The organism is Sphingobium sp. WR1, from assembly GCF_059693745.1.
Genome location: NZ_JCATID010000004.1, coordinates 1 through 56246 on the forward strand (window position 1 = coordinate 1; position 56246 = coordinate 56246).

57 protein-coding genes and 2 pseudogenes (1 of these 59 running past the window's edge) are annotated in these 56246 nt (G+C 63.2%); 30 read left to right on the forward strand and 29 right to left on the reverse strand.

Going from position 1 to position 56246, the window contains the following annotated elements; translation table 11 throughout:
• Positions 1-636 precede the first annotated feature (636 nt).
• The 4 genes from AC58EF_RS06590 to AC58EF_RS06605 all read left to right on the forward strand — a co-directional run bounded on the left by AC58EF_RS06590 (position 637) and on the right by AC58EF_RS06605 (position 4423).
• Entirely contained in the window at positions 637-1938 is a 1302-nt protein-coding gene (locus AC58EF_RS06590) for an epoxide hydrolase family protein (RefSeq protein ID WP_497275449.1), read from the forward strand.
• A gap of 82 nt (positions 1939-2020) precedes the next feature.
• Positions 2021-2809, forward strand: a complete 789-nt coding sequence (locus AC58EF_RS06595; RefSeq protein ID WP_497275450.1) for an alpha/beta fold hydrolase — start codon at positions 2021-2023, stop codon at positions 2807-2809.
• A 41-nt stretch (positions 2810-2850) separates the two neighbouring features.
• Complete coding sequence (locus tag AC58EF_RS06600) at positions 2851-3819, forward strand: alpha/beta fold hydrolase (RefSeq protein ID WP_497275452.1); 969 nt, start codon at positions 2851-2853, stop codon at positions 3817-3819.
• Between the two features lie 4 nt (positions 3820-3823).
• Positions 3824-4423 carry a TolC family protein gene (locus AC58EF_RS06605; protein ID WP_497275454.1) on the forward strand — a complete coding sequence of 200 codons (600 nt, stop codon included), beginning with the start codon at positions 3824-3826 and terminating at the stop codon, positions 4421-4423.
• On the opposite strand, the gene AC58EF_RS06610 is transcribed toward AC58EF_RS06605, so the two are convergent.
• From AC58EF_RS06610 to AC58EF_RS06670, 13 genes are all read right to left on the reverse strand, one after another.
• Positions 4420-5352 carry a LysR family transcriptional regulator gene (locus AC58EF_RS06610; RefSeq protein WP_497275456.1) on the reverse strand — a complete coding sequence of 311 codons (933 nt, stop codon included), beginning with the start codon at positions 5350-5352 and terminating at the stop codon, positions 4420-4422. The genes AC58EF_RS06605 and AC58EF_RS06610 overlap by 4 nt on opposite strands.
• Positions 5353-5424: 72 nt before the next feature.
• Positions 5425-6045, reverse strand: a complete 621-nt coding sequence (locus AC58EF_RS06615) for a DJ-1/PfpI family protein (RefSeq protein WP_497275457.1) — start codon at positions 6043-6045, stop codon at positions 5425-5427.
• 10 nt (positions 6046-6055) lie between these two features.
• Entirely contained in the window at positions 6056-6772 is a 717-nt protein-coding gene (locus AC58EF_RS06620) for a hypothetical protein (protein ID WP_497275459.1), read from the reverse strand.
• Between the two features lie 13 nt (positions 6773-6785).
• The gene (locus AC58EF_RS06625) at positions 6786-7757 is read right to left on the reverse strand and encodes a 3-hydroxyacyl-CoA dehydrogenase NAD-binding domain-containing protein (RefSeq protein WP_497275461.1); all 972 of its coding nucleotides are present in this window, start codon (positions 7755-7757) and stop codon (positions 6786-6788) included.
• Between the two features lie 15 nt (positions 7758-7772).
• Positions 7773-8690 carry a hypothetical protein gene (locus AC58EF_RS06630; RefSeq protein WP_497275462.1) on the reverse strand — a complete coding sequence of 306 codons (918 nt, stop codon included), beginning with the start codon at positions 8688-8690 and terminating at the stop codon, positions 7773-7775.
• 15 nt (positions 8691-8705) lie between these two features.
• Complete coding sequence (locus tag AC58EF_RS06635) at positions 8706-9932, reverse strand: CaiB/BaiF CoA transferase family protein (protein ID WP_497275464.1); 1227 nt, start codon at positions 9930-9932, stop codon at positions 8706-8708.
• A gap of 24 nt (positions 9933-9956) precedes the next feature.
• A complete protein-coding gene (locus AC58EF_RS06640; RefSeq protein WP_497275465.1) occupies positions 9957-10778 on the reverse strand; it encodes an enoyl-CoA hydratase-related protein in 822 nt (273 codons plus the stop codon).
• A 25-nt stretch (positions 10779-10803) separates the two neighbouring features.
• Complete coding sequence (locus AC58EF_RS06645) at positions 10804-12000, reverse strand: acyl-CoA dehydrogenase family protein (protein ID WP_497275467.1); 1197 nt, start codon at positions 11998-12000, stop codon at positions 10804-10806.
• A gap of 33 nt (positions 12001-12033) precedes the next feature.
• Positions 12034-12270, reverse strand: a complete 237-nt coding sequence (locus AC58EF_RS06650) for an OsmC family protein (protein ID WP_497275469.1) — start codon at positions 12268-12270, stop codon at positions 12034-12036.
• Positions 12264-12422 carry a hypothetical protein gene (locus AC58EF_RS06655; RefSeq protein WP_497275470.1) on the reverse strand — a complete coding sequence of 53 codons (159 nt, stop codon included), beginning with the start codon at positions 12420-12422 and terminating at the stop codon, positions 12264-12266. The genes AC58EF_RS06650 and AC58EF_RS06655 overlap by 7 nt, the downstream gene beginning before the upstream one ends.
• Positions 12423-12465: 43 nt before the next feature.
• On the reverse strand, positions 12466-12894 hold the full coding sequence (locus AC58EF_RS06660) for an organic hydroperoxide resistance protein (protein WP_497275472.1): 429 nt from the start codon (positions 12892-12894) through the stop codon (positions 12466-12468).
• 208 nt (positions 12895-13102) lie between these two features.
• Entirely contained in the window at positions 13103-13507 is a 405-nt protein-coding gene (locus AC58EF_RS06665; RefSeq protein ID WP_497275474.1) for a hypothetical protein, read from the reverse strand.
• Between the two features lie 112 nt (positions 13508-13619).
• Positions 13620-14882 carry a thiolase family protein gene (locus tag AC58EF_RS06670; RefSeq protein ID WP_497275476.1) on the reverse strand — a complete coding sequence of 421 codons (1263 nt, stop codon included), beginning with the start codon at positions 14880-14882 and terminating at the stop codon, positions 13620-13622.
• Positions 14883-15064: 182 nt separating this feature from the next.
• Here AC58EF_RS06670 and AC58EF_RS06675 point away from each other — a divergent pair, with 182 nt between their 5' ends.
• A complete protein-coding gene (locus tag AC58EF_RS06675) occupies positions 15065-15862 on the forward strand; it encodes an SDR family NAD(P)-dependent oxidoreductase (protein ID WP_497275478.1) in 798 nt (265 codons plus the stop codon).
• 430 nt (positions 15863-16292) lie between these two features.
• Here the strand turns inward: AC58EF_RS06675 and AC58EF_RS06680 are convergent.
• Positions 16293-16817: pseudogene (locus AC58EF_RS06680) on the reverse strand (tyrosine-type recombinase/integrase); the annotation flags it as partial.
• A 100-nt stretch (positions 16818-16917) separates the two neighbouring features.
• Positions 16918-17948 (reverse strand): annotated as a pseudogene (locus tag AC58EF_RS06685) (IS110 family RNA-guided transposase).
• A 326-nt stretch (positions 17949-18274) separates the two neighbouring features.
• On the opposite strand from AC58EF_RS06685, the gene AC58EF_RS06690 reads away from it, so the two are divergent.
• From AC58EF_RS06690 to AC58EF_RS06700, 3 genes are read left to right on the forward strand one after another with little or no spacing between them, the layout of a single operon-like run.
• Positions 18275-20575 carry a DNA/RNA non-specific endonuclease gene (locus AC58EF_RS06690; protein ID WP_497275480.1) on the forward strand — a complete coding sequence of 767 codons (2301 nt, stop codon included), beginning with the start codon at positions 18275-18277 and terminating at the stop codon, positions 20573-20575.
• 39 nt (positions 20576-20614) lie between these two features.
• A complete protein-coding gene (locus AC58EF_RS06695; RefSeq protein ID WP_497275482.1) occupies positions 20615-21085 on the forward strand; it encodes a hypothetical protein in 471 nt (156 codons plus the stop codon).
• Positions 21075-22898: a hypothetical protein gene (locus AC58EF_RS06700; RefSeq protein ID WP_497275484.1), complete on the forward strand. Its 1824-nt coding sequence runs from the start codon at positions 21075-21077 to the stop codon at positions 22896-22898. Before AC58EF_RS06695 ends, AC58EF_RS06700 begins: the two co-directional genes overlap by 11 nt.
• A gap of 49 nt (positions 22899-22947) precedes the next feature.
• Here AC58EF_RS06700 and AC58EF_RS06705 read toward each other — a convergent pair whose 3' ends face one another.
• Both AC58EF_RS06705 and AC58EF_RS06710 read right to left on the reverse strand, forming a co-directional pair.
• Positions 22948-24261, reverse strand: a complete 1314-nt coding sequence (locus tag AC58EF_RS06705; protein WP_497275486.1) for a hypothetical protein — start codon at positions 24259-24261, stop codon at positions 22948-22950.
• Complete coding sequence (locus AC58EF_RS06710) at positions 24248-25198, reverse strand: nucleoid-associated protein (RefSeq protein ID WP_497275837.1); 951 nt, start codon at positions 25196-25198, stop codon at positions 24248-24250. Before AC58EF_RS06710 ends, AC58EF_RS06705 begins: the two co-directional genes overlap by 14 nt.
• On the opposite strand from AC58EF_RS06710, the gene AC58EF_RS06715 reads away from it, so the two are divergent.
• The gene (locus AC58EF_RS06715; RefSeq protein WP_497275852.1) at positions 25097-25330 is read left to right on the forward strand and encodes a hypothetical protein; all 234 of its coding nucleotides are present in this window, start codon (positions 25097-25099) and stop codon (positions 25328-25330) included. The genes AC58EF_RS06710 and AC58EF_RS06715 overlap by 102 nt on opposite strands.
• A gap of 281 nt (positions 25331-25611) precedes the next feature.
• Here the strand turns inward: AC58EF_RS06715 and AC58EF_RS06720 are convergent, their stop codons facing one another.
• Positions 25612-26535, reverse strand: a complete 924-nt coding sequence (locus AC58EF_RS06720) for a LysR family transcriptional regulator (protein WP_497275488.1) — start codon at positions 26533-26535, stop codon at positions 25612-25614.
• Positions 26536-26642: 107 nt separating this feature from the next.
• On the opposite strand from AC58EF_RS06720, the gene AC58EF_RS06725 reads away from it, so the two are divergent.
• Both AC58EF_RS06725 and AC58EF_RS06730 read left to right on the forward strand, forming a co-directional pair.
• Positions 26643-27842 carry an MFS transporter gene (locus tag AC58EF_RS06725; RefSeq protein ID WP_497275490.1) on the forward strand — a complete coding sequence of 400 codons (1200 nt, stop codon included), beginning with the start codon at positions 26643-26645 and terminating at the stop codon, positions 27840-27842.
• 16 nt (positions 27843-27858) lie between these two features.
• The gene (locus tag AC58EF_RS06730; protein ID WP_497275492.1) at positions 27859-28932 is read left to right on the forward strand and encodes an alpha/beta hydrolase; all 1074 of its coding nucleotides are present in this window, start codon (positions 27859-27861) and stop codon (positions 28930-28932) included.
• Between the two features lie 388 nt (positions 28933-29320).
• On the opposite strand, the gene AC58EF_RS06735 is transcribed toward AC58EF_RS06730, so the two are convergent.
• The 3 genes from AC58EF_RS06735 to AC58EF_RS06745 all read right to left on the reverse strand — a co-directional run bounded on the left by AC58EF_RS06735 (position 29321) and on the right by AC58EF_RS06745 (position 32235).
• The gene (locus AC58EF_RS06735; protein WP_497275838.1) at positions 29321-30370 is read right to left on the reverse strand and encodes a rod shape-determining protein; all 1050 of its coding nucleotides are present in this window, start codon (positions 30368-30370) and stop codon (positions 29321-29323) included.
• 776 nt (positions 30371-31146) lie between these two features.
• Positions 31147-31923: a hypothetical protein gene (locus AC58EF_RS06740; protein WP_497275494.1), complete on the reverse strand. Its 777-nt coding sequence runs from the start codon at positions 31921-31923 to the stop codon at positions 31147-31149.
• A 159-nt stretch (positions 31924-32082) separates the two neighbouring features.
• Positions 32083-32235, reverse strand: a complete 153-nt coding sequence (locus tag AC58EF_RS06745; RefSeq protein WP_497275496.1) for a hypothetical protein — start codon at positions 32233-32235, stop codon at positions 32083-32085.
• Positions 32236-33011: 776 nt separating this feature from the next.
• Between AC58EF_RS06745 and AC58EF_RS06750 the strand changes: the two genes are divergently transcribed.
• The 6 genes from AC58EF_RS06750 (at position 33012) to parT (ending at position 40338) form a co-directional block, all read left to right on the forward strand.
• The gene (locus AC58EF_RS06750; RefSeq protein ID WP_497275498.1) at positions 33012-33578 is read left to right on the forward strand and encodes an RNA polymerase sigma factor; all 567 of its coding nucleotides are present in this window, start codon (positions 33012-33014) and stop codon (positions 33576-33578) included.
• Positions 33571-34572, forward strand: a complete 1002-nt coding sequence (locus AC58EF_RS06755) for a FecR family protein (protein WP_497275500.1) — start codon at positions 33571-33573, stop codon at positions 34570-34572. The genes AC58EF_RS06750 and AC58EF_RS06755 overlap by 8 nt, the downstream gene beginning before the upstream one ends.
• Before the next feature lie 90 nt (positions 34573-34662).
• The gene (locus tag AC58EF_RS06760; protein WP_497275502.1) at positions 34663-37227 is read left to right on the forward strand and encodes a TonB-dependent receptor domain-containing protein; all 2565 of its coding nucleotides are present in this window, start codon (positions 34663-34665) and stop codon (positions 37225-37227) included.
• Positions 37227-39290, forward strand: a complete 2064-nt coding sequence (locus tag AC58EF_RS06765) for an Atxe2 family lasso peptide isopeptidase (protein WP_497275504.1) — start codon at positions 37227-37229, stop codon at positions 39288-39290. Before AC58EF_RS06760 ends, AC58EF_RS06765 begins: the two co-directional genes overlap by 1 nt.
• 86 nt (positions 39291-39376) lie before the next feature.
• Positions 39377-39856 carry a type II toxin-antitoxin system Prs ADP-ribosylating antitoxin ParS gene (parS, locus tag AC58EF_RS06770; RefSeq protein ID WP_497275506.1) on the forward strand — a complete coding sequence of 160 codons (480 nt, stop codon included), beginning with the start codon at positions 39377-39379 and terminating at the stop codon, positions 39854-39856.
• Complete coding sequence (parT, locus tag AC58EF_RS06775; RefSeq protein ID WP_497275507.1) at positions 39853-40338, forward strand: type II toxin-antitoxin system Prs ADP-ribosylating toxin ParT; 486 nt, start codon at positions 39853-39855, stop codon at positions 40336-40338. The genes parS and parT overlap by 4 nt, the downstream gene beginning before the upstream one ends.
• Before the next feature lie 80 nt (positions 40339-40418).
• On the opposite strand, the gene AC58EF_RS06780 is transcribed toward parT, so the two are convergent.
• From AC58EF_RS06780 to AC58EF_RS06805, 6 genes are all read right to left on the reverse strand, one after another.
• Positions 40419-42179 (reverse strand): asparagine synthase-related protein, encoded by a 1761-nt coding sequence (locus AC58EF_RS06780; protein WP_497275509.1) that lies wholly within the window; start codon positions 42177-42179, stop codon positions 40419-40421.
• Complete coding sequence (locus AC58EF_RS06785) at positions 42179-42832, reverse strand: lasso peptide biosynthesis B2 protein (protein WP_497275510.1); 654 nt, start codon at positions 42830-42832, stop codon at positions 42179-42181. Before AC58EF_RS06785 ends, AC58EF_RS06780 begins: the two co-directional genes overlap by 1 nt.
• Before the next feature lie 65 nt (positions 42833-42897).
• Positions 42898-43032, reverse strand: a complete 135-nt coding sequence (locus tag AC58EF_RS06790) for a benenodin family lasso peptide (protein ID WP_497275511.1) — start codon at positions 43030-43032, stop codon at positions 42898-42900.
• 159 nt (positions 43033-43191) lie between these two features.
• Positions 43192-43824, reverse strand: coding sequence for a GntR family transcriptional regulator (locus tag AC58EF_RS06795; RefSeq protein WP_497275513.1), 633 nt, complete (start codon positions 43822-43824; stop codon positions 43192-43194).
• Between the two features lie 10 nt (positions 43825-43834).
• The gene (locus tag AC58EF_RS06800) at positions 43835-44254 is read right to left on the reverse strand and encodes a helix-turn-helix domain-containing protein (protein WP_497275515.1); all 420 of its coding nucleotides are present in this window, start codon (positions 44252-44254) and stop codon (positions 43835-43837) included.
• Between the two features lie 251 nt (positions 44255-44505).
• The gene (locus AC58EF_RS06805; protein WP_497275517.1) at positions 44506-44925 is read right to left on the reverse strand and encodes a hypothetical protein; all 420 of its coding nucleotides are present in this window, start codon (positions 44923-44925) and stop codon (positions 44506-44508) included.
• Between the two features lie 56 nt (positions 44926-44981).
• Here AC58EF_RS06805 and AC58EF_RS06810 point away from each other — a divergent pair, with 56 nt between their 5' ends.
• The 12 genes from AC58EF_RS06810 (at position 44982) to AC58EF_RS06865 (ending at position 54336) form a co-directional block, all read left to right on the forward strand.
• Complete coding sequence (locus AC58EF_RS06810; protein ID WP_497275519.1) at positions 44982-45500, forward strand: hypothetical protein; 519 nt, start codon at positions 44982-44984, stop codon at positions 45498-45500.
• Entirely contained in the window at positions 45497-46279 is a 783-nt protein-coding gene (locus AC58EF_RS06815; RefSeq protein WP_497275520.1) for a DsbC family protein, read from the forward strand. The genes AC58EF_RS06810 and AC58EF_RS06815 overlap by 4 nt, the downstream gene beginning before the upstream one ends.
• Before the next feature lie 180 nt (positions 46280-46459).
• On the forward strand, positions 46460-46804 hold the full coding sequence (locus AC58EF_RS06820) for a hypothetical protein (RefSeq protein ID WP_192669483.1): 345 nt from the start codon (positions 46460-46462) through the stop codon (positions 46802-46804).
• A gap of 138 nt (positions 46805-46942) precedes the next feature.
• Complete coding sequence (locus tag AC58EF_RS06825) at positions 46943-47209, forward strand: type IV conjugative transfer system protein TraL (RefSeq protein WP_497275523.1); 267 nt, start codon at positions 46943-46945, stop codon at positions 47207-47209.
• 8 nt (positions 47210-47217) lie between these two features.
• Positions 47218-47853: a TraE/TraK family type IV conjugative transfer system protein gene (locus tag AC58EF_RS06830; RefSeq protein ID WP_497275525.1), complete on the forward strand. Its 636-nt coding sequence runs from the start codon at positions 47218-47220 to the stop codon at positions 47851-47853.
• A complete protein-coding gene (locus AC58EF_RS06835) occupies positions 47837-48610 on the forward strand; it encodes a type-F conjugative transfer system secretin TraK (protein ID WP_497275526.1) in 774 nt (257 codons plus the stop codon). Before AC58EF_RS06830 ends, AC58EF_RS06835 begins: the two co-directional genes overlap by 17 nt.
• An 80-nt stretch (positions 48611-48690) precedes the next feature.
• On the forward strand, positions 48691-49980 hold the full coding sequence (locus tag AC58EF_RS06840; RefSeq protein WP_497275839.1) for a TraB/VirB10 family protein: 1290 nt from the start codon (positions 48691-48693) through the stop codon (positions 49978-49980).
• A gap of 32 nt (positions 49981-50012) precedes the next feature.
• Positions 50013-50633, forward strand: coding sequence for a TraV family lipoprotein (locus AC58EF_RS06845; protein ID WP_497275527.1), 621 nt, complete (start codon positions 50013-50015; stop codon positions 50631-50633).
• Positions 50630-53149 carry a TraC family protein gene (locus AC58EF_RS06850; protein WP_497275529.1) on the forward strand — a complete coding sequence of 840 codons (2520 nt, stop codon included), beginning with the start codon at positions 50630-50632 and terminating at the stop codon, positions 53147-53149. The genes AC58EF_RS06845 and AC58EF_RS06850 overlap by 4 nt, the downstream gene beginning before the upstream one ends.
• Positions 53149-53478, forward strand: coding sequence for a hypothetical protein (locus AC58EF_RS06855; RefSeq protein WP_497275531.1), 330 nt, complete (start codon positions 53149-53151; stop codon positions 53476-53478). Before AC58EF_RS06850 ends, AC58EF_RS06855 begins: the two co-directional genes overlap by 1 nt.
• A gap of 62 nt (positions 53479-53540) precedes the next feature.
• Positions 53541-53711: a hypothetical protein gene (locus AC58EF_RS06860; RefSeq protein WP_497275533.1), complete on the forward strand. Its 171-nt coding sequence runs from the start codon at positions 53541-53543 to the stop codon at positions 53709-53711.
• Positions 53701-54336: a conjugal transfer protein TraW gene (locus AC58EF_RS06865; protein ID WP_497275535.1), complete on the forward strand. Its 636-nt coding sequence runs from the start codon at positions 53701-53703 to the stop codon at positions 54334-54336. The genes AC58EF_RS06860 and AC58EF_RS06865 overlap by 11 nt, the downstream gene beginning before the upstream one ends.
• Before the next feature lie 47 nt (positions 54337-54383).
• Here the strand turns inward: AC58EF_RS06865 and AC58EF_RS06870 are convergent, their stop codons facing one another.
• Both AC58EF_RS06870 and AC58EF_RS06875 read right to left on the reverse strand, forming a co-directional pair.
• Positions 54384-54920 (reverse strand): GNAT family N-acetyltransferase, encoded by a 537-nt coding sequence (locus AC58EF_RS06870; protein WP_497275536.1) that lies wholly within the window; start codon positions 54918-54920, stop codon positions 54384-54386.
• 12 nt (positions 54921-54932) lie between these two features.
• On the reverse strand, positions 54933-55241 hold the full coding sequence (locus tag AC58EF_RS06875; protein ID WP_497275537.1) for a type II toxin-antitoxin system TacA family antitoxin: 309 nt from the start codon (positions 55239-55241) through the stop codon (positions 54933-54935).
• 33 nt (positions 55242-55274) lie between these two features.
• Between AC58EF_RS06875 and AC58EF_RS06880 the strand changes: the two genes are divergently transcribed.
• On the forward strand, positions 55275-56246 hold the 5' portion of the coding sequence (locus tag AC58EF_RS06880; RefSeq protein WP_497275539.1) for a TraU family protein. Its footprint extends 84 nt past the window's final position; only the first 972 of its 1056 coding nucleotides appear in the window; the start codon lies at positions 55275-55277; its stop codon lies off the right edge, out of view.

Sequence of the window (56246 nt, forward strand, 5' to 3'; positions counted from 1 at the left end):
GGGAAAGACCTGACCAGTGTGCGAATGGCAATGACGCGGATAGCGAAGGGGTAATCATATAGCAGCAGCCGACCAGAGCCGGTCGTTAAAATCAGGCACCGCGAACGTCTGCTCCTGACAGAGGTTGCCGATGGACCGCTGCAATGGAGTCCGTCAAGAAGGCGCCCCAAACTCAGTCGTTCGGATGCGTTCGGCGCAATCTCGAAACCCGTCATTCGTTCATCTCGCTCTGAACGACCCCAGAATGCCCAACATTTGTGATTTTGCTGTCACGCAGCTTCCCGTCTTGCCTGTCCAGGAAGCGGTCAGGGGCAAAGTTAAAAAGGGGATGAGCAATAGGTTACGCCTAGCGTTTGGCGACTAGCTCAGCAGGCTCATGCTTATCTACGCGTGCATTGAATGCCGCAAATAAACTGGCCGTTTCCGAATGCTAGGAGGCTTCAACAGCATTCCTTTCGTATTCCGAGCTCCCAAAAAGTGGACGCAGCAGATACGGATGAAACCGCCCCCACGCACTCCACCTTTCACCGCGTGGAAGGGTTGCTTTCGATTTCAACATCTGCCGTGGCCGCTTCGACGGTCGCATATCCCGGTCGGTTCCGCGGCGCCTGATCGCCGCCCGATCGGAGATCAACGATGCACGCTGATATTAAATTCAACCGACGGGGCTTCATTGCCGCCACGTCGATCGCGGGTGTAGTCGGCCTGGCCGGCGTTGCGCCTCTCAAGGCGATCGCGGAAACGGCGTCCGCCCCCACCGGTCCGGCTGCCATCCGCCCCTTCCACATCCATGTGCCCGAGGCGAAGCTGACCGACATGCGGCGCCGCATCCTGGCGACCAACTGGCCGGACCGCGAGACGGTGGCCGATACCTCGCAGGGCCTGAAGCTGGCCACGATGCAGAAGGTCGCGCGCTACTGGGCGACCGGCTATGACTGGCGCAAGGCCGAGGCCTATCTCAACAACCTCCCCAATTTCGTCACCGAGATCGACGGCGTCGACATCCACTTCATCCATGTGAAGTCGAAGCATGCGAACGCGCTGCCGATCCTTATCACCCATGGCTGGCCAGGCTCGATCTTCGAGCAGCTCAAGATCATCGGCCCGCTGACCGATCCGACTGCGCATGGCGGCACCGAGGCGGACGCGTTTGACGTGATCATCCCGTCGCTGCCCGGGCATGGCTTTTCGGGCAAGCCGACCGAGCTCGGCTGGGATCCCATCCGCATCGCCAAGGCCTGGGCCGTGCTGATGCAGCGCCTGGGCTATTCCCGCTATGTCGCCCAGGGCGGCGACTGGGGCAATGCTGTGACCGAACAGCTCGCGCTGCTCGAACCGCAGGGCCTGATCGGCATCCACACCAACATGCCCGCCTCGATCCCCGACGACATCGCCAAGGCCCTCGCCACGGGCGGCCCGGCACTTGCCGGCCTCTCCGCCGACGAGCAGCGCGCTTATGGCCAGCTCGACGATTTCTACAAGAACGGCCTGGGCTATGCGACCGAGATGGCGAAGCGCCCGCAGACGCTCTACGCGCTGGCGGATTCGCCGATCGGGCTGGCCGCATGGATGTTCGACCATGACGCGCGCAGCATGGGACTGATCACCCGCGTGTTCGACGGTGCCCAAGAAGGCCTGTCGCGCGAGGACCTGATTGACAATGTCGCGCTCTACTGGCTGACCAACACCGCGGTCTCGTCCGCCCGGCTCTATTGGGAGAGCAAGCTCGCCTTCTTCGCGCCCAAGGGCGTCAAGCTGCCGGCGGCGATCAGCGCGTTCCCCGACGAGATCTATCAGGCGCCGCGCAGCTGGGTGGAAAAGGCCTATCCCCGGCTGATCCATTATAATCGCATGCCCAAGGGCGGCCATTTCGCCGCCTGGGAGCAGCCCGCCGCCTTTGCCGGCGAGATGCGCACCGCGTTCCGTTCGCTCCGCTGATCCCCCAGAGCGGAGCCGGGCGGCGCGCAGTCCCCCAAGCGCGCCACCCAACCCTCTGCTCCCCTACAAAGGACCCTTTCCGATGCCTTTCCTCAAATCCGCCGCCATTGCCGCCGGCCTGTTGCTCACCGCCGCCGCGCCTTCGCCCGAGCCCGCCCGGATGCCGACCATCGTGCTCGTCCACGGCGCCTTTGCCGATTCGACCAGCTGGAACGGCGTCGTCGCCGAGCTGACCAGGGACGGCTATCCGGTGATCGCCGCGGCCAATCCGCTGCGCGGCGCGGCGAGCGACGCCGCCTATGTCGCCTCGATCGTCCATTCGGTGAACGGCCCGGTCGTGCTGGTCGGCCATAGCTATGGCGGCACGGTGATCACCCAGGCCGCCGCGAACACGCCCAACGTCAAGGCTCTGGTCTATGTCTCCGCATTCGCGCCCGATGTCGGCGAGAGCAGCTTCGAGCTCGCCGGCAAGTTCCCCGGCTCGGTGCTTGGCGATGTGCTGGCGCAGCCGGTGACGACGCCCGAGGGTCTGCACGACCTCTATATCCGCACCGATCGCTTCGCCGCCGCCTTCGCGGGTGATCTGCCGGCATTGGTGGCGCAGATCGCCGGCTATGCCCAGCGTCCGCTGACCAACGAAGCGGGCAACGAGAAGGTAAGCGTCGCGGCGTGGAAATCGATCCCGTCCTGGACGATCTTCGGTTCGAAGGACCTCGCCATCCCGCCGGCGGCGCTGCAGTTCATGGCCGCGCGTGCCGGCGCCAGGAAGGTCGTCCAGATACCCGGCGCCTCGCATGTCGTGATGATCTCGCATCCGCACGAAGTCGCAACGATGATCGAAGATGCTGCAAACGTGGCCAAGGCGCAGTAGTTAACGCTATGGAAACGATCGCTCCGACTCGCCGCACGCTGTTGAGGGCGGCGATAATCGCCGTCGTGGCACCCGTCGTGCCGGCTCTTGCCGGTGTGGCGGAGCCGCCGGCCTTGCCGCCGCTCAAGACGGTGCGGACCGACCTGCTCGAGATCGCCTATGCCGAATATGGCCCGGCGGGGGGCGCGCCGGTGATCTTGCTTCATGGCTGGCCTTACGACATCCACGCCTTTGCCGAAGTCGCGCCGGTGCTGGCAGCCAAGGGCTTTCGCGTGATCGCGCCTTACTTGCGCGGCTATGGCGCAACGCGCTTCCTGTCGGCCGATACGTTGCGCAACGGCCAGCCCGCGGCGCTGGCGCTCGACACCGTCGCGATGATGGACGCGCTGGGTATCCCCAGCGCGATCCTGGCCGGGTTCGACTGGGGCGCGCGCACCGCCGACATCATCGCCGCGCTTTGGCCGGCACGGGTGAAGGGGCTGGTCGCAGTCAGCGGCTATCTGATCGGTAGCCAGGCAGCGGGGCAGAAGCCGTTGCCGCCCGAAGCCGAGCAACAATGGTGGTACCAATTCTATTTCGCGACCGAGCGCGGTCGGCTGGGCTATGAGAAGAACCGCCATGCCTTCGCCCGACTGATCTGGCAGACGGCCTCGCCGCGCTGGGTATTCGACGACGCGACATTCGAGCGCTCGGCGACGGCGCTCGACAATGTCGATCAGGTCGCGGTCGTGATCCATAATTACCGCTGGCGGCTGGGGTTGGCACAGGGCGAACCGCGCTACGACGCGACCGAGCAACTGCTCGCCGCTGCGCCGGTGATCAGCGTGCCGACGATCACGATGGAAGGCGACGCCAACGGCGCGCCGCATCCGGAGCCCGTCGCCTATGCTGCCAAGTACACCGGCCGCTACCAGCACCGGACGATCACCGGCGGCATCGGCCACAACCTACCCCAGGAAGCACCTGCCGCCTTCGCCCAAGCGGTGATCGACATGGCCGCGATGGGATAGGACGATGACGGCCTATGTCTTCAAGCTCCATGAGCGGCCGACCTTGCCGGGATCGCCCGCCAATCCGGATCATCCGGCCCGGCGGCGAGTGATCTACTTCATCATCGGCTGCCTGATCGGGATCACCGGCGGGCTGGGCAACGCGCTGGTCGCGGTCAATCTGAACTTCGCGCAGGGTACGCTCGGGCTCAACACCGACGAAAGCGCGTGGCTGATCGCTTCCTATTACATGACGAACGTCACCGCCAATCTGCTGCTGATTGCGGGAGCGCAACGCGACCAGGCGGCGTTGGGCTATCGCCGTACCGCGCTCACGGCCTTCCGCGAAGTCGAAGACGCGCTGGCGACGGTGAAATTCGCCGACCGGCAAATCCTGCTCGCCCAGTCGCAGCGCGACACATGGGCCAAGGGGCTACGGCTGGCGACCAACCGCTACCGCGAGGGCTCTTCGCCCTATCTCGAGCAGCTCGACGAACAGCGCAGCCTGCTAAGCGCTGAGCTGTCGCTCGTCCAGTTGCGCGCCGACGCGCTGCTGGCACGCGTGGAGATGTTCCAGGCGATGGGTGGGGGCTGGTCGCCGGGCGACGGCGAGGCGCGCTTCTAGATTGGGCGCGCCCGTGCGGCGGGTTCGAGCTTCGAGATGTCGGACATCGCCTTGCGCAGCCTCGGGGTGATCCAGTCGATGAACACACGGGTCTTGAGCGGCAACAGGCCCTGCCGGACGTAGATCAGATGTATAGGGAATGCGCGTTCGTCGCAATCGTCGAGCACCGTGACCAAGGCCCCCGATTCGAGTTCCTTCGAGATTTGGTAGCTCGGTAAGCGCGCGATGCCGATGCCCTGGGCCGCGGCGCTGACCGCGCCTGCGGCCGAATTCGAGAAGACGCGGACGTGCGGCGCGCCCATCACCCTCTGCCCGTCGCGCTGATAGATCCATGCGGTGTCGCGGATCGGCGCGAAGACGATGCTCTCGTGCCCGGCGAGGTCCGCGGGCGAGACTGGGTAGCCGGCGCGCTCCAGATAGGCGGGGCTGGCGCAGGTCAGCATGCGGAACTCGCCCAGCTTGGTCGCGTGGAGCGAACTGTCCTCGAGGGCGCCGAGCCGGAACCCGACATCGACCCGCTCCTCGACTAGATGCACGGTGCGATCGACCGACAGCACGTTGAGGTTGATCTCGGGATAGTCGCACAGGAACTGATAGGCGAGCGGCAGGACGTGCAGCCGCCCGAATGCCATGGACACCGTGATGCTCAGCTCGCCGCGCGGCACTTCATATTCGCCCGACGCACGCAGCTCCGCGTCCCTGATCTGGGCGACGATCTGACGCGCCGCATCGACATAGTCGCGCCCGGCATCGGTAAGCTGGACGTTGCGGCTGGTGCGGATCAGCAATTGCGTGCCGAGATGGCGCTCGAGATCGGCGACCTTGCGGCTCACGCTGGGCAATGGCGCGTTGAGCTTGCGGCTGCCGGCCGAGAGGCTGCCGCTATCGACGACGGCCAACAACACCTGCATTGCATCGAGACGGTCCATGCGATCCCCCATCGCCTGCGTCGGGCGACAATAGCGGTACGCGATGCGGGTGCCAAGCTGGGCCGCCCGGGCTCAGGCGGCGGCAGCTCTGTCCGCAGGCAGGAATGGAGCGACCGCCGCGCGGACGTGCTCGATATAGGCCGCTTCCTCGCCGGCCGGGGCGACATAATGCAGCACCTCCTCGGCGGCGCGCATCGAAGCGCCGCGAGCGATGATCCAGGTCGCGATATATTGCGACGAAAGGCAGCCGCCCGCGGTCGCCACATTGCCGTTTGCATTGAAGGGCGCATCGAGCACTTCGACGCCGGCCTCGATCAGCCAGGGCCTGGTCGTCAGGTCGGCACAGGCTGGATGCCCCTGGAGCAATCCAAGTTTCGCCAGCAGCAGTGCGCCCGAACATTGCGAACCGATGAGCTGGCGCGAAGGATCGAGCCTGATCCGGGCGAGCAGATCGGAGTCAGCGGCGATGTCGCGCGTTAGGATGCCGCTGCCGATCAGCACGGCATTGGCCTCAGCGGCGAACGCGAGCGGCTTTTGGCGCTGGACGACGACGCCGTTCATCGAGCGGACCTGCTCGGTGGGCGCAGTGATATAGGCCGCCCAGCCTTGCGCCTTCATCCCGTTGAGGATGGAGAGCGCGACGAAGGAGTCGATCTCGTTGAAGCCATCGAAGGTCAGGATCGCAATCTGCATCAACGCTTCCTCAGCTGAATCGCACGTCGCTTAGATCGATCGACACCATCAGCATATCCTCGACCGGCCGATTGTCGGGCCCGCGGACATAGGCGCGGCGCCGCGTGGGCACGCGGATACCCTGGACCTCGACCGGATTGCTGACCAGTTGCACGGCCGCGAAGCCGCCGGCGACGTCGACGCGATAATCGTGCCGGCGAAGGTCGAGCGCCTTGTCGAAATAAAGGTCCTGCTGCCGGCTGTGCGTGACCATGTCGCCAGGGAAGGAAGCGCGCAGCACCCGCCATTCCTCCTCGCCTTCGCGCCACGGATCGAGCTCGCGAACCTCAACTCCGGGCATCGCAAGCGCGAAGGGCGAGTTGAGGTAGAGCCACATCGCATAGCCGTTGAAATAGGCGCGGTGGAGCGGGCCCCAGGGCGTGCTCAGCCCGTGGCCGGCGAACAGCCCCGGAAGATCGCGGCTCTCAGCGACGACCGCGCCGTCCGTCTTCTCGACCGCCACGCGATCGGCGGTGAAGGCGGTGCGCTGATCCGGCGCGCCGAAGGGCGAGACCGAAGCGCGCAGTTCGTGCAACCACACCGACATGCGCCGCCGAGTCGTATCCGTGGCCAGGCCCTTGAGCGGGAACAGCCCGCCGGTGGTGACGGCGTCCGCCTCCACCCGCTCGAATGCCGCGCGGCGGGCGAGGCCGCCATGCGCTTCGATCACATCGTCCAGCAATGGCATGTCCATCCTCCCCTCAGGCGGCCTTGGCGTCGGGCGCCGAAGCCGCGGCCTCGTGGCGCGCGCGCAAATCGAGCAGGCCGAGCAGCAGCGCGTCGCGCTCGATCTCGAGCTGCTCGATACTACGCCCGCCGACTTCTTCGTGCACGCTGTCGATCAGCCGCTGCTGCACTTCCGGCGTCAGATCGGGTTGGCCCAGGCTCTTCCACGAACGCATCATTGGTACGGCGAACTGCGCGAGGAAATGCTCGATCCCGCCGCCGCCGCCACCGAGATGGTTGAGCATCATATTGCCCATCAGCCCCCAGCGCAGCCCGGGGCCCCAGGACAAAGCGGTATCGACATCGGTGGCGCTCACCACGCCTTCGGTGACGAGATAATAGACTTCGCGCGCCAGCGCGGCCTGCAGCCGGTTGGCGACATGGCCCGGCATCTCCTTGTGGATCCGCACCGTGCGCCGGCCGATCGCAGTGTAAAAGGCATCGGCGCGGCGGATCGCGTCTTCCGCGGTCTTCTCGCCCGCGACCAGCTCGACCAGCGGGATCAGGTGCGGCGGGTTGAACGGGTGGCCGATGATGCAGCGCTCGGGATGCGCGGTGGCACCGCGCTGGATTTCGCTCATCGGCAGCCCCGACGAGCTCGACGCGATGATCACATCGGGCGGCAGCAGCGCGTCGAGCTGGCCATAAAGCTGCTGCTTGAGCTCGATCCGCTCGGGGCCATTCTCCTGGACGAAGTCGACACTCGCCAGCGCCTCAGCGAGATCGGCATTGAACGCGAACTTGTCGAGCGAGGCGTCGGGCGCGAGGCCAAGCTGCTCCAGCGCCGGCCAGGCCTTCTGGATGAAGTTGCGGACCTTGTGGCTCGCGTCGGGCGCGGGATCGGTGGCGATCACCTCGAACCCCTTGGCGAGGTAAAGCGCGGCCCAGCTCGCGCCGATGACGCCGCTGCCGACAATGGCGATGCGGCGGATGTTGCGGTCGGTCATGTCAGGTCTCCGGGTTCAGATTTCGGCGTAGGCGATGCCGGCAAGATTGCCCTGGACACCGAGCAGGGTGCGCTTGTGCGATCCGTCGAGCTCGGCGACGTAGATCGAGCCGCCCAGATCGGTGACGAACATGCGGTTGCCGGGCACGTCGAGCGCGATGCCGATGCCCTCCATCAGACGGGTGACAAGGATCTGCGGCTCGGCATCGCATTCGTCGATCGCCGCGCAATTGACGGTGTTGCCGTCGGGCGGATCGCCGCGATCGGTCCAGTAGAGGATGCGGTTTTCGACATCGAGCTCGAGGTCGATCGGCTCCGGCAGCGCGCCGAACAGCAGCTCGACGTCCGACCGGTGCGCCGGGTCTTCGCCCTGCGGCATGTCGATCCCGGCGCGCAGGATGCGGCCGACGCCTTCATTGTCGCCGCCCTTCTGCGTCCAGTAGAATTTGCCGCCGACCGGATCGACGGTGATCCCCACGCACCAGCGCCTCGCGTCGCGCCGATCGGCATCGCCATGCCCGGTCTCGATCAGCGTCTCGACATGCGACCCATCGAGATTGGCGCGCATCACGCGCATCCCCTCGCGATCCGACCAGTAGAGCTTGCCGCCGGCACTATCGAGATGAAGCTGTTTGGGGGTGAAGGCGACGCCCGCCGGCACGATCACCACCCGGTTGGCGCCATCGAGATTGGCGCGTTCGATCGAGCCGTCGCCCTGATTGGGCACGCCCATATTGGTCCAATAGATATGCCTGGCCTCGGCATCGACGACGATGCCGTCCGGGTGGCGGCAATCGCTGACGATGACCCGGCGGCCCGAACCGTCCGGGTTCATCGCGTGGATCCGCCCGCCGCTCAGCTCGAGGACGAATAGGCGGCCGGTGCGGGAGGTGGCCGGCTCACGCGCTGGCTTGAAGAGCTGATGCACGGTCATGATCCTTCCTTCGGGTCAGGCGGCGCGCTTGGCCGCGCTGGGGATGACGCCTTCTTGGCGCAGCGCCTCGATGCTCTTCGCGTCGAAGCCGAGCTCGCTAAGGATCTCCTCGGTATGCTCGCCGATGCTGGGCGCGCGCCGGGCGGGTGCCTTGGCGACGCCGTGGATCTGGAAGGGGCTGCTGATCGTCCGGGTCATCGTGCCGCCGGCGCCTTCGAGCGGCACGACGATGCCGTTCGCGGTAAGCTGCGGATCGGCGATCACCGCCTCCGGCCCGTTGATCTCGCCGAAGGTGGCATAGGTCTCGGTCAGCACCCTGTGCCAGTGCGCCATCGGATGCGCGGCGAACACTTCGTCGAAGATCGCGGCGAGCGCGCCCATATTTTCCGCCAGCGCCTCCGCGCTGGTGAAGCGCGGATCAGTGAGTAGCTCCGGACGGCCGATCGCATTGGCGACGGCGGCGAACTTGTCCGGTGTGACGATCAGCACGAACCACGCGCCGTCGCCCGCACGATAATGGTTCATCGCGGCGTTGGCCGGATTGGCGCGGTCATGCGGGGCCGGGAAATGGGCACCGGCTAGCGCGGCCTGGATCGAGACGCTGGCCGACCACACGCCCTCGGCGAGCAGCGAGGTGGTGACATAGGAGCCCTTGCCGGTGCGCTCACGCCGATAGAGCGCGGTCGCGATCGCGGCATAGAGTCCGACTGCGGTGGCGTTGTCGCCGCTGCCGCTCACCGGCCAGGGCGGCGGCGCTCCGGCGTCACGCGTGAGCGCGAGCAGCCCGCTGCGGGCCCAATAGGCGGTGATGTCGAACCCCGGCAGCCCGGCATCGGGGCCGTTCTCGCCGAACCCGGTCAGATCGGCATAGATCAGTCGCGGATTCCATTCCGCGACATCCTCATATTCGAGCTGCAGACGGCGGCGCGCCTCATGCGGGGTGTTGACGATGAATATGTCCGCCCAATTGGCCAGCTCGAACAGCACCTGGTGCGCGCCAGGCGATTTGAGATCGAGCGCGATGCCGCGCTTGTTGCGATTGGCGAGGTGCCACTGATAGGCCTGATCCGATTGCGGCTGGATCGGCGTCTTGTTCGCGCGCCGCCACAGATCGCCATGCGGCGGCTCGACCTTGATCACCTCCGCCCCGAAATCGGAGAGGATGACCGCGGCACCCGGCCCGGCGACGAAGCTCGACAGGTCGACGACCTTGAGCCCCGAAAAGATGTTTTCGTCCGTCATGTTCAGTCTCCTGGAGAGCGTGCGTCAGCGTCCGCGAAACTGCGGCGCGCGTTTTTCGAGAAAGGCGGCGGTGCCTTCCCGGCGATCCTCGGTGCCGGCGAGCAGGCCGAAATACGAAGCCTCGAGCGCATAGCCCGCCTCCCCGTCCGCATTCGCCGCGAGCAACGCGTAGCGGATGGCGAGCGGGGCGTTGGCGGCAATCTCGCGCAGGATCGCTTCGGCCCGCGCGATCAGATCGGCGGCGGGAACGACTTCGTTGACCAGCCCGATGCGGTGCGCCTCCTCGGCGCCGATCATGCCGCCGGTGAGGATGAGCTGGAGCGCCCTGCCCTTGCCGACCAAAGCCGGCAGCCGCTGGGTGCCGCCGCCGCCCGGCAGCAGGCCGAGCTTGACCTCGGGCTGGCCGAACCGGGCGTGCTCAGCGGCGATGCGCAGCGTGCAGGCCATCACCACTTCGCAGCCGCCGCCCAGCGCGAAGCCGTTGATCGCAGCGATCACCGGCTTGCCGAGCGTCTCGAGCAGGCCGAGCGTCTCCTGGATGAAGGCGCTGAGCCCCTGCCCTTTGATCGCATCGAGCGTGGCGAGGCCGGAGATATCCGCGCCGGCGGCAAAGGCCTTGTCGCCCGCGCCGGTGAGGATGACGCCGTGGACCGTCTCGTCCGCCTGCGCATCGGCCAGCGCCGTGCGCATATCGGTGAGCGTCGCGACGTCGACGGCGTTGAACACTGCCGGCCGGTTGAAGGTCAGATAGGCGATGCCGTCGGCCTTCTCATAGACCATGGTCTCGAGCTGGAGCGCGGGCACACGGGTTCCCTGGGCCGCCGAAGCGGCCTGAAGCGAAGTCATGATGTTTCTCCTGGTTGGAGGGGGATCAGACGAAGGCGCTGAACCCCGAGACCGCCTTGCCGACGATCAGATTTTGCATCTGGAAGGTGCCCTCATAGGAATAGAGCGCCTCCGCGTCGGAGAAGAGCCGGCCGATATCATTGTCGACGATGATGCCGTTGGCGCCGAAGATCTCGCGCGCCCAGGCAACCGTCTCGCGCATCCGCGCCGTAGTGAAGGCCTTGGCGAGCGAGGCGTGCTGGTCCTCCAGCTTGCCGGCTTCCTCGATCTCGGCGAGGCGCAGCATCAGCGCCTGGCTGGCGGTGAGGTTGCCGAGCATCTTGGCGATCAGGTCCTGCACCATCTGGAACGATGCGATCGGCTTGCCGAACTGCACGCGCTCCTGCGCATATTTGAGCGCAGCCTCATAGGCACCCATTTGCACGCCCGTCGCCATCCAGCCCACGCCCGAGCGGGTGAGCTTGAGCACATGGGCGGTGTCGCGGAAGCTGTTCGCGTTCTGCAGCCGGTTGGCCTCGGGCACGCGGCAATCGGTCATCGTGATCAGGCCGTTCTGGACGACCTTGAGCGCCATCTTGTTCTCGATCTTCTCGACGCTGAAGCCCGGCGTAGTCTTGTTTTCGACGATGAAGCCCTTGACCTGATTGTCCTCGACGTCGCGCGCCCAGATCACCGTTATGTCACACCAAGGCGCATTGCCGATCCATTTCTTCTGGCCATTGAGGACCCAGCTGTCGCCGTCGCGCTTCGCGGTGGTGGTGAGGCCGCCGCCGGTCCCCGATCCGACCAGCGGCTCGGTGAGGCCGAAGGCGCCGATCCGATCGAGCGCGGCCATGGCGGGCAGCCATTTCGTCTTCTGCTCCTCCGAGCCGAGCAGCGCGATCGAGCCCATCGATAGGCCGGTATGCACGCCGAAAAAGGTCGCGAACGACGCATCGACGCGGCACATCTCCATGATCAGCATGCCCATCAGCCGATCGCGCACACCCTGGGCGTGGAGGTTGCCGATATCGAGCTTCTTGAGCTCGGGGATCAGCTCGAACGGGAACGCATCGCGCACCCAATATTCGTTGATGATCGGCGCGACCTTGGTCTGCATGAAGTCGCGAACTTTGGTGAGGATCGCCTGTTCGTCCGGCGTCAGCGTGCCTTCGATATGGTAGAAATCGCCATGCGGCACGGGGAGCGGCTTGGGGCCCGAAGGCTTGATTGCAGTGGCCATGTCGGTTCCTTTCAGGGGTCTTGGCAAAGGGGTTCAGGGGGCGAGCGAAATGGGCGTGTCCGCGCCGCTTTCGAGCAGCAGATGCACCGGGCAACGCTGGGCGACGCGCAGCAGACCGAACGGGTTGGGCCCGGTATCGAGCCCGCCGACATCGACCGGCTCGTTCATCAGCAGGTCGTGGCCGCCGCTCCGGACGCGTGCCTGGAAGAGGCCCGCGCCGGTTGCCTCGGCGAGCGCGAACGGCTCGGCCTGGGGAGCGGCGGTCACCACGGCTCGACCACCGCGCGCAGCGCCTCGACATAGGCGCGCAGGCGCGTCAGCTCGTCCTGCAACGGCGCCAGCTGCCGGGCGACGATCCATTCGATCCCGGCTTCGAGCACCCGGTCATTCTCGACCGGCCTGGTCTGAAGATTATTCCTCATCTCGGATCTCCTTGTTCGAACCATTTCGCCCGGCAGGTGTGGGTCAGGCGGTCTCCGCCGAACGAAGCGCGACGCGTGCTTCGATCCCATTGCGGGTCATCTTGGAATAGGGGCAGGCCTGGTGCGCCCGCTCGACCAGCCAGTTGGCGGTCTCTTCCGGAACGCCCGGAAGGCTCACGTCGAGCTCGGCGGTGAGGAAATAGCCCTCGTCCAGGCCGAAATGCAGCTCGACCTGGGCATCGACCGCGGTCTCCGCCGGCAGCGCGACGCCGGCTTCCTTGGCCGCGATGCCCAGCGCGCCTTCATAACAGGCGGACCAGCCGGCGGCGAATAGCTGCTCGGGATTGGTCCCGGGCTTGCCCGAGCCGGGCGAAGAAAGCTTGATGTCGAGCTGGCCGTCCGTGCTACGCGCGGCGCCTTCGCGGCCGCCGACAGTGTGGACGTTCGCAGTGTACAGGGTCTTCGAACTCATCTTCGTAACTCCTCTGGAAACGCGAGGCGCCACGTTCAGCGACGTCTGGCGACGCCGATTTATCTAGAGAGGCGCGGCGGCGGCCGGCAGCCATGGAAAGTGATAACCAGCCTCTCGGAAACGGAGCATCGGAAGCTGCGCACATATGAAAAGGCGCAGCCCCGATGGCGGGACCGCGCCTTGTGCAACGAATAGGGCGTAGCGGGGATTAGTCCGCATAATCCCACACATCGTCCGGCAGTTTGTCCTTGAGCGAGGCATACATCGCGTCGCGGAACAGCTTCACTGCCGGAAACGGGCGAAGCGCGATCGTGCGCTCGACGATCTTGCCCTCTTCATTGTCGATGATGACCTCGAAGCTTTCAAGCTTGTGGCCGTCCATCGTTCCTTCCCAGCGCAGGAAAGTGGTGCGGTCATCGACCTTGTACTCGGCGGTATAGGCGCCCGATCCGCGCGTGGAACTCGACTGGGCGAAGATCGCCGCGACGGTCTCGCGCCCGTCGATCGCGCGGATCAGGATCGGGCTGTTGAACACGACATTGTCGGCGAGCAGCGCGCTCACCTGCGCCTGGGTGGGTTTACCGGCTTCGCGCAATTCACGTAACGGATGCATGACGACTTCTCCCAAATGTGAGGACTTCACGAAGGAGAGTTAGGCGCGCCCGCGCCCGCCCAGCAGACCGGCGGAACGAGAGGAGCCCTCTCATTCCGCCGCTGTTCCGGGATCACGGGCGGCGCAGCAGCGCCACCGTGCCATGCCCGCCATCGGCACAGATGCTGACGACCGCATAGCTGCCCGAAGGCATCGCCCAGAGCTCCTTCACCGCCTGGCTCAGGTCGCGCGCACCGGTCGCGGCGAAGGGATGACCGATCGCCACCGAACCGCCATTGGGGTTGACCCGATCCCAGGGGAAAGGCCCGAAATCAAAGTCGATGCCCACGCGGTCGCGCGTCCAGCCCGGCTTCTCGAGTGCCGCGACATTGGCGAGCACCTGGGCCGAGAAGGCTTCATGGATTTCCCACAACGCGACATCGGCATATTTGAGGCCGTGGCGCGCAAGCAGGCGCGCGATCGCGAAGCTCGGCGCCATCAACAGGCCATCGACAGCGTGATCGACCGCGGCGATCTCGTGATCGACGAGCTCGGCATGGAAGGTCCCTTCCGGCAGCCGGGTCAGGCCGGTCTCGGTTGCGACCCAGCAAGCGGCGGCGCCATCGGTGATCGGCGAGCTGTTGCCCGCGGTCAGCGAGCCGCTGCCCGTCTTGTCGAACGCCGGCTTGAGCGCGGCGAGCTTTTCGGCCGAGGTATCGGCGCGCGGATGCGCGTCGCGGCTGATCTCGGGGAGCGCCAGGACGAGATCGTCGAAGAAGCCGCTCTCCCAGCTCGCAACCGCGCGCTGATGGCTCTTGAGCGACCAGTCATCCTGCGCCTCGCGGCCGATCGACCAGATCTTGGCGGTTTCCTCCATATGGTCGCCCATCGTGCGGCCGGTGATGCGATTGGCCCAGCCCTTGATCGGCAGGGTGAGGTCGTTCGCGCTCAGCCCCTGCAGCGCGGCCATCGCCTCGGCCGGGTTCTGGCGGAACAGCTTGGTGATCCGCTTGGAAGCTTCCACCGTGAGGCCGATAAAGGGATTGCTCATCACCTCCGCGCCGCCGACCAGCGCGAGGTCCTTGTCGCCGCCCAGCAGCCCCGCCACGGTGAGCGCCGCGACCATGCTGGTCGAGCAGGCGAGGATGGTGGAATAGGCCGGCACGGTGGGATCGAGCTTGGCATCGAGCCAGATCTCGCGGGCGATGTTGCTCCAGCCCAGACTGGGGATCACCGTGCCCCAGGCGAACAGGTCCGGCCTGGCCTGGTCGGCCATCGCCTTGGCGAGCGGGACCGACAGGCTGCTGGCGTCATAATCGGCAAGCGCGCCACCGCCTTTGCCGAACGGCGTGCGCAGGCCGGCGGCGATATAGGTCTTCTGGGCAAAACGGGTCATGGCATTTCTCCAATAGGGTCCTGCGGACCTAGGAACTGCGCCGGCGATCGTACAGTGCGGCATTTCGAGAGGCTGCTTATCGTTCCGCGGCACTGCCGCTGCCAATCTACACCATTAGGTATCTCGACGTTGCCGGAGGTCGCGCAGAGCGACGCTTCCCACAGGGTCTAGGAGCTACCGTCATGGAACATGCATTGGGAACCGCCGTCGTAACCGGCGCATCGACCGGGATTGGCACCGTCTATGCCGATCGCCTCGCGGCGCGAGGCTATGACCTCGTCCTGGTCGCCCGCAGCGCCGACAAGCTGGCGCAGGTCGCCGAGCGCATCCGCGCCGAGACCGGCCGCAAGGTCGACATTCTTCCCGCCGATCTGGCCGACCCCGCCGATCTCGCCCGCGTCGAGACCTTTCTGAAGGCTACGCCGGCCATCACGATGCTCGTAAACAATGCTGGTCTGGGCGGCGCGCTGAAGCTCATCGACTCCGATGTCGACCAGATGACGTCGCTGATCGCGGTCAATGTCACCGCGCTGACGCGGCTGACATACGCCGTCGTACCGGAGTTCATCGCTCGCGGCGCGGGCACGATCATCAACATCGCCTCGATCGTTGCGATCAACCCGGAGACGCTCAACGGCGTCTATGGCGGCTCCAAGGCGTTCGTCGTCGCGTTCAGCCAGAACCTGCGCCACGAGCTGGAGGGCACCGGCGTCCGCGTCCAGGTGCTGCTGCCTGGCGCGACCGCGACCGACTTCTGGGAGATCGCCGGCCGCCCGGTCGAGTTGCTGCCCAGCGCGACCGTGATGCGCGGCGAGGACTTAGTCGATGCGGCGCTGGTCGGGCTCGATCGCGGCGAGTTCGCCTGCATTCCTTCGCTGCAGGATGGCACGCTGTACGAAGCCTATGAGGAGGCCCGTATGGCGATGGCCGGCAAGCTCTCCAGCGCCAGCCCGGCTCCGCGTTACCAGGCAACCGCCTGAACCATTTCACGGGCTTTCCCGGTTAATCAGGGGCGACTCCTGAACCAGAGTGCCCCTCGCCGAGTTCGACCCGCAGATGGTGGTGCTGCAGGGGAGATGGGATCTTGTTGCCAAAAAATCTCCATCGCCGCGCGGAAGAGGCGATGGTGCAGGCGTAAGCCTAGCCCCGCGTATCTCAGATCATGAAGTGAAATTAGGCGAGAGGTCGCCAAGGGGCAGCGAGTTACATATCCTTGATGTCCCCTGTCATAGAATATAGGCCTGAAGCAGACCTTCTGCTCCCGGCCCGGGTTCTGTCCTACTCGACGCCGGCCGGGCTAATGTTGAACGTCTGCTTCTGACGAAAGCTGCCGTCGGGCCGGTCGCGCGCGAACGTACATGTCCCAGGCGCACGTGTCCGGCTCTCTACCGGAAACGGGCGCCCAAGGGTTCAGATCTCGGTGTTTTCGGCAAGGGCAAGCGCATCCTCCACGTCGATTCCGAGATAGCGCACGGTATTCTCGATCTTGCTATGACCGAGAAGAATCTGGACAGCCCGTAGATTGCCGGTCGCCCTGTAGATGATCGATGCCTTCGTTCGCCTAAGCGAGTGGGTGCCATACTCGCTCCGCATGAGGCCGACCCCTGACACCCATTCGTCGACAAGCCGAGCATACTGCCGTGTGCTCAGGTGCCCATTGTGATCAACCCGGCTTGGGAACACATAGTCGTCCACTGTGCCGCCCCGACGTTCGAGCCATGCCAACAAGCTGGCCCGAGCATCTGGCAGCAGTTCGAATTGAACGGGCCGCCCTGTTTTCTGCTGCATCACGATCGCCCGCGTTCGAATCTGCCCGCCGCTGACAAGATCGCCGATCTTCATCTGCACGAGGTCGCAACCGCGGAGCTTGCTGTCGATCGCCAGATCGAACAGTGCACGATCTCGCAGGCGGCGGCGGTGGTTGAGGTAGAGGCGATCACAGCACTACACACGACCTTGCCAAGCCTGCGTCCCAGCGACGGGACCTCATTCGAAGCTGACCTTTATCCGGTCCGCCTCAATCAGATATCTTGCCTCACACTGCCATCGGCGCCGCGCCCCAGCGGAAATCGGTCGTATCCATCCACATACGGTGCAGGATTACGCCAAGCTTGCGGGCGAGAGCCACCTTTGCACGCTTCATGCCGCGACGCTGGGCCACATTCAGCGCCCAGCGCTTAAGGCTGGAAAAGCGCGTCGCCCGCGTCAGCATGATATGCGCTGCCTCGAACAGAGCCGTCCGCGCCATGGCGTCGCCGACTTTGCTGACGCCGCCATCCCGGTCTGTTTCGCCCGATTGATATTTCTTCGGTGTGAGCCCGAAATAGGCACCCACCGTACTCGATTTCCCGAACCGGGTCGGATCGTCCACAGCCGATCGACAGGTCAGGGCGACGAGCGCTCCAACCCCAGGGGTCGTCATCAATCTTTGGCACACCTGGTCCGTACGGGCAATCTTCAGCATCTCCCGGTGGAGCCTCGTGAACTCACCCCACAGTGCGGACCGCGCTGCCAGCATCCCGCCGACACCATCGACAACGTGGCGTGTCCTGCGATCAGCTCGAAAATGCGCGCTTCGAAGCGACCACGGCTGATCTCGCCAACCTTCAATCCGTAGCCGCGCAGAATGCCCCGAATGCTCAGCTCCACGTCGAGAAGCTTGCCCTGCAAAAGCTTGCGTCCAACCAGTAGCGCCCGGGTGTCCTGGGCGGGTGATGACTTTGCGTGAACCGGGCGATACCAACCCATGCGGAGCAGCTGCGCGATTCCCCGCGCATCCTTGCGATCGGTCTTCACCGTCATGGCTGAAAGCGCCGCCTTCACGTGCCGGGTCTCCAGCAGCACGACCTCCCGCCCTGATGCGGCAAGGGCAGCATGCAACCATTAAGAAAGCGGACCTGCTTCAAGGCCGACGCGGACCACCAACAAATCCAATTCGTCGAAATAGCCGACGAGGCATTCAGGCTCGCTGGCGACCTTGGCCTCGCGAACCACCTTGCCCTTCGCGTCCACAATGCACACGCTGCTCTTTTTCAGAGAGACATCGATTCCGGCATAATGCTCCATGGCTGTTCCTCTCATGATGCTTGAGGCCGATCGCTCGGACCTCGTTTCCAACACCATCATTCTGAGGGACAGCCACCCAACTGCCTAGCCGTGAGACGCCGGCCCATTACGGCGTCTAGGAAGCCAATGAAGACGTCCGCCCGTCGAGGCGGCTTTCAGACGGCATTAGGCGGAGAGCAAAAGGTTTTCCTTTATTTTGAAATAATTGTTCTGTCTGACGCCGAATTATAACGCTGCCCATGCTAATTGTCGCAAATCGAACGCAGCAAGATGTTCGAATCCGTCTTTAACCATGCTATTGTCCTGCCGGGCGACAGGGGGATTCTATGACTCCGACATCTGTTGAAACGATCAAGTCACGGCTGCGCGCCAATCACAATGAAATCACCCATTCGATGCAGGCCGCCAACGCCGGCAATCCGCTCGCGGCGGAGCCAGACACCGGGCGCCGGGTAGCGCGGCTCCAGAGCAAGGCTAACCTGTCCCATCGCGAAGCGGAAGCGATCGACGCGACGATCCGATCGATGGGCACCGTGCGTGACCTCGCGGACAGCGCGGAGATTGCCTTCACCAAGGCGGTCTTGCCTAGCACCGGCGGTCCGGAGAAAATCTGGGGCGACACTGTCGACTTCGTCAACGTGAGCTTCCTCGAAAAAGGCGCGCGGATCGCTCGCGCGGTCGGTCGGGTTTCGTATGAGAATGAGACCCCGCTCGGCAGCGGCTTCCTGATCGGGAACGGCCTGTTCATCACCAATAACCACGTCATTCCTTCGGCGCAGTTCGCCAAGGAACTCGCCCTCGATTTCGATTATGAACTCGACATCGTCGGCAATCGCCGCTCGGTGACGCGGTTCAGAATCGATCCGAGCCTGTTCGTCACCGATCCCGACACGCAGGACGGGCTCGATTACTCCATCGTCGCGGTCGGCCCCTTGCTGCAGGGGAATTTACCGATCGAGACCTTCGGCTGGAGCGGCCTGTCCGATGCTGGCGACAAGCATATGCTCGGCGAGTTCGCCAATATCGTCCAACATCCCAGCGGTCGCTACAAGGAGGTCGTCCTGCGCGAGAACCGCCTGGTCGGCCGCTATGACAACGCCCTCCACTATGTCGCCGACACCGAGCCCGGCTCGTCGGGCTCGCCAGTATTCAATAGCGAATGGCGGCCGATCGCGCTCCATCACTGGGGCGGTCCGTGGCGCGAAGTGTTCGGCGACGACGGCACGCCGGCGCGCGTGGACATCAACGAAGGCATCCGTGTCAGCGCCATCGTGCGCCAGTTGCGCGCGCGGCTCAGCGATATGCCGGCCGCGACACGCGCGCGGATCGCTGCGGCGCTCGATATGGGCGAGCAGCCGGAGACCAATCCGATCAAGCTGGAGCCGAGCGACGAGGTCGGCCGGGGCCAGACCGGCACGCAAACGCCCAAAGTCGATCCGACCGGCCGGGTGACCTGGACCATTCCGCTCGAGCTGTCGGTGCAGATCCCGGCCCTGGCCGGCGCGCCGATGGCGCCGGCCGGGCCGGCAGCGGTGCAAAGCGACACCCCGCCGGTCGCCGAGCGGACGACGGCCGACCGTTACCGCGACCGAAGCGGCTACAAGCGCGGTTTTCTGCCAGGTTTCGACGTGCCGATGCCCGCGCTGTCCGACGAACAGCAGCAAGTGGCGGCGCGCAACCAGACTGCCGAAGCGGGCGACGATCCTTTCGAGCTCAAATATCATCACTTCAGTCTGGTGATGAATGGCGAGCGCAAGCTCGCCTTCTTCACCGCCTGCAACATCGATGGCCGATCGGCCAAGAGCATCGACCGCGATACGAAGCGGGTCACGCCGCTCAAGCCAGACAGCGCCGGACTGGAAGCGATGACGACCGACGCCGAGGCAGACACATGGCGTCGCGATCCCCGCATTGAGCCGGACGAGTATACCGGCGAGGCCTTCTACGCAAAGCAGGTGATCCCGGGCTTCCCCAATCCTAACGACAAGCGCCGCATCGCGCGGATGTTCCAGAAAGGACATCTCGTGCGCCGGCTCGATCCGTGCTGGGGCGACGACAGCATCGCGCTCCTGGCCGAGGAAGACAGCTTCCACTGGACCAACTGCTCGCCGCAGGTAGGCTTCTTCAACCAGGGCACCGCCGCGCAAAACAAACCTGGCACCGGCCGCGGCCAGCTGTGGCGCGCCGCCGAAAACTACGTCCTGCGTAATGCCGTCGCCGAGAAGCAGCGCGTCACCTCGTTCACAGGCCCGATTTTCACCGACGAGGATCGCGACTATCGCGGCGTCCTCGTGCCGGGCAGATTCTTCAAGGTCACAGTCTGGGTCGAAGACGGCGATCTGCAATCGCTCGCGATGATCGTCGATCAAAGCCAACTGATCGAGGTCTGGCCCGAGGCGCTCTTTACCGGCGGCGAAGCGCTGGGCGCGGCGGAAGCCTTCATGGACGAGGGCGAACTCGACAAGGTCGAAGACTTTCTGTCGACGATCACCGCGGTCGAGGACGCGACCGGCCTCGATTTCGGAAAGGCTGTGCGTGACGCCGATGTGCGCAAGGGGGCTGCGGAGGAACGAGTCGATCAGGCGAGCGACATCCCGCTTTCGCGGAGGCGGCGGCGAAAAAAGTAACTGGCCCGCGCAGATCTGTGCGAACAACGGGGGGACATGATGGACGAGGAGGACAATTTCGCGGTCTGGCTCGCGGACGGGATGCTCCGCGCAGACGAGGATGAATTTGCAGCGGAAAGCCTTGGTCAGCTATTTGAAGAAGCTAAGAGTTCTTCCGATTTCTCTGCGAAGCTGGAGGCTGCCGCGTCGCAGGACGTCCGCCCAGGCGACTTCGGCATGGAGTTCATCGGTCCGCTACTGCCAATCCTATTTGTCGAGCTCGGTCGGATGGTCTGGCGGAGCTACAGCAAGGCATTGGTCGACAAGGGCGGCAAGGCGCTGGCAGACCTCACGGTCGAAAAGGTCAAATCGCTCTTTGTCGCCAAGCTGAAGACGCCTGAGGGGATGAGCGAGGCCGAACAGCAATTGCATTCGATCGCGATCACGTCGGGACTCAATGCGGAGCAGGCCGACAAGCTGATTGTCACGCTCAATAACCCTCGACTAGCCGAGACGTTGATTGCGCCCTGAGGCGATCCCAGTAATCGACAAATGGCTCATCGACGCAACGAGCCTCGAAATTCGCGTTCACCGCATTCTCTTCTTGTTCGTGCTCGTCCCATTGCTCGGCTATTGGTTACCCGCCCTGATGTTCTCCTTAGGGTTCGCCTTTGCGCTCATCACGTTAGCCAGCGTCGCTGAACACGACATGTCGAGCGGTCCCGGCGCGCTCGCGCCCTGGCTGATCGGCTTTGGCTTGCCTGTCGTCACGCTGACCGTTGGCTGGTTTCGCGAGCGTGCACAGCGCGCGAAGGCGGATCAGGCTGCATTGATCGTCGGAATGCGCCTGCCAGATCGACAGGGGGCAAAGCTTTGCGAAATCTACGAGCGTGTTTGGCGGGATCTTGGCGGTGCTGGCAGCGCGCCACGGCTCATCTGCCTACCTAATTTTCGTATCACCGCCCACGCATATGATGGCCCCACCGGGTGCGCGATCGAGATCAGCTCGGGCCTCGCAACCCGACTTGTCCAAAACGACCCGCTCGGCCTGACGATCCTTCGGCATGAAATGGCGCATCTGGTCCACGACGACCTTCCCGCGATCCGCCTGCAAAGCTTGCTGGCGGGCGCAGCCCTCTTCTCGGCGAATTGGGCGATGCTGATCTGTCTGTTCGCCGCCGCGGTCGTGGTCATCCTGACCGACTTCGGCCCGTTTCCAAAATCGCCAAACCTGGCCAATATCGTGCTTGTCCACGCTGCGATCGCATTCGCCACGCTGATCGTGGTCCTGCCTCTGCTGCTCGGGCGCTATGCGCTGCAGCGCTATTCCGGCTTGCTTGTCGCCCTTGCCGAAATGCGCGCCGATGTCAGCGCCGGCTTGTGGGGCGGCGGGCTAAAGGAATTCTCGTCACAAGTCGAACGGGACGCGACCGTGAAGCCCGTCTCAATGCTCGATCAAGGACTTGCCTATATTTCTACTGTGCTCAGCCACTTTCCGTCGCGCGAGCGGGTCGCTCTTCTGCGCGATCCTCAGCGGCTCGCGACGCCTAAGATGCGCTATTTTACTATTGCCATCCTGTGCCTATGGTTTCTCCAATTTCATCAAGGCAGCCAGGGCTGGGATCGACTTCTTCTTGCGCTGTCGGTGGCTCTTTTGCAGGGGCTGACTGTCGGTTCTGTGCTGGTCGTTGCGGGACGACTCGCTTTGTCGCCGGCCCGGGCAACGGTGCTGGCCATCGGCACGCTTGCTCTTCAGGCGCTCCCGCTGATCTCCATCGAAGGGCTTGCTTATCTCGCGATGCATCTAACCGCCATGCTCGTCATGCCAGGCGGCTTTGGGGCGAGCGATGCCGATGTCTTTGGCGATGTTAGAACGACGCTGGCAGAATTTTTTCGCTTCGCATGGGAAGCGATCGGCGGCGCTCTATGTCCGCTCGCTTTTATAATCGCCGGCGGCAGTTATCTTGCCATCAACCGGACAGTTAAAATACGGCACCCGTCAAATTTCCGTATCTTCGTCGTGGGGGCGCTCGTTGCCCTTTGCTCCTTGCTGGTGAGCTACGGCTTTTTCCAACCGCAACTGCAAGCCGTAGCCGAAGCTATCGCTTACGGCTGGTCGAGCCAGAATGACGAACCTAACAGAGGCTATTGGTTGCCGGCGACGGCGCGTGATGGCGTGAGCATCACCGCGTTCCGGGTCAGTGACTATCTCGATGACACGAAACTCCTTGCCTCAGCGGCCTGGCTACGCCTCGCGTTGCCCCAGCTTGCGGGCATTATTTTCGCCACATTGCTCATCTGGCGGCCTGTGAAGCATCAAACTCCTGTTTCCGATACCATATAGGCTGATTGGATGCCTTCTCTTGCTTGTAAATTTGTAACATGGTTTTGTTCTATGGGGTCGCGAAGGAATTTCCTGACAAAGCTTCCGGTACCTCAACGACAGTGTTCGTCGGGGCGGAGATTTCCTGCGGGCCGTTGGTGACGGCAGGAGTCGGCGTGGCTCCAGTCTTGTTCGAGGCGGCGCAGGGCTGGGGCATCATTCCGGCAATACGGTCGTGGAAGCAGGAGCCTGCGACGGCGCCTCCTACACCGATGATCGCCACCACAACGAGCCCGGCCCGGTGCCACCAGATGCGCCCCTTGAGTGCGTCGAACGTCCCTGCGAAATCATCGCTGACCGTCGGGAAGTCTGCAATCATCTTCGACCGCTGACGTTCGATCTCCGCCTTGATCACCCCTAAGGTGAGCCACTGGTTGACGATCGCGATAATCAGCAAAACAAGAAATATCCATGCGCCGACCAGGATGGCCGAATTGACGAGCAATTCAGCGCCGCAGGTCGTCGGCGCCTTCATCTGCGAGGCTACGACGACGGTTGCGACCGGTATGCCGAGCAGCTGGCTCTGGATATCGACGATCGTTTTATGGATCTTCTGCGTATAGTCGATCCGGGCGTCTTCGATCTCGCTGCGGATCTTGTTGTAGGAAAAGCTGGACGCAAAGAGCTTGTACCCGCTCCTCACCGCCGTCGCGAGGTCATCGACGGCGTGCAAGGCGACGCTCATCCGCGTGCTTTGCGAAGGACCGCGGCAGAGTTCGACCAGCGCTTCGAACAAAATCTCGAGCTTCTGATCCTTGTGCAGGTCGTCGTTGAACTGCTCAAGTAGCCTGTCCGCTCCGTCCACGTCGAAGCCGGTGACGTCAGCGGCCACGTATTTTACGGGCACAACGACCCGGCTATCCTTTACGAACACGAGCTCGCCGCGCGTCGCATCGAGAAACGACGCCGCCTGCGCGAACAGATCGATCACCGCCAGGACCTTGCGATAGCGCGCGATCGGATCGGGTATTTTCTGATCGCCCGAGGCATAAGCCGGCTTGGCAAGATAGAGGTGCCTGGGTTCGGACAGCTTCGCCGACGGGCTGGCCAGCAATTCATCCAAGGTTCGCGCGAGGATGCCGAGGCCAGTTCGTGGGGCAAGCACCCGCACTTTGACCTCCGCGCCGATCGTCACATCCTTGAGATCGTCAAGCAGGATGATGTTGGCGTCGCGCGCCGCCTGGCCATCACTTTCCAACCGCGTCAGCAGGTCGACGATGCCCTGCGAGGCGACCCTCAGCCTCGACTCATCCTCATCGCCGCCCGGGCCAAATGTCGTGTTGCAATAAAGACCGACGAGGTCGCTGAACTCAATCGGCGGCATTGTCGGCGAACTCTGCGCGCAGATCGGCGACGAAATCGTCGGGCAGCGTGGTGATTGTCAGGGTCCTGTTCTCAGGATCGAACACGACCTGGCCGTCCCGGAGCGCGGCCCGGTCGATCTCGATCGACCATTGCGCCGTGCGGGCGCGGAACTTGACGAGCATATTGATCATACGCCGATCGGGCACGAAACCGTCGCCAAGCGCCCGGTCGGCCTCGCCAAGATATTCGGTCAGCACCTCGGGCTCAGCGGGAACAAGCTCGTTGGCCAGGGTCTGGAATTCAAGTTCGCCGCCGTCGCGCGCTGTCTTGTCGAGGATCGACTTGGCGCGAACCATGAACTCATCGCGCACGTTGGGTGCCATCCCCTGATCGGCGGCGAAGTTCTTGAGCGCCGTCACCAGTTCCTGGGTTTTAGCCTTGTCGGTCGATGTCGAAACGCAGCCGAGAAACTCCTTGAAATACTCGGCGACCTCGCCGCGGCCTCGCAGAAACCCGATATACCGCTCTTCTCCCGCCCGCCACGCGGTGAGATCGATACGACCCGCAAAGCGGAAGCCATCAAGATCGAGATGCGTGACATCGCGAATCTCGAAATCATTGGTCAGGAGCGCGCCGAGCTTCTCGTTGACGATGGCAATCAATGCCAGCTGGCGTCCGTCACGCTCGAAATGCGCAAAGAAGACATGGCCCGCGCCAGCGTTCGGCACGCTACGCGCCCGAGCCTGCAGCGTTGTCATCAACCGGCTGGTGAGCGTCGCGAAGTCTCCATTTTCCTCGGCGACATAGTCGGTGAAATAGCCCAACGTCGGGTAATTTTCGAGATCGTCGGAAAATTGACCATGCGCCTTCGAAGCGCGCTTTCCATAGAGTTCATCAAGCAGGTCGACGACGCGCTGCGTCGTGGGATTGACGGGCAAGCCATCCTGACCAAGCACAACCTGCAAGCCCTCATCGGTCCTGCGAAGGTCATGGACCCCGACATGAATGATCGTGTTTGGCATCAAGTCCCCCAATTCACTCCGCCCAACTTCATCAATGCCATTTCTCGGCCGGTCTCATCAACATAATGCTGCTGCGCCCCTTGATTAGCTACCTTTTAAGCCCGTTCTGAACAGTCCGCTGCCGGGCCAGCGACAGTCAGACAAAGTTGCACCCGTGCAGGCTGCAGCGTCTGCTCGCGCTGAAAGCCGTTGTTCAAGTGGCAACCTTGGAACGACGGCTTGTCCCACCACGCGGCGTTTGGCGCTCGGCAAAGCCGACCCCTTGCCGCCATCCAAGGGACGATTTTCGATTGCTAGGTGCTGTCAGTCCGCTTTCCCTGGTCGCCCTGTACCCCACAACTCCACGATCACTTGCCGTCCAATCTTATGGTCCGTTCCGGCCATTGATACCGCAATGCCTCCACCAATAATGAGAAGGCCGGGGATGGCTGCGTGACCGTCGGGTAATATAGGTAGAAGCCCGGGAAGGGCAGGCTCCACTCATCGAGCACGAGTTCCAGCCTGCCGGCTTGCAGATGGGCCTCCGCCAGATCCTCCGGAATGAAGGCGAGACCAAGTCCCGCGAGGGCTGCGCTAAGGCAGGAATAGCTGTTGTTAAAGATCAACTGCCCGCTGACCTGCACCTTAATCTCGGCCTCGCCCTCCCGCTGCAATTCCCAGGCGTAGAGCCGTCCGGAGGTTTGGCGCAGCCCGATGCAATTGTGCGACTGGAGATCAGATGGACTTTGAGGCCGACCATAAAGCTCGAAATAGCCCGGTGAGCCGACGGCGACCATGCGCGCGTCCGGGCCGATGCGGACGGCGATCATGTCCTTCGCCAGAGTTTCGCCGTAGCGCACGCCTGCGTCATAGCGCTCACTTATGATGTCGATCAGGCCGTAATCGGTAATCATCTCGACCTGAACGTCGGGATATTTCTTCATGAAGTCGGCCAGTTTTGGCAGCAGGAGCTCGTTGATCGCATGGTCCGACGCACTGATGCGGATCTTGCCGGTAGGCCTGTCTCGCGCTTCGTTGACGGCCGCCAGCTCCGCCTCGATCCCGTCCAGATAGGGACTGACCTTCTGAAGCAGCCGCTCGCCGATCTCGGTCGGCGCCACGCTGCGGGTCGTGCGAACCAGCAACTGAACCCCGAGCCGATCCTCCAGCTTCTTGACGATCTGGCTGATCGCGGACTGGGAAAGTCCAAGCTTTGCGGCTGCCCTAGTGAAGCCGCGCTCGCGGGCCACTGCTACGAAGGCGGTGATGTCGCTCAGCGTGTCGCGCGCCATTGATTACAATTCCTACTGATTGTCAGAAGACTTATGCATCTAATAATGGATCAACGCTTGGGCTAGGTAGGAGAGGAGAAATTTATCCGAGAAAAATGAGGTAAACCATGCCGGCATCCGGCAAAGCGGCGACGGCGCCCGTTTGGGGCGCGGTGATCGCGATGGCGCTGTGCGCCACCATATTGATTGCGTCGGAGTTCATGCCCGTCAGCCTGTTGACACCGATGGCGCGCGATCTGGCGATCACCGAGGGGCATGCCGGGCAGTCGATCTCCATCTCCGGCTTCTTCGCGCTCATCACCAGCCTATTCATTTCGGCGATCATCGGCGTGTCGGATCGCCGCCGCGTCGTACTGATCTTCACGGCGCTGATGGTCGTATCCGGCGTGATGGTCGCACTCGCGCCCAATGCCCCGCTGCTCATGGTAGGGCGCGCATTGCTGGGCGTCGCGATCGGCGGTTTCTGGTCGATATCGGCCGCGATTGTCATGCGGCTCGTGCCCAAGGAGTCGGTGCCCAAGGCGTTGGCCCTGCTGAACGGCGGCAACGCGGTGGCGACTACATTGGGCGCGCCCATCGGCAGCCTGTTAGGCGGTCTGATCGGCTGGCGCGGCGCCTTCTTCTGCGTGGTGCCGCTCGCAATCATCGCGTTCTTGTGGCAATGGCGCAGCCTACCGACACTGCCGCCTGAAAAGGCGACGATCCGCGCCCGCGACGTCTTCGCTCTCCTGAAGCATCGTCAATTTGCAATCGGCATGATCGCCGTGTCGCTGTTCTTTTTCGGCCAGTTCACGCTCTTCACCTATCTGCGCCCGTTTCTGGACCTGGTGACAGGTAACGACGCGCCGCTTATCTCGGCCATGTTGCTGGCGCTCGGGGTTGCGGGCTTCGTCGGCACGATCGTGATCGGCTGGCTGCTCAAGTCGCATCTCTACAGCTTGCTGATCACAATCCCGGCCATGATGGCGATCATCGCCGTCACGTTGGTCGAGATCGATGGCACGCCATTGAACGTCGGCCTGTTGCTCACACTCTGGGGCCTACTCGCAACCGCCGCGCCGGTCGGATGGTGGACTTGGCTGGCCAAGACCATGCCGCACGAAGCGGAGGCCGGCGGCGGGCTGATGGTCGCGATCATCCAGCTTGCGATCATGCTGGGCGCGATAGTCGGCGGCACGCTGTTCGACGCCTGGGGCTATCGCGGTCCATTCAGCTTGGCGGCCGGACTTCTCGTGATCGCCTCGCTGCTGGCGATCGTCGCGTCCCGCACCGGTGCCACGCAAAGCTTCGCCGAACAACCGGCCTGACAGGGAGAATCCAGTCATGACCAACGCATCGTTCCCATTCGAGCGCCGGCGCGTGCTGAAGGCTGGCGCAGCCGGTCTCGCCACCCTCGGTACGCTTTCGATCTCCAATATTTCTTCAGCAAAGGCACGAACCATGACACAGGATTGGGACAAGACGTTCCCGCGCAGCAACGACATTGATCACCAGAAGGTCTCGTTCAAGAACCGCTACGGCATCACCCTCGCTGCCGATCTGTACATCCCCAAGGACCGCGGAGCGGGCAAGCTCGCGGCGATCGTCGTCAGCGGACCATTCGGCGCTGTGAAGGAGCAGTCCTCGGGCCTCTATGCCCAGACCATGGCCGAGCGCGGCTTCGCGACGCTTGCCTTCGATCCTTCCTATACCGGCGAGAGTGGCGGAGAGCCACGTAACGTCGCATCGCCCGACATCAACACCGAAGATTTCAGTGCCGCCGTCGATTTCATCGGGCTGCACCCGGAGATCGATCGCGAGCGGATCGGCGTCATCGGCATTTGCGGCTGGGGCGGCATGGCACTTAGCACCGCCGCCATCGAAAAGCGGATCAAGGCCGTGGTCGCCAGCACCATGTACGACATGACCCGCGTGATGTCGAAGGGCTATAATGACAGCGTGACGCCGCAGCAGCGCACAGAAACGCTGGAGCAGTTGAGCCGTCAGCGCTGGACCGACGCCGAGAAGGGCAGCCCCGCCTATGGCCCGGTTTCACTGGAGCTGAAGGGCGGCGAGCCGGTGTTCGTCGTGCAATATGCGGCCTATTACAAGACGAAGCGCGGCTTCCATCCGCGTGCAGTCAACTCAAATGCCGCATGGTCGCTCACGACCCCCTTATCGTTCATGAACCTGCCGATCCTCACCTATATCGCGGAGATCGCTCCCCGACCGGTGCTGCTGATCCATGGCGAGAAGGCCCACTCGCGCTATTTCAGCGAGACCGCCTATGCGGCAGCGGCCGAGCCCAAGGAACTGATGATCATCCCGGGCGCCACCCACACGGACCTCTACGATCAGGTAGAAATCATCCCGTTCGACAAGCTCACGGCATTCTTCAATGACCACCTCGCAGCCTGAAACAAGTGGGTGGGCGTCATGCCCACCTACTATGCTGTCAAGGCGACGCATTCCCAATACTAGGGCGATTTTGCCTGACAGATGCCAGACTTGCGAAATCGGCTGGCTTTGAGAAGGGCTCCCGTGGCGGCCGCGACAGGGATGAACGCGCGGCCGCTGCCATCGACCCTTCCTTGCCGCCTACGGGCTAATTTTCGATGCCTAGATCGAGACGGTCAGCTATCTGAAATGATGCCCAAGGTTTGTTGATTACAGTACAGTCGGTTCCAAGCGGCGCATGCGAAATATCCGCTCTTCCTTACTATAACAGCAGGCCAAACCTTTTTCTCCAACTGAGCATGTTGGCCCTGAGCTGCTGAAAGTCCTACAGCATGGCTTGTTGTGGAAGTCAGTTCGGCAAAAGAACTGCATTACGGAAGGCCGCATCCTCAAGCACACGCCCGATGCCGCGCGCTACGCACGTAATCGGGTCCTGTGGCACGGTCACGAATAGTCCGGTTTCGGTTTCGATTCTTTCGGCTATCCGGTCGAGCAGCGCACCGCCGCCGGTCAGGGTTAGTCCCCCTTCGAGAATATCCGCAGCAAGTTCTGGAGCCGTACCTTCCAAGGCAATTCGTACAGCAGTGATGATGACGTCAATGGTTCCAGCCATCGCCTGATACAGATCGTGTTGGGTGATGGTGATTTCCCGCGGCACCGCATTCGCCAAATCGCGTCCGCGGACTGCGAAGCTGAGACCGCGGCCATCCGCAGGGCGGACCGCAATACCATATGCTTTTTTGATCTTTTCGGCGGTGGCCTCGCCGATCATGAGATTATAGTGCCGTCGGAGATAGGAGACGATCGCCTGATCCATCTGGTGGCCGCCGACCCTGACGGCTGTGACATAAGCCAGACCTCGCAGCGCAAGTATACCGATTTCGGTGGTTCCGGCACCTATATTCAAGACCATTGAGCCTATAGGTTCTAGGACTGGCATCCCGGCTCCGATTGCAGCCGCCATTGGGGCTTCGATCAAAAATATCCGGCTTGCTCCTGCCTTCTCGGCGGCGTTTTTCAGCGCACGCCGCTCCATTGGGGTGGAGTTGGCAGGCACGCAGATGATCACGTCCAAAGGGCGTATCTTCCAGCGACGCTTGAAGACCGACCCGATGAAATATTTGATCATCTCCCCGGCGATATCAATGTCCGCGATTGCTCCATCGCGTATCGGCCGCACGACCTCGAGATGGTCGGGGGTCCTATTGACCATCATCTTCGCTTCCTCGCCCACGGCAATGATTGGGCGTTTAGGCGAACTGCAATCGACCGTGACTATGGAGGGAACCTCCAATACCACTCCTCGATCCCGCGCGAATATTCGCGTGTTCTCGGAACCAAGATCAATTGCCAGTTCCTGTGCCAAACCGAGCAGGCGGGATCGGGCCGCGCGCTGTATAGGATCCTCGAACCCTGTGTTTGCAGCGGGCGGAGGGATGATCTTTGGCAGGTCTGGCTCGTCGTCAGTCTCTAAACCCTCGAACTCAAACAATATGCCGATCGATATGCCAAAACTGTCGATCTCTTGTTGCAGCGAGTTCACGCTTGCTCCTGGCTTGAGCCAGTTTTCAATCGGCAGATGAAATGTGACACAGTAGCGATTCTGCGGGAGCGGGGTGATACCGACATTGAGGAGTGCATCCGGCACTTCTTCGATCGCAACGTCATTCCGAAGGACACGGAAGATCCGCGTCATCACGCCCGGTCGGACGACTATGTCACCGAAGATTCTGGGCGCGCGGTCACTTCCCAGCGCGAGCTCAAGGAACTTCCGTGCAGTCGCGGCTACTGCCGCGGTACCTTCTGCCTTCGACGCGAGAAGGAGATCCAACAAAGTGGTGGGGGAAACCGCAAGAATGTCGTCAAAGTCTGAATGCAAGGCGGCGCAGAGTTCTTCTGCCGTCCCGACATACGCTTGGCCATCCCAAATGAACACGTCGATCCAAGGATCGCTGGCGCCGACGCGGCGATGATATCTGGCAGTTTCAGGAATATTGTGCTCATAGACTTCGAAATCGGCTATCGCTGACTGTCTATCGCCCTCAACCGAAGGAATCGCAGTGTAATACGCGTTGCCGCCATGGCCGGCGGCTCGATAGACAGGCAGCGCGAAGCCTATGTCGGCCAAAGGGACATATCCCATGATCTCCATGGAAATGTGCGCTAATTCGCGGTTCATCTTATGAGCCCCTGACGCGCATACCACTCGCGCGTGATGCGCATCAGATCTCGTTGAAATTCACTTGGGCGTCGGTTGGGCTGCCAATCATAGAGTTCGATATCGGTACCATGCTGCTTCAAGACGGCGACATCCCGTTCAAGTCCAGTGTTGCCCTCGAGAAACTGCTTCGGGATGATGAGAAGACGCAGATTTCCAGGCAAATCCACATTATGTGATGCTGCTATTTCGATCGTGGAGGCACGCTTGTCGTGCACGTTACTGCCGTCAACGCCCATCCGGGCGATATCGAGGTAGCTGATCGCGACACTTTCATGAGGCATGATCTCTCGCGACAACTCCAAGCGCGTACGGCCTTCGAAGTATGCCTCGATGCTTCCGAAGGCCCAGGCAATGAACTCCTTGGCTGCACCAAGCCTCGACTCGAGCGCGTAGTCTTCCAATGGAACGTACTTGTCCGCCTGTTCTTGGAACGCCCCCTTGGCACCGCCTCCGCTATCGAACGGATAGACGTGAACTGGCTGCGTCACCGCGCCAGGGTCGACTACAAACACAGCCGGGAATCGCGTTATCTGATGCGAGGGTTCCTCGCTGTACCGCGAGACATATGCTGGGCGCATGACGAAGAAGTAAAGTAACTTCAAGGCAAATACGTCGCACAGCTTGGTGACCAGCTTGCCTGCCCTAATTATCTCTTTTGCTGGCCAGGCCGCGGTCACATGGGCAAGCGGCAGATCGCCCGTTATTCCCAGATCCCCGGTACGCCCGATCAACTGCCGATCAAAATTAGCGTCTGTCCGCCGATTCATCCCTTTCGGCCACCGGCGCGTCGTTCCTCGTGCGCTCAATGTCCCAACCTTTGCGACCAAGAGGGCTGCCTTGGGCCATAGGCCAGGAAGCCTTCCAGCGCCAACATCTGAAAGACAACAGGATCAGGCATTGGCCGCCGCCGCCAGCAGGTGCTGGATCAGGATGGCAACCAGATCGCCATCAACATCATCATCGATCGCCTCGAGCTTTGATACCAACTCCACATTTTCACAGCCCCCCATCATTCCCCCGAATGCTTTTGCCAGCCTTTCCATAACAATGCGGGCGCAGATCTGCTAGTCGCCATCCACGTGAAATGCAGTGCACCGAGGGCCGCTGGAATGGCGCTCATTGCAATTTCGCCGAAGTCAATCTTTTTCGTGCGATTGGGCTAAAGTAAAACCGCTCGGTCGGACGACATGGGCGGGCGGGCTAGTATGTGCAAAGCCGCATAATTCCTGTTCAGGCTGATAAAGCCAGAAAAAAATGCTCGTGCAATCTACTCGAACGGCGGCAACTAGGGCCGGGTCTACGAACGATGAACGACCGGTCTCCAACGTATTTCGCTCGCGTGACTGGCTTTCGATTACATGCTCGGAATGTCCGCTTCCTTCGATTCGCGGTCCATAAGCCGCCTGTCGCGAATGTCCCCGATCTTGCCATAAGCAGACGGGTCCTTCTATCCGTTTCATCATTGCATATCCGCCCAACAGTCAACCTCGGACTGGCCAACGGCACGCTCCTCCCGGCAGGTGAGGAATAACTCATGTTTCGCGCGCTGCAAGGCACGCCCCCGACACATAAACGTCACATTGCCAATCTTTTAGGTTGAAGATCTTGGTCAATCCGGCAAGGTAAACCGGCTTCCGATGAAAGCACGGAAGCGGGGCTTCGAAACCCCAGCATATACAGCTCGGTCACAGTTTCACTGGGGCCGGGTGGCATGCGCGTATGTCCAGCCGGCAACGGTAAAGGCGCATGCGCCTGTGTGTATGCCAGGTTTCGAACATCCGGCTTTGGCCGTCGCCCCGAGTGGACATAGGTGCGACGAATGGGCCAGGGCAAAAGCGAAGGTCGAAGTATCGATCTTCAGATTGTGAGCAATGACAACGGCGAGCGGTTCAGCTTCACCGACTTCTATCGACGAGAGCGACCTCGCCTGATGCGCTTCTTCACCCGTCAGCTCGGAAATCCAGCAGATGCGGACGAACTGAGCCAGGAAACCCTCACCCGCTTCGTGCGCGCCGCCCCTCACCCGGCACTGGATAACCCCCGCGCCTATCTGACGCGGATCGCAACCAACCTCCTTCGTGACTATGCCGAGCGTGGATCGACCCGCCTCGCGCGGCAGACGACGCAACTTGAGGACGGCTATCACGCACTATCCACCCTCGATCCCCATAGCGATGTGCACTACCGTCAGGAACTTGCCCGCTGGAAAGGCATTTTGGAGCAGCTTCCCACGCGCACTCTCGAAATTTTCCTTCTCAATCGGGTAGAAGGCTGTAGCTACCGGCAGATCGCGTCGGATCTTGAGGTGCCGCTTTGGGTCGTTCAAAAGCATATGCTGAAGGCAATCAGGCTCGTCGATCTGCATCGCGGAGCTGACGATGATTGAAGACCGCGCTTCGATCACGGCCCGGGATCGGCGTGTTGCCCAGAAGTGGGTGCTGCGGATGCTCGACGAACCCGAGCGCCATGCGCAGGGCCTATCGGACTGGATAGCCGAGAAACCGGAGCGGCACGCATTGTTTGTCCGCCTCATGAGGGATGTGCAGGCCGCCGGTCATGCCGGGGCGCAGTTCGACCTTCCGCCCGCGCGTCCATCGGCTGCCCGTCCGTGGTGGAACAAGGCCATTCCAGTCGTCGCGGCGGCATCACTCCTTTGCGTTCTGATCGCGGCAACCTCACTTTTCAAAGAGCGCCACGGCTCTTCCCGGCAGGTAGCGGAAAGGGGTGAAATGGCCGCTCCGCTCGTCACGAAGCTCGGAGAAGTGCGAACGCTCAAGCTCGCCGATGGCAGCAAGGTTACCCTCGACACGGACACGGCCATTTCCGTGAGAATGGCGGCCGACCGCCGCGAAATCGTCCTCAAGCGGGGGCGCGCAAGGTTCATCGTCGCCCATGACCTGGACCGGCCATTTTTTGTGCGGGCGGGTGGCCTCGAAGTCCGCGCGACCGGCACGGTCTTCGACGTGCTTTACCGAAACAACGTCGCGGTACATCTGATCGAGGGCGGCGTTGAGGTAAAGCTTGCGCCACAAGGCATGAACGACGGCAGGAAATTGCTGCTGCGTCCCGGACAAATTATAGCGCTAAGCCATGGACAAGGCGCTCAAACTGTTGTCATTCCTGCCCGCAGGTCCGATCAGCAGTGGGTGAGCGGCGTGAAGAGTTTCGACAATGTGCCTATCCGCGAGGTGATCGCGGAGGCGAACAGCTATAGCGAGACCAAAATCGAGCTGGACCCCGCGAGCCTCGGTGATCGGGAGATATTCGCCGACATCCATATCCGGGATATCGAACGTGTGGCTGAAGCGATCAGTGGTTTCCTCGATCTGCGCATCGATCGCTCGGAAAAAAGCCGCCTGATACTGAGAGCCGACAAATAAATTCGCTGCCGCAGCTTCAAAGCCAGCCTGCCCCGTCTTTCGAACTGAGCCCCACAAAGGGGCGGTTCGAAAAAGGGGCAGAAGATGGGCATGGGAAAGTTCGCGCTGCTGGGGAGCGCCGCGATTTGCGCGAGCATGGTGGCTCCGGCTGCGCTGGCGCAGGAGACGAAGCGCAACTATGACCTCCCGGCCCAGGAACTTGGGCAAAGCCTTCGCGCCGTCGCCCGAGAAAGCGACTACCAGCTTGCCGCCGACCCCAAAGCTCTGAACGGCCGCCGCGCGCCAGCGATTTCTGGGAAGTATAGCGTCGAGGAGGCGGTGGGAGCGCTTCTCTACGGATCGAGCCTGACCGCGGATATCAGGGGGCGCACGATCTACCTTCGGGGGCGAGAAGCACCGTCGCGCGACGAAGTAGAAGGCGCGGCGGATAATCAGCTTTTCGTGACCGGCTCACGGATCCGCGGGGCAAAACCTACCTCTCCCCTCATTGCCGCGTCACGAGAGAAAATCCAGGGATCGGGCTATACGGACCTTGGTTCCTATATGCGCACGATCCCGCAGAATTTCAGCGGCGGACAAAATCCGGGGGTCATTTCCAGCATCCAGACCGGCTCGGAAAACACAACCGCCTCATCCACGCTCAATTTGCGCGGTCTCGGTGCCGACGCCACGCTGACGCTGCTTAACGGCCATCGGGTCGCCTACGATGCCGTGAGCCAGGGGATCGACATTTCCGCGATACCCCTGGCCGCCATCGAACGTGTCGAGATTGTCGCGGACGGCTCATCGGCCCTCTACGGGTCAGACGCGGTAGGGGGCGTCGCCAACATCCTGCTGCGCCGGGACTATGACGGTCTGCTGACGACCGCTCGCTTCGGCGCGGCCACCGATGGCGGGGATGTCCAGCAGCAATATAGCGCTGTGACCGGCCGCCGCTGGAATGATGGTGGGTTCATGGTTGCGGGCGATTTCAACAAGGCAACCGACGTCACAGCCTCCCAGCGCTCCTATATGCGTTCGCGCCAGTCCAGCATGACCCTGCTGCCCTCCCAGCGGCAGGTGAGCGCCGTGTTGGCAGGGCATCAGGCGCTTGCCGATGTCCTCGAGTTCGAGATCGACGCCCATTATAACCGCCACAAATCGGTTGCGGCCCTCCCCTATAGCGCGACGCTCGATGTGCGGCAGAGCGGCGTCATCAGCCGTCCCGACATTGAAGGCTACTCCATCAGTCCGTCCGTCAAGTTCCGCCTGCCGGCCGGATGGGAAGTCATAGCGCGCGCGACGCGCGCCGTCAGCGACAGCAAGATCACCGCAGAAATCTATTCGGGAGGCAGCGCTTCGGCCGTCAACCACGTCCGCTACAAGAATGATCTCTGGTCCGCCGAATTCAGCGGCGAGGGTCCGCTGTTCCCGCTGCCCGGCGGCGACGCGCGCCTTGCCGTCGGTGCCGGCCTTCGCTCCAACGGCCTGGATGCGTCGATCAGGCGGGTCACCGCGACGGCGACGACATCCCTCCTCAACTATAGCGATGGTCAGACGGCGACCTTCGCCTATGGTGAACTTTTCCTGCCCCTGGTCGCGGATCGCAACGCGGTTCCCCTCATCCGGTCGCTCCAACTCTCAGGCGCCGTCCGCTATGAGCGCTACGACGAGATTGGCGGACTCGCGACACCCAAGATCGGTATCAGCTACCAGCCGATCGGCGACCTCACACTCAAGGGCGCCTGGGGCAAATCGTTCAAGGCGCCGACGCTCAGTCAGCAAAACACCGTCCGGCAGGGCGTGCTCCTCTTCCCCGCTTATTATCTCCCCGCGCCGCCCACCAGCCGGAACGTCCTCCAAATCAGTGGCGGCAGCAAGGATCTGGAGCCGGAAAAGGCGACCACACTCACCCTGACCGCGGAATTCAAACCGCACAAGGTGCCCGGCCTGCGGCTCGAGGCAAGCTATTTCGACGTCCGCTACAGGAACCGCGTCGTCCGCCCGATCGCCGACAGTTCCCAGGCCTTCAAAGCCGAATATGCCGATCTCATCCTTCTCAATCCGACCCTAGAGCAGGTTCTGGCGGCGACGACCGGCCTCCCTTTGGGCGTCCAGAACCAGACCGGCGGCGTCTACGACCCTGCAAATCTGGCGGCTATCATCTTCAACCAGCTTCAGAACGCCGCGCGCCAACATATCCGTGGCGTCGATGCCTCCGCTTCCTATGAATTTTGGGAAGGCGACAATCAGTTCCATCTGGAGGCGAGCGGGAGCTATCTCAAAAGCGATCAGAAGCTGAGCGCGAGCCAGCCGACGATCGTCAGGGCCGGCACGATCTTCAATCCGCCCCACTGGCGGGGCCGGGCCAGTGCCGGCTGGCGGCGCGGAGCCTTCGGCTCGACCCTGGCCTATAATTATATCGGCGGCACCGACGACCGGCGCACGACAACGACCTACAAGGTCAAGGGCTTTCATTCCGCCGATGCCACGCTGAGCTGGCAGCCGGAGGGAAGCGGCCTCTGGAATGGCTGGTCCTTCCTGCTCTCGGGCCAGAATATCTTCAATGAAAAGCCCTCGGCGATCCGCGCCACCGCCACCAATCCGACCTATGATGCCACCAACTATTCCAGCATCGGGCGCCTCATCAGCTTCACTGTCTCGAAGGCCTGGTAATGCTCATATCCCTTGTCATGGGCATATCCGGGGCAGGTGCGGCTGCAGGCTCGGCCGCACCTGCATCGCAAGACTGCGCCCATGTCCTGCAGCCGGGCACGCCGCTCACCCGCCCTCGCCCGGTCACCGACCGCGATCTCATCGAGACGCTCGACCTGGGGCCGAATGCAGCGATGGAAGCCGGTCCCTTTTTCACCGTATCGCCCGGCACCGGAAAGGTCGCGGTCGGTGTCCGGCGCGCCAGCGTCTCGGACGACAGCTATTGCACCGGCATCACCGTCATCGATCGCAATGGGTCGGCGCGCCTGATCGATTCCGGACCAGGCGTCGCCTTCTTCCGGTTCGAGGATTTCTACGGAACGAATGGATTTTCCTCAGGGATCACCAAGCTGATCACTCCGCGCTGGTCCGCTGACGGCAGGATGCTGGCCTATCTCAAGCTTGTCGACGGCAGGCTGCAACTTCGCCTTTGGAATGAAAAGCGTGGTGCCCGAACCATAGGCGCCGACACGCAAGACATCGCGGATTTCCAGTTCAGCGCTGACGGCGCCATGATTATCTACAAGGTCCGGGATGAAGCCGCACAGATCTCGGCCCTGAAACAGGAATTGCGATCGGGGTTCCGCTATGACGATCGCTACTTCCCTTTCGCCTCGACCTGGCCCTTCCCCAAGGGCCGGCCACCCTATGTGTACAAGGCCGTGCGCCTCGCCGACGGCACTGTTCGCACCGCCACCCAAGCCGAGGTCGCATGGCTGGACGAACCGGTTGGCCTCACTCGATCGGCAACCACCGTCCGCGCCAAGACCATAAGGGATGCAAATGGCGTCGACCATGTCGCGGCCATCAAGGGAGCCAGCGAAATTCGCTGCGAGAGCGAGGCCTGCGCCCAGGTCGAAGGGATGCCGTGGCTGTCCGTGAAAGGCGCTGTTCGCTACCTGCGACGCGAAGGTTGGGCGAAAAGCGAGATGGCCATCTATGAGTGGACGATCGGCTCGGCCCAGCCGCACCGGCTCTATGCGACCTCCGACCTGCTCATCGACTGCACGCCGATCGCGGATGACGTGCTGTGCGGTCGCGAGGGTTCGACCCGACCCCGCTATCTCGATCGCATCGGCCTTGGAAAAGGCAAATCCTCCGCGCTGTTCGATCCCAATCCGGCCTTCGGCAAGCTGTCGCTCGGCCGCGTCGAGCGGCTCCAATGGAAGAATGACCGAGGCATAGAATGCTTTGGCGACCTCACCTATCCGCCCAACTACCAATCAGGCCACCGCTATCCGCTGCTCGTCGTCCAATATGAGAGCCGGGGTTTCCTGCGCGGCGGCACGGGCGATGAATATCCCGTCCAGCTCTTTGCCCGCGAGGGCTATCTTGTTCTCACCGTCCAACGGCCACGCTCGCCCCTTTTTGGCCTGGGCCTTTCCTCGATCGAACGGCAGCGGCACCAGAATGAGGGGTTCGACGAGAGGCGCAGCATCCTGTCAGCCTATGAAACCAAGGTCAGGCAGTTGATCGCGGCCGGCATCGCCGACCCCGAGCGAATCGGCATTACCGGGCTCAGCGATGGCTCGACGACCGTTCAATATGCCGCGCTTCATAGCAACCTGTTCAAGGCCGCGGCGGTGAGCGGCTGCTGCTGGGAACCCTCCCAGACATGGGTGCTGGGGCCATCTCTCCAGGCCAATTATGAGCGGTTGGGCTGGCCCGCATCCCCGGATGACAAGCCCCAAATGTGGGCGGATATCTCGCTCACCCGCAACGCCTCCCGCGTCGCCTTCCCGATCCTCATGCAAGCGGCGGACGGCGAATATCTCGTTGCCCTCGAAGCGGTCCGGGCGCTCAAAGCCGCCACACGCCCGGTCGATCTCTATGTGTTTCCCGACGAGGTCCACATCAAGCGCCATCCCGCTCACCGGGCCGGTATCTATCGGCGAAACCTCTTATGGTTCGATTTCTGGCTGAAGGGAAAGAAACCCAGCAGGCCGGGTCAGGATGCCGATGAAGTGGCGCGATGGGCGGAGATGCAGCGGCAGTCTCAAGGCGCCGCAGCCAGCGGCTACTGACGGCGCACTATCGCCCCGCCTCCCCGATATGCAATCTTGCAGGCAATGCTCAAAGGAGCTATATGAATGCTCAAAGGAGCATCATCATGTCCGAAGTCGAGGTTGGCCGCCGCAAGCCGCAGGGGAAAAACCCACCGCCTTTCGCCTATAAGGCGCTCTATCGTGCGTCGCCCGTCGACCGGATCGGGTTCATCAAGAAGGGCGTGGCAGCCAGCGATCTCAAGCGTTTCATCGCCGCACTGCATGTGGACCAGAAGGTGATGTTCGACGCGCTCAACCTCAAGACCGCGACGGTGAACAAGAAGGCGGCGAACAACCAGCCGCTTTCGACCGAAGACAGCGAACGCGTGCTCGGCCTCGCCAAACTGGTCGGCCAGCTTGAAGACATGGTCGAGGAGTCGGGCGATGCCGAAGGGTTCGATGCGCCCGAATGGCTCTCGACCTGGCTGCGGCAGCCGCTTCCCGCTCTTGCCGGCGTGAACCCGATCGACCTGCTCGACACGATGGAAGGCCAGGCTCTGGTCTCCCGCACATTGGCGCAAATCCAGAGCGGCGCCTTTGCGTGACGACGATCTTCTGGAGGATCGCCACTGATACCAGGGCCTATGAGGCCGACGACATGTCGGGCGCCGGCGCGAAGATCACGGGCGGTCGCTGGAATGACGTGGGCGTCGCTCTTGTCTATGCGGCGAGCAACCGGGCGCTCGCCTGCCTTGAAACCGTCGTCCATCTCAATAGCGGGGGGCTGCCGCTCAACCGCTATCTTGTCGAGATCACGGTACCCGACGAGATGCTGGCTGCGGCCGAAGTCGCCACGAGCGGAAGTCTGCCGGTCGGTTGGGATGCCGAGCCGGCCGGCAGGGTCAGCATTTCGATCGGATCAGCATGGGCGCAGTCCTTGCGCACGGCGTTGATGCTCGTCCCCTCGGTCATCGTGCCCGAGGAGCAGAATCTGCTCATCAATCCCGCGCACCCGGACGCAGGACGGATCATGGCCCGCAAGGTCCGTAAATGGCTCTATGACCCGCGGATGATCCGTAAAGTCTGACGCGACCCCGGATCGAACGGCGACGGAAATGACTGCGCCATGGTGCCCGCGCAGCGCCAACACCGTCCACAGCCAGTCCGCTATCCGCTGCGCCTGCCGTTCCAGTGCGCGATCCAGGCTTCCATATCGAGGAAAGTGAGCAGGCGGACGTAGGAAAGCCCCATCGCCGGACCGCGCCCAAGCGCCGTCTCAATCGCCTGCCTGTCGACCAGCCGCCGACGGGCGAGTTCGCCATCCAGAAGCCGCTCGCGCACCGCTGCACTGTTGCGGCTCAGCACTTCCATGGCGAAGCCGCTGGGGCTTCCCTTGCGCCACCGCTCCCTCACCAGCGGCGGCAGGCGATCATGATAGGCTCGGCGGACAAGGGCGCGATCCCGCCCGCCCTCGATCATCTTCCAGGTCGGGACAGCGAGCGCCGCCTCCACCACTGGCTGGGACATGAGCGGATTAATCATCGGCATCCCATATTCGCGCAAATAGCCTTCGAGATGATTCTGGACCCGCAGGAGAAAGGCGACCTGTCCGGCCTTGCCGGGACGGCTCAGCTGCTGCTCATCGAGCCAGGCGTGATGAAGCGCGTCAGGCTTCATGTCCGCGACGACCGCCTGCGCCACCGCCTCGATATTTCGGCGCCAGCTGTAAGCCTGCCGCATCGGGCCGATAGCGCGCGCCGTAGCCCAGATCGCCGAGGGCAGCGGCGTCTCGGTCACCGCCGCGATATTGCGCAGGGTCGAAAAGGCCTCAGCTCCGATTCCCCTGGCCCGGAGACAATCGAAAAAGGGCCGGATCGAACTGCTGTTATAGAAGACATTGTCGCCGCCATTCCCTGTGTAAACGGCTTCAGCACCACAGCCTGCCGCCCGACGCATGACGAGGGCGTGATAGGCGACCTCGTGGATCTGTCCGATCGGCTTTGGAAAATGCCGGGCGACCGATCGCGCAAGATCGACATCCGCATGGTCATAATGCCCCTCGAGCAAATCCACGCCGACCGATGACGCCATCGCCCGCGCATAGTCCCGCTCGTCGCCATTGCGATTTTCGGTGACCAGCGTGACGCACCGGAAGAGCGTCCTGGTCCGCGACAACGCGGCCGCCACGATCGAGGAATCGAGCCCGCCCGACAGGGTCGAGAGAATATTGGACGAGGTGGAAGCCCAGGCAGCTACGCAATGATCGATCGTTCGCCCCAGTCGCTCCGCTTCACGTTCGCTGTCCCAGCCCTCGCGTTCCTTGACATGCTCCCAGGGCGACCAGAAGGATGACAGCGCGGAGGCACCCGGGGTCAGGGCGACGGCGGTTCCCGGCAGCAATTCTTGCACGCCATCGATCGCGGTCGTCGCACTCGGCAAGTCCTTGGCAACCAGATAGCGCGGGATCTGGTCCCAGGCGATGCGGGGTTTCAGGAAGCCGGCATCGACCAGCAAATGCACGTCGGACGAAATGGCCCAGCCCGAGGGCAATTCCAGAAAATAGCAGGGCATCGCCCCGCCCGGATCGCGTGCAAGACGGACCAGGCCGTCCTCGCGGCCAAGCAGGACATAGCCGCCCCAATAGCGCTCCTTGAGAACCGACAGGACGGACGAGGCCGACAGTTCCTCCTGCGCCAGTCTGTCCTGCGGCGTAACGCGAGACGCGGGGCCGTGCCTTGGGAACAGCGTACCGACGACCACATGCTCGCGGCTGCCAAGCGGCAGGACAAGATCGGGAGAGCTCGCCCAGAGCCGACCATGGGGCACGCTGCCGCAGGCGGGAAGGCCGGTCCGCTCCGCGATCGCCTGCGTGTCAGGGGCAAGGTCGTCCTCGTCCCAGCCGAGCAGGATCAGATATCGACCAAGCATCAGATGGCCAGGATCGGTTCGAAGGGGCGGATATGTTCGAGGCGGTCGTTCAAAACCAGGTCATCGGCCTGGACCCAGCAATGGGCGGAAAAGGGCGACGCGCTGACGCCGATGACGAGCTTTGCCCGATATCCAGCCGACAGCAGAACCTCGAAAAATGCGATCGACCGGAGCAGGCATTGTCCGCTGCGCGGAAGAAGCCAGGCGACCGCGGCGAAGGAGGATGCGAGAGCCGTCCAATCGCGTTGCGAGGCAGTCGCCTTGACGTCCGCCGCGCGCGATCGCCGTTCGATCTGCTCGACGACGGTGCCGAAGTCCCGGAAGCGCAGGCGGGCGATGGCGCTGATTTGCGCGTACAGGAATGCGAGCCGGTATTTCCAATGTGCAGCGTCAGGATTGAGCGCCACCTCGCGGGTCGCGCGCGCGACGATGACCGGCTGCGGCAAGCCTGCGGTGCCCTCATCCTCGACAAGGATGCCGCCTCCCACCAGCGAAGCCAGCGCCGCCGCTGGAGCCTTCCCCTGGAGCAACCGCTGAAATGCCAGATCTTGCTTAGGTTGCAGCCCGAAATAGCGATCCGCCGCAACGTCAAGGAAGATCGCCCGGTTTCCCGTGACGCAAAAGGAAAGCCCGTCCCTCAACCTGTATCCCATGCTGGCCCTCCGACGCTTCATGCCGATGGCAAAAGACGCGCGCCGCAGGGACGCGCGTCCTCTTCTCAGTCGTCGGCGATGCCGAGCTGGCGAACCTGGCCACCGATATTGTCGGAATCGTCCAGCGCCGCGCCCTGGGTTTCGATCGAGGCGACGCCGAAATCGACGACGCTGTCTTCATGCTCGTGAATGTTGCTCATCTTCATCTCCATCATGTCACCGCAACTTTTGCGGCAGGACTGATGCTATGAAAGGATGCGCTTATATCCGAACTTATAAGGTACCATTCTGACAGCTTATAAGCTTGCAATAGAAGCAAGGCTGTGAAGTCGAATCCTTGATCTTCAACCCTAGAGAACTCAGTCTGCAATCGATGCGAGAAGCACTGTATTGACGATCTGCTCCACCCGCACCAGGCGACGCTTGTGATATTGGGAAATGGCGGCGCCGGTTTCGCGCCTGTTTCCCGCAAAGGCAGAGGTCCACAAGGAGCGCAATTCCTGTGCCCTTCGGTTGATCACCTCTTCGCGCAGCCGCAATATGTGGAGACGTTCGCCAACGATGATGATGGCATCGAGATGCTCATCATTGGGCGAACAGGCGCAGATCCGCGTAAAAAGATCCGCAGTGGCTGCGGCAATCCGAACCGAATCAAGCGCCTCGTCATCAAGGAAGGGCGGCGGCGGCCCGATCCGTTCGAATCGCACCATGACCTTGAGCGCCGCGCGCACGATGTCGGCATGCCAGCTATAGAGATTATAGGCCCGCAGCCGCGTCATGGCCGGCATGGCGAAACCGCCCCCGCCCTGCACCGATACCAGCCGCTCGCCGACGAGGCGATGAAGCGCATCGCGCACCGGCGCGATACTTGTGCCATATCGCTCCGCCAGGGCCTGCACCACCAGCGGCGCTGTCGGAGGTGGCTCTCCGCTCAGGATCAACTGCTTGAGTTCCCGATAGATGCGGTCGGCGGTGACTGTCTCCGGCGCCATCACAGGTTCTTCATGCAGAAGGACCTTGTCCAGCCGATCCGCCGCCGCCGCCTTTGGGCTTGAGGAAGGTCCGCAGATTGAGGCTTGCGATGAACTCGACGCAAAGCCGCTCCATTTCGAACATGTCGTCGAGGAAGAAATGCCTGGGGACGTGCATATGGTGCTCCAGAAGCATCATGGGAATGAGGAGATGCGCCGACGAAAGCCCGAGGGCATGGGCGCAGGCGATATGATCATCGATCCGGGACTTCGGGTTGCCCGATTCGATTTCCCTGAGCCATCGCACACCGATCCCGACAACGGCGGCAAATTGCTCTTGTGTAATGCGCTGGCGCCTGCGCCGTTCTTCGATGCGGCGACCTGAGATCGACTTGACCTCGGCCAGTATCGACGCCCCCTCTTCAGAGGCGTTGCCTTGAGATGCGCTCATCAGGACCTCGCTGATCGCGTCTCAAAGCACCCATGCACATTCCGATGGGTCAGGTTTTGGGGGAAATACGCTTCCCGTCAAATATTATCGCTCCCATTTTGACAGTGGGGCCGCCCAAGAGCGGCAGCCAGATGACCGAGCTCTCGCTCGATCCTGCCGACAACATGTCGCCGGCGGGCGACTACACCCTTTCTTACCTGCGGCAGCAACAGATGGAACAGCTAAAGCGAATGCGCCTGGCTGGCCCTTGCTCAGCCTTGCTGGAACAGGGAGGGAAGCCGCCGATACGCCCTGGCCAGGGCCGGTGCCTCACTGGCCGCCATCACCGCGATGGCGGCCAGGTAAAGCCTGCCGATCGTCGGGCGGACACTGATGTGATCGGAGCGCGCGATACGCTCGAGGATATTGGCGGCGAAGGGCCTCAAATGCGCCGAAGCCCCGACATAATGGTCTTTTTTGCCGGCAAGGCGCTTGCACGAGGGCATTGCGAGCTCTGCGACCAGTTCCTCGGCATCCATGGTGTCGGCAAGGATCAGCGCGACCGAGAGGGTCGCGCCATAGGGTATGAAGTTCCGGGCGATCCTTGCCAGGCGGGAGTGACAGGAGAGGAACAGGTCGGTTCCCTCGTCCGACAACTGCAATCTGTACGTCTTCGATCGATGTCCGGCCATGCCCGCCCTTCCACGATTCGCATGATGTCCCCATGCTCTGACGGGGAAAATCCGGTTTGAAGCTGCGCCGGCGCAAAAAAATCAACAAAGCGGCACTGAAATGCCGATTTCGGCACTTCACTGCCGGTTTCGGCATTTCAGTGCCCTACCCGTTGCGCCGATCCGGCACGCTGGCCCACCACCGGCTCATCCCGACGTGGAGTGATGAGGCGCCTGGTTCCGGCTCGCGGACAAAGCCTCCATCGGTCCATGTCGCCACAGGCGAGGCACGCAGCTTCGCCCTGCATCTGGAGACGAATATGATGCCGGCCACTCGACCGGCGATCTTGGCTGGACTGCTCCTGTCCGGCCTGATCGCGAGCCCATGCGCCCCGGCGCGCCCCGGTGCGCTACCGCCCGCACCGCCCCTCGTCGGTCCACTCAGCATCGCGCAGGCAGATGGTGATTTCGTCATCCGCGCCGCCCGGAAACTCGCAGCGAGGTCCATGCCGCCGCAACAGATCGGCGCCACCGTCAAAATGGATGCCGACCTCCTCATCCGCCAGCCCCGGCCTATCAAGGAGATGACACGATGACCCGTTCGCCCTGCTCGCTTCCATCGCTCCTTGCGAGCGTCGCCTTGCTGGCGTCAGGCGCCGCTGCCGCCGCCCAGACACAGGCGACACCCACGGATCTCAGCGCAGCGGCACGCGCCGCCGAAGCCAGCCTCCGCCAAAGCTTCACCAACCTCCAGTTCGAGGATTTCGGGCCGGCGCCGGTCAAGGGACCGCTGTTCCAGGCGAGCGCGGGAGGGCGCATCCTCTATTATGCGCCGGAGAGCGAGCATCTCCTCTTCGCCACCATCTATGACAGGAACGGCGTCAACCTGACCGCTCTCGCGCAGGATGCCAGCGCGCGCAAGAAGCTGGGTCAACTCGATCCCACCCAGGCGCTCACCATCGGCCCACCCGGGGCTCCGACCGTCATCGAGTTCACCGATCCCGACTGTCCCTATTGCCGCGCCCTCGACCGCTTCTGGGCGGCCAAGGCCGCGGAAGGCAAGCCGGCGCGGCGGCAAATCTATTTCGTGAGCGGCATCCACCCGGAAGCCGCGTCGAAGGCCCAGCATATCCTCTGTTCAAAGGACCAGGCTGCCGCGTTCCGCGCCACCTATGCCGGAGAGGCGCCAAAGCCCCTCACAACCTGCAAGGAGGGCGCGGCCCGCGTCGCGGCGAATGCGCAAGCGGTCAAGGCCATGGGGATATCGGGGACCCCAACCCTCATCCTCGACGGCCGCATCATCTCCGGCTTCCAGCAGGCCGAGATCGAGGCCTGGCTCGATCAAAAGCGGGCGCCGCGAAAGCCGCCCAGCTGACCGCAGAAACTTTGGCGGGCCCTGGGAGGATGCGCGCACTGTGCAGCCCCCGGGCACGAGATGCCGGCGATGGGCCTTCCTCCTGGAGCCGCCCTGCCCCTCGCTGGCCGACAGCGATCGCCCAAGTCGATGCCGGCAGGCATGTCGATGGGACGGCTCCTTTTTGCCTGGAGAAAAGCCATGCTCAAGACCGTAAACCTACCTCACCTCTCAATGCCCCGGATCCGCCGCCTCTCTTTTGCGTCGGCCGATGCCGTGGGAACCCTCCTCGTCGCGATGACCCTGGCATCGGCCGCCCACGCCTTCCAGGCGCCGGCCGCCGGCGACCTTGGCTACGACATCTACGATATCGTGGTGAACCAGGGGGTGAAGGGTCCGCTCGGCTTCGTGGGCGGCGTCGCCGCCTTTCTGTTCGGGGTCAGCCGCCTCTTTTCCAACATCATGATCGGCATCCCCACGATCGTCGCGGCGGTCTGCCTGATCCGGGCCGACTCCATCCTCCAGACCTTCGGCATGATGGTCTGACCGCCGCAGGATCGAGCCCCATCACCATCGGAACTGGCGCAGGTCTTCCTTTTGGGCCTGCGCCGGGTCGGGGAGCGAATGGTCGCTCTTCGTAACAATCACGCCTGGTCCAGGCGTGATGAAGCAAGGGAGAAGGACGTGGATGAGAGATTGCCGCAATTCCTGCACAAGCCGGTCCAGATCCTCTGGTTCGACGCGCAGGAGTTCATCGTCGTCATCTCGACGATCTTCGTCGCCGTCATCGTCGGCGGCCTCGTGGGCTGGTCGCTCGTCGGCGTCCTTCTCCTCTTCATTCCCTGGAAGCGGACCAAGCCGCGCGGCTTCATGCCACACCTCGCCTGGCGCTGGGGGCTCTTGCGCCTCCCCCGCTACCCCGGTCCCACCCAGACCCGCTTTTGCGAGTGAGGCAAACCATGTTCGGCAAGACAATTTCGAAAGAGGCCAGCGACCCGTTGCTCGGCAAGCCGTCCAGTTTCGGCATCCACCGCTACCTCCAGGGCTCGTCCAACCTGTTCGAGGAGAACAGGCTGCTCAAATTCTCGATCGCCGGTCTCTTCGGCATCACCGCAGTGCTGGGCATCGCGCTCTACACAACGTCCCAGAACCAGCGCACCGTGGTCGTGCCTTTCGGCGCTGGCGGCGATCTCTATGTGACGGGCGGCAAGCCCTCCGCCGCCTATCTGCGCGCCATGACGCGCAATATCGTCGCGCTCTCGGGCACCTATTCGGCGCTCTCGGCCGACCGGCAGTTCGAGGAGCTGCTCAGCATTGTTCACCCGACCGCCTATAACGGCATAAGGGACAGTCTGAACGCGATCCTCGACGAGCTCGCCAACAACCCGACGCTCTCGATCGCCGCCTATATTCGGCCCGATCAACCCGTGACCTGGACGGATCGCCAGATCCTCGTACCGGTGGAAAAGGTGCGCGTCATTGGCGGTGTCATCCGCAAGTTCCGGGGCAATCTGCGCATCCGCTACACGATCGACGCCGGCCGCTTCTGGCTCCTGTCGCTAGCTGAGGAAAATTTCGATGCCGAACTTCGGTAAGCGCCTTTGCGTGCCCCTCGCGGCGAGCGCGATCGGCGCCCTGCTGCCCACAGCGGCACTGGCCCAGACCATCACCGCGCTCCCTGACCAGACGAGCACCATTCGCCTCTCGAACCGGGACGTCAACCATCTTGTCTGCCAGGGCGGCGAGATCGAGGATGTCAAATTCTCGGCGGAAAAGGCGATCGCGGTCGAAAAGGCGGGCGCTGATGCCTGGGTCAAGTTCCTCGTCAAGGAAAGCGACGATGCGGGTCAGGTGACGCGCAGCTTCGTCACCACCCCTTCGGAATTCTTCGTGACGTGTAACGGCGCGATCTATCCGCTCTATGCCGAGCCCTCCGACATTCCCGCCCAGACCGTGACCCTCGCGCCCGGTGCCAGCCAGCGTGCCCGCGCCAATGGGGAGCTGCTGGGGCCGCTGGTCGAAGAGGAGCGCGCGGTCTCGATCACCCTCGCGATGCTGCAGGACCGGGTGCCGGCGAGCTTTACCGAGGTCGCGGTTTCGCCAAGGCCGCTTGCGTTCAGCGCCGCGCCAGCGCTGCGCATCACCGAGCGCCGGCGCGTCGCGATCGAGGGCACGGGCCTTTCGGCGTCGGAATATTGGGTCGAGGCGAGCGCCGATAGCGAGATTGACGAGCGGCTGTTCCTGGGCACCGCCATGGGCGCGCGCATCTTCAGCGTCACCCTCGATCGCCTGTCGCTGCGCGCCGGTGAGAGCGCGCGGCTCATTCTGCTCCGTCGGGGCGAAGCGCTGTGAGCGGCCCCGACAATGATGGCCCCGGCGCCGACAGTGGCAATCCCGCCAAGCCCGTCGACACCCCGCGCAGGCGTGCCGGGATGCAGGGTTATTCCCGCCCGCCAAAGAAAGAGGGCGCGAGCGATGGCGAAAGGCAAGGCAGCGCGCAGAATGCAGGTCGTGGCCCTGCCCTCCTCGACCTGAAGGCCCGCTGGGCGGCCTTAAGTGCCCGTCAGCAGCTACGCGCCCGCCAGACAGGTGTCGGGATCGTCATCGCGCTATTCGGCTATGGCCTCTACACTGCCTCGAGCGGATCGAAGGACGAGGCGCCAGCGGCACCGGCGGCATCGCGCCTCGACATGGGCGCGGGGCTGCGCGGCGACAGCCTTGAGACCAAGGTGCGCGGGGACTTGAAGAAAATCCTCGATGGCCAGGCGCTGCTGGGCGACCGGGTGACCGCGATCGAGGAAGGCAAGGTCGCCCCGGGCGGGCGATCCGCCATGGACGCGGCAGAAGGCGATCTCCCCAGCGCCATGCCCGGCGACATCCCGGCCTTCCCGCCAAGCCCCAGCGCCCATGAACTTGAGAGCGCTGATGGCAGCCTGCCACCGCCTCCCATGCCTTCGGCTCCACCCGCACCGCCAGCCCCGGCGGTCGAACGGCAGGTCGGCTCGATCGGGACCGCGACCGCCGCGCTCACCGCTGACGCGGGCGACAAAGGGGCAACGAGCGTTAAAAAAAAGACCCGGGCCATCTATTTGCCACCTGGTTTCATGAAGGCACGGCTGCTGACCGGGATCGACGCGCTCGCCAGCCGCGACGCGACCAGCAACCCCGAACCGCTGATCGCACGCGTCCAGGCGCCCGCCGTGCTGCCCAATGACGTCAAGGCGAACCTGTCCGGTTGCTTCGTCATCGGCAATGCGACCGGCAGCCTCGCCAAGGAGCGGGTCGAGGTCCAGCTCGTCTCCCTCTCCTGCGTCGACTTCGATGAACGCTCGGTGGTCGATCAGCCGATCAAAGGGTTCTTCGTCGATACCGACGGAAAGAAGGGGCTGTCGGGCCGGGTCGTCACCCGCGCCGGCGCCGCGCTCGCGCGCAGCTTCATTGCCGGCACGATCTCGGGCATGAGCCAGAGCGTCGAAAACACCTTCGGCGACACCTCGGTCTCCGCGCTCGGCACCGTCCGCTCGCTCGATGCGGGCGACGCGGCCAAGTCCGGCATTGCCGGCGGCCTCTCCAAATCCTCCGACAAGCTCACCGACTTCTATCTCGATCTCGCGCGCCAAGCCGGTCCTATCGTCGAGGTGGGCGCCGCCAAGGATGTGGTGGTCGTGATCCAGGAAGGCGTCGCCCTCGAAATCAAGCCGACTGCGGGGAGCAAATTCTGATGCGCCCGCGCCTCAAACAAGGAGACATGCCCATGCCGCTCCTCGCAATGCCATCAGCCTCGTCTATCCGCTGCACAGGCGCCCCGCTGCTGATGCTCGCCTCACTGCCCGCCTGCACCGCGATCGGCTCAGTCATGTCGCCCTATCCCGAAAAGTTCAGCTGCAAGAATAGCGACCATGGCCAGTGCATCCATCCCGAACGCGCCTATGAGGATGCGGTCGCAGGCGCGGTGTCGCGGTCCGATCCCAATGTCACGAACGACAAGAAGATGCTGAAAGGCAGTACCGCCGCAGCGCCCGCACCGATGGGACGCGCCAGGGGCAAGGGCGCCACACCTTATCTCGGCTATCGCGACAGCGTCTATCGCGAGCTTCAGGGACTGGTCGAGGCGCCAGTGACGCCAATGCTGCGCCCCGGCCGCACGATCCGTACGCTGATCCTTCCCTATGCCGACCGGGAGCGGCCCGACCGGCTCTACATGCCGCGCTATGTCTATTCGATCCTCGACAAGCCCCAATGGGTGGTCGGCGACTATCTGGTGAACCCCGTCAATCCGGCGGCCCCCGTACCCGTTCTCGAGCAGGTGAAGGCCAAGCCCACGCCGATGGAGACGAGCGACCTTCCCGCGCCGCCGCAGGAGCAAGGGCAATGAAGGCGCCCGGCACCCGCCATGGCGGCGGCATGACCTTCGAGCGGCTTCGCCAGAGCGTCTCGCGCGATGCCTATTCGGATTTTCTGCCGATGGTCGCCTGGGTCGAGGACGAGGAAGCCTTTCTCTGCATCGACGATGGCTGGGGCCAGGCCTGGGAACTCATTCCCTCCGCCTATCTCTTCGCGCACGTCCATCAGGCGCTGCTCGGCCTCCTCAACATCCAGTTCGCGCCTGGCACGGTGGTTCAGCTCCATTGCTTCGCCGACCCGCTGATCGACGATGCGCTCGACGCCTTCCTTGATTTGAAATCCCGTCCCGATCCGCTGATCCAGGCCTCGGCGCGCCGGACCCGCGATTATCTGCGAGACGGGACCCAGGGCCTTGACGCCCTACATGGCATTCCGCTGCGCAATTTCCGCCTGCTCCTCTCGATCAAGACCAGGAAGCCGCTTGGGGCCGACCTGCGGCGGCAGATTGAGGAACAGCTCTCCAAGCTCGGCATCGCCCGCCTCGCGCCCGAGGCGCTCGTCACCTTCTATCGCCGCATCTTCAACGGCGTGTTCGAGAACGCACCGGGGGTTTTTGCTCGCGGCAGCGACGACATGCCCGCGCGCCCGGTCCGCAAGCAACTGATCGATGCCGGCCCGGATCTCGTCTTCGATGGCCCGGAACTGTTCCTGGGCGACCAGGTCGCGCGGTGCCTGACACCGAAATCGCCGGCCCGATGTGTCACCGCCGAGCGCTGCAATCGTCTCCTGGGCGGGATGCGCGGCGCCTCGGAGGACAGCGACCAGATCGGCGGCCCCTTCCTCTACACGCTCAACATCCTCTTCGATCATTCGAGCTTCGAGATCCACAAGCGCGCGCAGATTCTCTCCGCGCAAAAGGCCGCCGGCAGCTTTGCCGTCGAGGTCGGCAAGCAGATCGAGGAGATCGGCTGGGTGCTCGACGAGGCGGGCAACAGCCGGTTCGTCTCGGTAATCCCGACCGTCTGGGTGTTCGGCCGCGACAGCGCGCAGGCCCGCGAGATGGCGGCGCGCGCCAAGCGCCTGTGGGAAAGCGAGCCACTGCCCTGGATGATGCAGGAGGAGAGCTATCTCAATCCGGTCCTGCTACCAATGGCGCTCCCCTTCGGCTTCTATCCCGACCGCAGGACGGTGCGGATGCTGGAGCGCGACCTTCCCATGCCCGCCAAGGCGGCAGCGCTTCTGGCGCCGGTTCAGACTGACTTTCGCGGCGGCGGGCGCCCCGCCCTTCTCTATGCCGGACGCAAGGGCCAGCTTATCACGCTCGATCTCTTCGATCCGCGCATCAACAATTATAATTTCATCGTCTCGGCCGAGAGCGGCGCCGGCAAAAGCTTCCTCCTCAATAACCTGTGCCAACAATATTATGCGCAAGGCGCGCTCATCCGGATTATCGATATCGGCGGTAGCTACCGGAAGCTCTGCACGCTTTGCTCAGGCCGCTATATCGACATTGGCGAGGAGCATCTCGTCCTCAATCCGTTCGACATGGGCTTCGCGCTCGACGGCGACGATCGACAGTCGGCCATTTCCATGGCGGTCGCCATCGTCGCGGAAATGGCCAATGCCGCGACCCGCAAGGGCGTCAGCACGTCCGAATGGAACCTGCTCAAGTCCGCGGTGCAGTGGACGATCGACAGTGGCCGGTCGGAAGCGGGGATCGACGCGGTGCGCGACTGGCTCGGCGCCTACCCCGCTCAGGCGACCAGCGATCTCGACAAGGTCGATCATCTGGTGCCCGCCGCGCGCGAGCTCGCCTTCAACCTGCGCGATTTTGCGAGTTCAGGCGCTTATGGCCATTATTTCAACGGCCCCTCGACCTTCGACATTTCCACCGACGAATTTGTCGTGCTGGAACTCGAACGCCTCAAGGCCATGCCCGACCTCTTCAACGTCATCGTCATGGTGGTCGTGAACGCGGTCACCCAGGAACTCTATCTCTCCGCCCGCGACCGGCCCCGTTTCGTGCTGTGCGACGAGGCCGCCCAGTTCATGACCCGCACCGACGGCCAGGACCTCTCGCGCCTCGCCGAAGTGTTCGGCCAGGGCTACAGGCGCGCGCGCAAATATCAGGGAAGCTTCGGCGTTGTCCTCCAGTCGATGAACGACCTGCTGCTCTTTGGCGGAACAGGTCAGGTGATCCTCGAAAATGCCGCGACGCGGTTCCTGCTCCAGGGATCGACCTATGACAGGGCGGTCGAGAACAAGATCCTCGATTATTCGGGCTTCGTCCTCGACCTCCTGAAGTCGGTCCGTAACAACAAGCCCCATTATAGCGAGGTCTTCATCGACTCGCCCCTGGGGCTCGGCATCGCCCGGCTCGTGGTCGACCCCTTCTCCTACTGGATCAACACCAGCGCGCCGCAGGAGGTGGCGGCGTTCGAGGCGCGGCTGCGCGCGGGGCTCTCGCCGCTCGAAGCGATCTGCGATCTCGCCGGCGTCGATGCGACAGAGATACTTGGACCTGCCGGACATTGGGAGGCGCTGTGATGAGCAAACCCTCTTTCGACAGCAACCAGCCCCGCTTCGAGTTCGAGCCCGATCCCGCGCTCGAAGCCTTCATCGAGAGGCGCGCGGCGGCCAAGGCCGAGGCGCAGGCGCTCACCTGGCGCTTCCGCCTCGTCACGATCGAAACGCTGATGATGGGCCTGCTCGTCGGCGCCGCGGGCCTTGCGCTCGGCAAACCTCCCTTCCTCGTCTTGCGCGCCGCCGTCATGGTCGCCGCCGGCTGTTTTGCGAGCGGCATCCTCCTCATCGGCCTCACTGGCGCGATCGACAAGGGGCTGCTCCGCCTGCGCACATGGTGGCGCACGCGATGAGCGGCATCCTCTCCCCGTGCCCAGCACCTGGGCCCATCCGGCTCCTGGTAGGAACCCAGCTCATGCTGCTCGTCCAGTCCCTGCTGCTCTACGAAGCGTCGGACGCGCTGCCCTCCGCGCTGCAGTTCCTTCTGCTCGCGACCTGGATATTGGGCACCGCCGCGCTCATCGCTGCGGTCCGCGGCGGCCAGGATGAAGGCGAACCCTGGTGGAGGCGCCGCCATGATCGTTGAGCAGCGCTTCCCTGACTTTACCCGGCACGCTCTGATCGGCGCGCTGATGCTGGCTGTCTCCTGCGAAACCCAGGCGAGCGCCGCGACCTCGACGATCGGCCGCACCTGGCCCATCGCCGAACCTGACGCGATGAGCGAGATCGAGGCCCGCGTCGCGAAAGCTCCGGACATGGCGCGGCAATTCGGGCCGCGATCGAACTGGTCGGCGATGCACGCGGCGCAGCTTGGGGTTGCAAAGGCCGACCGGGTTCGCAGCCTCATCCCCTTCTATACGGTCGAGAGCGATATCACGCTGCCCGATGGGCGCATCCTCTACCCCAGGGGCTTTACCTTCAATCCACTCGACCATGTGTCGCTGCCCCAGCGCCTCGTCATCGTCCATCCGCGCGACCTTGATTGGGCGCTGCGCCAGGTGCGCCTCACCGATTTCATTCTGCTGACCGCGGGCGACGCGCTCGACCTGTCCGAACGCACCGGCCGTCCGCTCTTCATCCTGGAGGAACGAGTCAAGGCGCGCCTCGGCCTCACCGTCGCGCCGGTGATCGTCCGGCAGTCGGGAAAGCGGCTCATCCTGACCGAATTCGGCCCGGAGCGCCGGTCCGTCGCCGGCGCAGACGCCCGATGAGCAAGATCAGACGATCAGCGGACCGCGATCTGTCGCCCAAGACCGCTCTAGGCGCCGAGCAGTGCGTGGATCTGCGCGACGGGGAGATAAAGACGCAGAGGCACGTCCGGCAAGGGCATGAAGCCGTAGCGCATATAAAGCTGTTTACGCCGTTCAACCTTCGCCGCGTCACCGCAGTCAAGAATGTCGAGCAGCACGATGGTGATACCGACATCCTTCGCGGCGCGACCGATGCGCTTCAAGGCATCGGCGAGCAGCAGGCTCCCAAACCCCTTGCCCTGGAAACGGGCGTCGACCCCGATCATCGATATGAACGCGGCCGGGATCTGGCCATGCCCCGGCCTGCTGCGCGTGAACGAGACAGGCAGGTGCGAATAATCGACGCTATGCGCGTTGAGCGTGTAGAAACCGATCAGCTCTTCGCCTGGAGACAGCAAAGCGAAGGCGCGGACATTGTCCGCCCGCGCGAGCTTGCTCGCCGTCTTGCGCAGATAATTGTCGACCTGGTCTGTCCCCGAGACAAATGCCGTCCGGTCATGCCGCGCCGGATCGAGCGGCTCGATGATCATGCGCGATCCGTCCACAAATCCTCGCTCCTAGCGGCCCTCGATCGTCTGCTCGTGCCGGGCAAATGCCTCACGCAGCGCGTCGGAGGGCGGGGCCGGATGTTCAAGCGCCTGGAGGATCGCATCGAAATCCTGCCGACTGACGATCGTCCGCTCATGGGTCTGGATCGTTTCCAGGGCCGCCTTATAGGCCGCATTCATCACGAAGGCGGAATCATCGACGCCGCACCAGGCCGCAGCCTGCTGGATCGCCTGCTTGATATGCGGCTTGGTCCGAAAATTCATGCGCACCGTGCTGCGCTCGTTGATTGCAGCGGTCGCATCGTCAAACGCTCGCATCGCCAGAACCTCATCTTTCCCGTTCGAAGCATTATGTACGCCTTGGAGGCGCACATTACAAGTCTATCGGTTTTCCAGCCGGCACGGCGGATTAGGCAAATTCTGGCCCTTGGTCTGGTCGGTTTCGCAGCTGGAACGGCGGCGCCGGCACATGCCTCCAAATGCGAGGCAGGCACCATTTTCAATCCGCTGACCAAGGTGCGCTGGACCTGCATCTTCCCGATCACCATTGGCGGCGTGCGGGTCGGCAGTTTCGACAAGCTCGACAAGGAACTCGACGCCCAATCCGCCTCGAAGCCGCTCTGCGCCTGCCGCAAGGGCGCGACCTTCTGGTTCGGCGTGAAGGTGAGCTTCTGGTCGCCCAACCGGATGATCGACGTGGTCACCGAACCCGGATGCATGATGGCCCTTGGCGCCGATCTGCTGCCGACCGGTGGCCGGCTCCAGGGCAGTCAGTCCTCCATCGCCGACGGCACGAACAGCCAGAAGCTGTTCGCCCAGATGCACTATTATATCTCGCCGGTCTGGAAGATGCTCGACATGTTCACCGACCTCCCCTGCATCGAGGACGACGGTTTCGACGTCGCCATGATCACCGAAGTCCTGCCAACCTGGCAGTCGGGGACGCTGGGCGCAATCATCCAGCCCGAGGGCATTCTCTTCGGCAATCCCGCAGCGGGTCTTGCCTGCATGGCCGACAGCGCGGCGGCGGCGGCCGGCAAGGTCATCGACCCACTCTTCTGGTGCATGGGAAGCTGGGGGGCGACCTATCCCGTGGCGGGCGACATCCATTTTGGCGACAGCGTCGAGGCCTGGGCCGGGCTTGCGGCGCGCGGCACTTATCTGATGGGGCGGCTTGGCGCGCTCACCATCAGCTCGGCCGACGGCTGTTCGTTCAAGGCCCAGCCGATCTGGACCAAGAGCCGCTACAAGCTCCAGATCATGGAGCCGGTCAAGGGCGGCAAATGCGTCAATATCGGCCGTCCCGGCGCACTCTGGTCCTCG

Bases quoted from the DNA above. Each gene is read 5' to 3' on its own strand.
- AC58EF_RS06590 (WP_497275449.1), top strand. From the start codon at position 637: ATGCACGCTGATATTAAATTCAACCGACGGGGCTTCATTGCCGCCACG.
- AC58EF_RS06595 (WP_497275450.1), top strand. From the start codon at position 2,021: ATGCCTTTCCTCAAATCCGCCGCCATTGCCGCCGGCCTGTTGCTCACC.
- AC58EF_RS06605 (WP_497275454.1), top strand. From the start codon at position 3,824: ATGACGGCCTATGTCTTCAAGCTCCATGAGCGGCCGACCTTGCCGGGA.
- AC58EF_RS06610 (WP_497275456.1), bottom strand. From the start codon at position 5,352: ATGGACCGTCTCGATGCAATGCAGGTGTTGTTGGCCGTCGTCGATAGC.
- AC58EF_RS06615 (WP_497275457.1), bottom strand. From the start codon at position 6,045: ATGCAGATTGCGATCCTGACCTTCGATGGCTTCAACGAGATCGACTCC.
- AC58EF_RS06620 (WP_497275459.1), bottom strand. From the start codon at position 6,772: ATGCCATTGCTGGACGATGTGATCGAAGCGCATGGCGGCCTCGCCCGC.
- AC58EF_RS06625 (WP_497275461.1), bottom strand. From the start codon at position 7,757: ATGACCGACCGCAACATCCGCCGCATCGCCATTGTCGGCAGCGGCGTC.
- AC58EF_RS06630 (WP_497275462.1), bottom strand. From the start codon at position 8,690: ATGACCGTGCATCAGCTCTTCAAGCCAGCGCGTGAGCCGGCCACCTCC.
- AC58EF_RS06635 (WP_497275464.1), bottom strand. From the start codon at position 9,932: ATGACGGACGAAAACATCTTTTCGGGGCTCAAGGTCGTCGACCTGTCG.
- AC58EF_RS06640 (WP_497275465.1), bottom strand. From the start codon at position 10,778: ATGACTTCGCTTCAGGCCGCTTCGGCGGCCCAGGGAACCCGTGTGCCC.
- AC58EF_RS06645 (WP_497275467.1), bottom strand. From the start codon at position 12,000: ATGGCCACTGCAATCAAGCCTTCGGGCCCCAAGCCGCTCCCCGTGCCG.
- AC58EF_RS06655 (WP_497275470.1), bottom strand. From the start codon at position 12,422: ATGAGGAATAATCTTCAGACCAGGCCGGTCGAGAATGACCGGGTGCTC.
- AC58EF_RS06660 (WP_497275472.1), bottom strand. From the start codon at position 12,894: ATGAGTTCGAAGACCCTGTACACTGCGAACGTCCACACTGTCGGCGGC.
- AC58EF_RS06665 (WP_497275474.1), bottom strand. From the start codon at position 13,507: ATGCATCCGTTACGTGAATTGCGCGAAGCCGGTAAACCCACCCAGGCG.
- AC58EF_RS06670 (WP_497275476.1), bottom strand. From the start codon at position 14,882: ATGACCCGTTTTGCCCAGAAGACCTATATCGCCGCCGGCCTGCGCACG.
- AC58EF_RS06675 (WP_497275478.1), top strand. From the start codon at position 15,065: ATGGAACATGCATTGGGAACCGCCGTCGTAACCGGCGCATCGACCGGG.
- AC58EF_RS06690 (WP_497275480.1), top strand. From the start codon at position 18,275: ATGACTCCGACATCTGTTGAAACGATCAAGTCACGGCTGCGCGCCAAT.
- AC58EF_RS06695 (WP_497275482.1), top strand. From the start codon at position 20,615: ATGGACGAGGAGGACAATTTCGCGGTCTGGCTCGCGGACGGGATGCTC.
- AC58EF_RS06705 (WP_497275486.1), bottom strand. From the start codon at position 24,261: ATGCCGCCGATTGAGTTCAGCGACCTCGTCGGTCTTTATTGCAACACG.
- AC58EF_RS06720 (WP_497275488.1), bottom strand. From the start codon at position 26,535: ATGGCGCGCGACACGCTGAGCGACATCACCGCCTTCGTAGCAGTGGCC.
- AC58EF_RS06725 (WP_497275490.1), top strand. From the start codon at position 26,643: ATGCCGGCATCCGGCAAAGCGGCGACGGCGCCCGTTTGGGGCGCGGTG.
- AC58EF_RS06730 (WP_497275492.1), top strand. From the start codon at position 27,859: ATGACCAACGCATCGTTCCCATTCGAGCGCCGGCGCGTGCTGAAGGCT.
- AC58EF_RS06745 (WP_497275496.1), bottom strand. From the start codon at position 32,235: ATGGAAAGGCTGGCAAAAGCATTCGGGGGAATGATGGGGGGCTGTGAA.
- AC58EF_RS06750 (WP_497275498.1), top strand. From the start codon at position 33,012: ATGGGCCAGGGCAAAAGCGAAGGTCGAAGTATCGATCTTCAGATTGTG.
- AC58EF_RS06755 (WP_497275500.1), top strand. From the start codon at position 33,571: ATGATTGAAGACCGCGCTTCGATCACGGCCCGGGATCGGCGTGTTGCC.
- AC58EF_RS06760 (WP_497275502.1), top strand. From the start codon at position 34,663: ATGGGAAAGTTCGCGCTGCTGGGGAGCGCCGCGATTTGCGCGAGCATG.
- AC58EF_RS06765 (WP_497275504.1), top strand. From the start codon at position 37,227: ATGCTCATATCCCTTGTCATGGGCATATCCGGGGCAGGTGCGGCTGCA.
- parS (WP_497275506.1), top strand. From the start codon at position 39,377: ATGTCCGAAGTCGAGGTTGGCCGCCGCAAGCCGCAGGGGAAAAACCCA.
- AC58EF_RS06780 (WP_497275509.1), bottom strand. From the start codon at position 42,179: ATGCTTGGTCGATATCTGATCCTGCTCGGCTGGGACGAGGACGACCTT.
- AC58EF_RS06785 (WP_497275510.1), bottom strand. From the start codon at position 42,832: ATGGGATACAGGTTGAGGGACGGGCTTTCCTTTTGCGTCACGGGAAAC.
- AC58EF_RS06790 (WP_497275511.1), bottom strand. From the start codon at position 43,032: ATGAGCAACATTCACGAGCATGAAGACAGCGTCGTCGATTTCGGCGTC.
- AC58EF_RS06795 (WP_497275513.1), bottom strand. From the start codon at position 43,824: ATGGCGCCGGAGACAGTCACCGCCGACCGCATCTATCGGGAACTCAAG.
- AC58EF_RS06800 (WP_497275515.1), bottom strand. From the start codon at position 44,254: ATGAGCGCATCTCAAGGCAACGCCTCTGAAGAGGGGGCGTCGATACTG.
- AC58EF_RS06805 (WP_497275517.1), bottom strand. From the start codon at position 44,925: ATGGCCGGACATCGATCGAAGACGTACAGATTGCAGTTGTCGGACGAG.
- AC58EF_RS06815 (WP_497275520.1), top strand. From the start codon at position 45,497: ATGACCCGTTCGCCCTGCTCGCTTCCATCGCTCCTTGCGAGCGTCGCC.
- AC58EF_RS06820 (WP_192669483.1), top strand. From the start codon at position 46,460: ATGCTCAAGACCGTAAACCTACCTCACCTCTCAATGCCCCGGATCCGC.
- AC58EF_RS06830 (WP_497275525.1), top strand. From the start codon at position 47,218: ATGTTCGGCAAGACAATTTCGAAAGAGGCCAGCGACCCGTTGCTCGGC.
- AC58EF_RS06835 (WP_497275526.1), top strand. From the start codon at position 47,837: ATGCCGAACTTCGGTAAGCGCCTTTGCGTGCCCCTCGCGGCGAGCGCG.
- AC58EF_RS06840 (WP_497275839.1), top strand. From the start codon at position 48,691: ATGCAGGGTTATTCCCGCCCGCCAAAGAAAGAGGGCGCGAGCGATGGC.
- AC58EF_RS06845 (WP_497275527.1), top strand. From the start codon at position 50,013: ATGCCGCTCCTCGCAATGCCATCAGCCTCGTCTATCCGCTGCACAGGC.
- AC58EF_RS06850 (WP_497275529.1), top strand. From the start codon at position 50,630: ATGAAGGCGCCCGGCACCCGCCATGGCGGCGGCATGACCTTCGAGCGG.
- AC58EF_RS06855 (WP_497275531.1), top strand. From the start codon at position 53,149: ATGAGCAAACCCTCTTTCGACAGCAACCAGCCCCGCTTCGAGTTCGAG.
- AC58EF_RS06860 (WP_497275533.1), top strand. From the start codon at position 53,541: ATGCTGCTCGTCCAGTCCCTGCTGCTCTACGAAGCGTCGGACGCGCTG.
- AC58EF_RS06865 (WP_497275535.1), top strand. From the start codon at position 53,701: ATGATCGTTGAGCAGCGCTTCCCTGACTTTACCCGGCACGCTCTGATC.
- AC58EF_RS06875 (WP_497275537.1), bottom strand. From the start codon at position 55,241: ATGCGAGCGTTTGACGATGCGACCGCTGCAATCAACGAGCGCAGCACG.